Source organism: Polaromonas sp. P1_F8 (genome assembly GCF_056405635.1).
In genome coordinates this window covers 1-57,170 of record NZ_JBFUBS010000007.1, presented here as the reverse complement: position 1 = coordinate 57,170, position 57,170 = coordinate 1, and the positions used below count along the sequence as shown (strand labels likewise).

Below are 57,170 nucleotides of genomic sequence, written 5' to 3'. Positions count from 1 at the left end.
GAGCACTCCCTGGAGGACACCATCGCCGCCATGGTGGCAGGTGCTGGGGACCCGGTTTGCGCCTCGGTGCGGGCGGGATTGCGTGTCGCGGGACCGGTCCCGGTGGTGGGTAGCAACACCGGGACTTGTGCCGCCTTCAGTGCGCTGGCCAACGGCACGGCCGCCCATGCGCGGGAGCTGGATGAGATGTTTTTCGTCGCCGGTGGCCATTTTGGCTGCGCCGTGATCCCAGCCATCCTGGCGCAAGCCCACGAGATTGATGCCACGCTGGACGCCGTGCTGGACGCGCTGATCGTCGGAAGCGAGGTGATGGCCCGCGTCGGGATGGCGATGGACCGGTCCCATGCCGAAAAAGGCTGGCATGGCACTCAAACCATTGGTGTAATTGCTGCCGCAGCCGCTTGCGCCAGGTTGCTTGGGCTGGACGCTGGCAGGATGACGCACGCTCTCAGCTTGGCCGTTTCCATGGCGGCTGGACCCAAGGTCCAGTTCGGCACTGACACGAAACCCGTACATGCCGGACTGGCGGCGCAAGGCGGTGTGCTGGCCGCATCGCTTGCAGCATCGGGTGTCACCGGCAGCGATAAAGCCCTGGAAGGCCCGCATGGGTTTGGCGCACTCTATGCTGGGGGCTTGGCGGCCGACTGGCGGTCCATGACTGCAGTCAACGATGGCCCGCTGGCGATCGACAGCCACGGCCTGGGATTCAAGCTGTATCCCAACTGTGCGTCCACACACCGCTGTCTGGACGCGTTGCAAGCCCTGGCCACGGAACACCGATTCTGCATGGAGGACGTGGAGCGCGTCGAAACATTGGTCGGGCGCGTCAACCTGGTGAACCTCAAATACCCGGAGCCCCGGGATCCGCGCGAGGCCATGTTCTCCATGCCCTACGCGGTGGCAACGATGCTTCGTTATGGCACGGTCACGTTGGCTGACTTCACGCCGAAAGCGGTGCAAGACGACGTGACCCGTCGCCTCATGCCACGCGTCGAAATGCGCCTGGATTCGACACGCGTAGAAACCGCAACGCAGCTGCTCCCCCACACCACAGTCGTAACCTTGAAGGACGGACGACGCCTGGAGCGCGTGGTTCACCACGCCAAAGGGTCATTCCTGAATCCATTTTCGCCGTTGGAGCGGCAAATCAAATTCGAACAATGCACCACGGGCATTATTCCGGAAGAGCGGGCGGCAACGCTTCGCGACAACCTGGCTCGACCGCAAGGTGTCAAGGTTCGCCAACTGCTGGCACAGCTGCAGTTCGAAGCCCGGGTCGATGACGGCACGCGTTTCGGCCGTCCACGAGGAGGCGGGTCGAGCCCCCTTCCTTGATCCATGGAATCCAGCCCTGCTCAGGCGGGCCCGAACCCGACGGTTCCCCCGCCCGGATCACAGTCGAAGCGGCGCTGGCAACGGAGAGTCCGCGTTTGGAAATGACCGTGTTGCAGCAGGTTGACCACTGATCGATACCCAAGTCCGTCAGATTCGCGGCACAAAGGAAACTCTCATCATGCACCACCGTTGTTTATCGTCGGCTTTCGCCAAGGCCCTGATGGCACTGGCCGTGGGCGCCCTTGTGACGGGAGCCGGTCCGGTACTCGCCGCAGAGATCATAGTGGGCCAAGTCGGCCCCATGTCAGGGCCGGAGGCCGGTCAGGGCCGCGCTTACGCCGCCGGCATGCAATTGCATTTCAACGCCATGAACAAGGTCGGCGGCATCAACGGTCATAAGTTCACACTTTTGCGCAAGGATGATGGCGGGAGGCCCGACGACACGGTCACTTTGACCAAGCAGATGATTGCTGAAGATAAGCCGCAGGTCCTGGCCGGCTACTTTGGCGGCAAGAATGTTGCAGACTTGGTGTCTGCGGGAATTTTGGCAAAAGAAAAGATCGCTCTGGTGGGCTACCGTACTTCGGAGATTCAGCCGGGCGCTCCCTACCTGTATAGCGTGCGGGCAGGCCTGCGCGAGGAGATTTCCAAACTCATCGAGCATTTGGCTACCGTCGGGATTAAGCGCCTGGGGCTTTTCCATGAGGCTGGGCCGGGCTCGACTTCGGTCATTGCCGCGGCCGAGGATGCGGCCAGAAAAGCGGGAGCGACTATCGAGGGACGCGCCTCCTACGTCGCTAATACGGTCAGCGTCACTGATGCCGTGGACACTTTCATGAACATGCAGCCGCAAGCGATCATCATGGTTTCCAGCGGGTCTGCTGCGGCCGGCTTTATTGAAAAGTACCGTATCGCAGGTGGCGCGGCTCAACTGCTTTCGCATTCGGGCGCCGACATCGAGCAACTCTCGAAACGACTGTCTCCGGAGCAGATGCAAGGTGTGGCTATCGCCCAAGTGACGCCAAGTCCGTACAAGGTCTCCAGTCAACTAGTCAAGGAATTTACTGAGACCGCTGCCAAGACACCCAACCTGGAAGTGCCTGTGAGCTACGCCATGATGGAGGGCTATATTGCCGCTCGCGTCATTTCTGAAGCGATACGCCGCCAAGGCAGCAGGCCCAGCCGCGAGGGGACCGTTCTAGCCTTGGACAGCATGAGTAATTTTGACCTTGGTGGTTACTCGATCAGCTTTAAACCCGGACAGCACTCTGGCTCCAGCTTCGTCGAGTTATCCATCGTTACCAGTGCTGGCAGGATCCGTCAATAGCTCAAATAATTTGCCATTGATCAGTTGGGTAATAGCAGCCCCCGGCGATTTACATATTCCTCCGGTACTGCCCACCCACCTCAAACAGCGCATTAGTGATCTGCCCCAGCGAGCAGACGCGCACCGCCTCCATCAACACCTCGAACACATTGAGGTTCTCAATCACGGCCTGCTGCAGGCGTTTGAGCATGGCGGGTGACTCGGCCGCGTGGCGGCGATGGAAGTCGTCCAGGCGCTTGAGCTGGTTCTGTTTTTCTTCTTCGGTGGAGCGAGCGAGCTCCAGCTTGTCTTGTACCGCATCACCATGCGGGTTGCGGAAGGTATTGACGCCGATGATGGGCAGCTCGCCGGTATGTTTGAGCATCTCGTAGTGCATGGATTCGTCCTGGATGCGGCCGCGCTGGTAGCCGGTTTCCATCGCACCCAGCACGCCGCCACGCTCGGCGATGCGTTCGAACTCCAGCAGAACGGCTTCTTCGAGCAGCTCGGTGAGTTCCTCAATGATGAAAGCGCCCTGTGAGGGGTTTTCGTTCCTGGCCAGGCCCCATTCGCGGTTGATGATGAGCTGAATCGCCATGGCTCGGCGCACAGACTCTTCCGTCGGCGTGGTGATGGCTTCGTCAAACGCGTTGGTGTGCAGTGAGTTGCAGTTGTCGTAGATGGCGATCAGTGCCTGCAGCGTGGTGCGTATGTCGTTGAACTGGATTTCCTGTGCGTGCAGGCTGCGGCCCGAGGTCTGGATGTGGTATTTCAACTTCTGGCTGCGTTCGTTGGCACCGTATTTCTCTTTCATGGCCACGGCCCAGATGCGGCGCGCAACGCGGCCCATCACCGTGTATTCCGGGTCCATGCCGTTGCTGAAGAAGAAGGACAGATTGGGCGCGAAGTCGTCGATGTGCATGCCGCGAGCCAGGTAGGCTTCGACAAAGGTAAAGCCGTTCGACAGCGTGAAGGCCAGCTGGCTGATCGGGTTGGCGCCGGCTTCGGCGATGTGGTAGCCGCTGATGGAAACACTGTAGAAGTTGCGCACCCGGTTGTGCACAAAGTACTGGGCGATGTCGCCCATGACTTTCAGGCTGAACTCGGTCGAGAAGATGCAGGTGTTCTGGCCCTGGTCTTCCTTCAGGATATCGGCCTGCACGGTGCCGCGAACGTTTTCCTGCACCCACTCGCGAATCTTCGTGGCCTCGGTTGCCGTCGGGTCTCGGCCATTGTCCTTTTTGAACTTCTCCAGATTCTGGTCAATGGCCGTGTTCATGAACATCGCGAGAATGGTCGGCGCCGGCCCGTTGATGGTCATGGAGACCGAGGTCGACGGGCTGCACAGGTCAAAGCCGTCGTAGAGCACCTTCATGTCGTCCAGCGTGGCGATGGACACGCCCGAATTGCCGACCTTGCCATAGATGTCAGGGCGCAGCGCCGGGTCGTTGCCGTAAAGCGTGACCGAGTCAAACGCGGTGGACAGCCGCTTTGCCGCCATGCCTTCGCTGAGCAGCTTGAAGCGGGTGTTGGTGCGGAAAGGGTCGCCTTCACCGGCGAACATGCGGGTCGGGTCTTCACCCTCGCGCTTGAAGGCAAAGGTGCCGGCGGTGTAAGGGTAGCTGCCGGGCACGTTGTCCAGCATCAGCCACTTGAGGATTTCCCCGTGGTCTTCGTATTGCGGCAATGCCACCTTGCGGATGGTGGTGCCGGAGAGTGATTTGGTGGTCAGTGCGGTGCGGATTTCCTTGTCGCGGATCTTCACCACGTATTCGTCGCCGGCATAGGCGGCCTGCATGTCCGGCCATTGGGCCAGCAGGGCGCGCGCATCGGCGTCCATACGGGCCTTGCGGTGACCGGCCAGGTCCAGCGCGGCTTCGGCAGCGGGCGCGCGGTCGGGCTTGTCGATCTTGAGCATGGAGGCCGCGGCTTTGAGCTGCTGCACCTCGCGTGCCAGTTGGGCTTGCGCGCGGGCACGTTTTTTGTAGCCGCGCACCGTGTCGCTGATTTCGGCCAGGTAGCGCGTTCGCGCGGCCGGCACCACCGGCGTCTGGTTGGTACTGTGGCGCACTTCGGCCGCGGGCAGCACACCGCCCTCAAGCGCCAGGCCCAGCGCGGCCAGGCGCGGCTTGAGTGCCTGATAGAGGGCCGTCACGCCGTCGTCGTTAAAGCGCGCAGCCATGGTGCCGAAGACCGGCATCTTGTCGGCCGGCGTGCCCCAGGCTTCCCTGTTGCGCTGCACCTGCTTGGAGACATCGCGCAGGGCGTCGAGTGAGCCCTTGCGGTCGAACTTGTTGATGGCGATGAATTCGGCGAAGTCCAGCATGTCGATCTTTTCGAGCTGGCTGGCGGCGCCGAACTCGGGCGTCATCACGTACATGGGCACGTCCACATGCGGAACGATGGCGGCGTCGCCTTGTCCGATGCCGGAGGTCTCGACGACGATCAGGTCGAAACCTGCGCATTTGCAGGCGGCAATTACGTCAGGCAGGGCCTGGCTGATTTCGGAGCCGAAGTCACGCGTGGCCAGTGAGCGCATGAAGACGCGTTGGCCGCTGTCGGCGTTCTTCTGCCCTGCCAGGGGGACAGTCCAGGGGTTGATCGCGTTCATGCGGATGCGGTCGCCGAGCAGTGCGCCACCGCTCTTGCGGCGAGACGGGTCAATACTGATGATTGCCACGCGCAGTTTGTCGTTCTGGTCCAGCCGAAGTCGGCGAATCAGCTCGTCGGTGAGCGAAGACTTGCCGGCGCCGCCGGTACCTGTAATGCCCAGTACGGGAATTTTGCGAGTGGAGGCTTGCGTGCGCACCTTGTCAACCAGCGCGGCATCGGCTTTGCCGTTCTCCAGCGCCGTGATCAGCTGCGCCAGCGCACGCCAGTTCATCTCGCCGTGCCCTTCGATGGCCTTGACGTTCTTGGGCGCGAAGCCTGTCAGGTCTTTGTCGCAGCGCATGACCATCTCGCCGATCATGCCGGCCAGGCCCATCTTCTGGCCGTCTTCGGGGCTGTAGATGCGGGTGACACCGTAGGCGTGCAGTTCACGGATCTCGGGCGGCACGATCACGCCGCCCCCGCCGCCGAACACCTGGATGTGCTCGCCCCCGCGGCTTTTGAGCAAATCCACCATGTACTTGAAGTACTCGACATGCCCGCCCTGGTAGGAGCTGATAGCGATGCCTTGCGCGTCCTCCTGCAGGGCGGCTGTGACCACTTCGTCCACACTGCGGTTGTGGCCTAGGTGGATAACCTCCGCGCCCATGCTCTGCAGGATGCGCCGCATGATGTTGATGGCGGCATCATGACCGTCGAACAGGCTGGCTGCCGTGATGAAGCGTACCTTGTGCGTGGGGCGGTAGCTGGCGAGCGCTTTGTATTCAGCGGACATGTCGGTCATGGGTGTCTCCGGGCGGGCGGCAGGGCCGTCGATCTGTAATCTGTTGATTGACGTTTACGTAAACGTCAATCTTAGCCGGTAAGCCGGCATCGATCAAGTGTGCGCCCGCAAGCTGAGGCGGCCCATAAAAGAGGGGCGCTGAGCGCCCCTTTTTGCCACGCCTGGAACCCCATGGGCCCCGGGCTGTTTACCCGTACAGGTACTTCGGCAGCCAGAGTGTGAGGCCTGGCCAGATGTACATGAAGACCATGCAGAGAATCACGATCAGCATGTAGGGCATCATGCCGGCGAAGATCTGGTTGATGGTCACGTGTGCCGGCGAGACCCCCTTCAGATAGAAGGCGGACATCGCCACCGGCGGCGACAGGAAGGCTGCCTGCAGGTTGACGAAGACCAGCACGCCCCAAAGAATCGGGTCTATCTGGAAATGTTGCAGCAGCGGCAGGAAGATGGGTACGAAGATCACGATGATCTCGGTCCATTCCAGCGGCCAGCCCAGGATGAAGATGATGGCCTGCGACAGCAGCAGGAACTGCAGCGGCGTCAGGTTCATCGAGAGCACCCACTCCTCGACCACGCGCTGGCCGCCCAGCAGGGCGAACACCGCGGAGAACAGCGCCGAGCCGACGAACAGCCAGCACACCATGGAGGTGGTCTTGCAGGTCAGGAACACCGCTTCCTTGATCTTCTGGAAGTCCAGCGTGCCGGCATGCCAGGCCATGAGGAAGGCGCCGGCCGCGCCGACGGCTGCGGATTCGGTGGCGGTTGTGATGCCGAACAGGATGACCCCCAGCACCACGATGGTCAGCAAGGCCAGCGGCATGACGGAGTTCACCAGCATCCGCAGAATCTCGAATTGTTCTGCGTCGAAGCGCCGGTAGTACCAGAGTAGCAGCCCCGCCATCAGCACGCAGGCGATGGCAAAGCCCGTGTAGAACGACTCGGGCACTGGTGCGGTCTGCGGCCCCGAGCCCGAGGGCTCACCGATCTCCTGCAGCGGGGCGTCAGCGGCAGCGCCCGCCGACGGCTTCGCATCTTCTGACCCCGGCGGGGCCTGCAGGCCACCGGCTTCCGCCGGTGCCGTGGCTACCGGGTCGGCGGGTGGTTCTTTCAATCCTTCTTCCGCGGGGGGCTCTTTGAGGCCGCCTTCAGCGGCCGGCGGCTCCTTTACGCCGCTCTCCGCTGGTGGTTCCTGGACCCCGCCGGTCGCTGCAGGCGCCTGGAGGCCCCCGCCTGCCGGCGCCTCGGCCTTGGCGGCGCGCGCTGCCGCTACCTGGGCGTTGTTGTCGGCCTGCGAATGGATGACCACATACCACCAGGTGCCGCCCAGGGTTGCCAGTGCGAACACCACCGGCACCAGGGCTGTGCCCAGGCTGCGCAACAGGAAGCCGCGGCTGACCTGGGCACCCGCCTGCAGCGCCTTGCCCGGAGCCGCGACGGCCATGGCCAGCGCAGGCAGCGTCCTGCGCGAATAGGCGGCGGTCACCTGCTGCAGCCAGAGTGGCACCGGCGCGCGGTTCTGCTCCGGCGGCAGCTTGGGCGCGATCTTGGGGTTGAGCATGACCCAGCCGACGATGTAGACCAGGTAGAGCAGGGCCAGGAAGAAGCCGGGGAACATGGCCGCCGCGTAGAGCTTGACCACGGACTGGCCGGCGACGGCAGCGTAGACGATGATCATCACCGAGGGCGGGATCAGGATGCCCAGCGTGCCGCCGGCGGTGATCACGCCGGCCGCCAGTCGCGTGTCGTAGCCGGCGTTGAGCATGGGCCGCATGGCGATCACGCCCATCAGCACCACCACAGCGCCCACCAGGCCGCTGGCGATGCCCCAGAACGTGCAGATGATCAGAGTGGTGACCGCCAGTGAGCCGGGCACGCTGCGGAACGCCAGCTGCACGCTATGGAACATCTTGTCCACCAGCGCGCCGCGCTCCATCACATAGCCCATCAGCACAAACAGCGGAATCGATAACAGGGTCTCGTTAGTCATCGCTCCAAAAGCGCGCTGGACCATCAGGTCGAAGATCCTGTTTTCCCAAAAATGGGTGGACGGATCGTAGAAGGCCACGAAGCCGAACGCCATGCCCAGGCCCATCAGTGTGAATGCGGTGGGAAAGCCCATCATGATGACGACCACGATCAGACCGAGCATGGTCATCCCGAGTACTGCGTTGCTCATTTGGAGACCTCCGCCCTGTGGGCCGCGGTGCCAAGAATCTTCGGAACGGCCAGGCGATTCATGTTCAACCTTTCAGGCCGGCGGATTTTTCGATGGCCAGCCGCTTGGCTTCTTCATCGACAAACTCGCTGCCGGCCAGCTGCTGCGCGACCACATCGGATTCCTGGGCGTCCTTGAGCCGAGGTGTCCAGATGCCGGTGCGGATGCAAACGACGCAGCGCAGGATCTCGGACAGCCCCTGCATCAGCACAATGGTGCCAGCCACCGGGATCACAAACTTGAACGGATACAGCGGGATTGGGGTGGCGTTGAAGGTTTGTTCGCGCATCGCCAGTGACTCATTGAAGTATGTCCAGCCGGCCCAGGTCAGCGCCATAATCCCAGGCAGGAAGAAGACGATGTACAGGACCAGGTCCAGCCAGGCCTGCGTGCGGGGCTTCAAGTTGCCATAGAAGAAGTCGCCGCGCACATGGCCGTCATGCGCCAGCGTGTAGGCGCCCCCCAGCATGAACAGCGTGCCATACAGCATGTTATTGACGTCGAAGATCCATGCGGTGGGCGCGTTGAGCGCGTAACGCTTGAAAACTTCAGCGCAAACGACCACCATGAGGATCACGATGAGCCAGGCGGCGGCCTTCCCGACCCAGGTGCTGATGTGGTCAGCAGTGTGAAGGATTTTTTGTGTATTCATTTTGAACCGGTGTTCCCATCAAAAAGGCCAGCCATCCAGGGTTGGACGGCTGGCCGGCTTCGCCGGGGCTCGCAGGCTCAGGCTTTCTTCTTGCCGAAGGAATGGTTGTAGGCCATCTTGAAATCGACCATGTAGTCGTTTTGCCAGGGGATGGTGCGCGCGGCGTAGGCCTTCTGCGAGTCGATCACCTTCTTGAACAGCGGATTGGCCTTGGCTTTGTCCTCGATGATCTTGTCCCAGGCTTCCAGCTGTGCCTTGAGCACGGCGTCGGGCGTCTTGTAGAACTTGATGCCCTGTTTCTTCATTTCAGCGTAGTCGGTGGAATTGCGATCTATGGCCTTCCAGCTCATGTCGGCGCTGGCAGCCTGCACGCCGTAGTCGATGATTGCCTTGAGCTCGGCGGGTAGCGCGTTGAACTTGGCTTTGTTAAACAGAATCTCGAACTGCTCTCCGCTCTGGTGAAAGCTCTGAAGCATGCAGTTTTTGACCACATCCGGAAAGCCCAGAACGCGGTCGGAGCTGGCATTGTTGAACTCGGCCGCATCGATCAGGCCGCGGTCCAGCGCCGGTACGATCTCACCGCCAGGCAGCGGGTTCACGGAGGTGCCCATCGCGGTGAAGATGTCGACCGACAGTCCGACCGTACGGAACTTCAGGCCCTTCATGTCACCCACTTTGGCGATCGGCTTCTTGAACCAGCCCAGCGGCTGCGTAGGCATGGGGCCGTAGAGGTATGACACCACATCCATGCTGATCGACTTGTAGATTTCTTCCAGCAGTGCTTTACCGCCGCCGTAGTTGTGCCAGGACAGGACCATGTTCGGGTCCATGCCGAAGGCCGGGCCGGAGCCCCACAGGGCCAGGGCGTTGTTCTTGCCATAGTGATAAGCCACCACGCCGTGTCCACCGTCCAGGGTTCCCTTATTCACAGCTTCCAGTAGCTGAAAAGCCGGCACCACGGCGCCGGATGGAAGCACCTCGATCTTCAGTCGGCCGCCGGCCATGTCATTGACCTTCTTCGCGAAGTCATTGGCGTACTCATGGAAGATGTCCTTGGCCGGCCAGGTGCTCTGGAAGCGAAAGGACGTTGTCTGCGCCATGGCGACCATGGGGGCGGACAGGGCGCCGGCGGCAATCGCGGCGCCTTTCAGCAGGCCGCGCCTGCGGGGGCTTTTGCTCTCGGTCATGACTTGTCTCCTGTTGTTTCGAAAAAGATAAGAGGACTCATCATTCCGTCTTGCCCATTCCTTACAAAGAGGGTTTCCACCAACGCTACAGGTTGTTTCCCCTTCTCAGGGTGAAACTGTCTGTGCGTGACCGACAGGAGCCCGCGAGGAGCTCAGGTGACTTTCAGCCCCCTGAGGGCCGGATCGCCCGGCGGAAAGCGCAGCTTCAGTTCCTGCAACCGGGTCCGGACGAGGGTGGCGATCATCAGGTTGCGATGCGTCTTGGAATCAGCGGGCACCACGGTCCAGGGTGCCCAAGGAGTGCTGGTGGCCTGAAGCAGTGCTTCGTAAGCCTTTTGGTACTGCTTCCACTGTTTGCGAACCTCCAGATCGCCCGCGCTGAATTTCCAGTGTTTGGCGGGGTCATCCAGTCGCTCCTGCAGCCGTTGCTTTTGCTCATCGGGACTGATATGCAACATGAACTTGAGGATCACCGTACCGGTTTCCGAGAGCATGCGTTCGAAGTCGTTGATGTGCCGGAACCGCTGTGCTGTTTGTGCCGGTGTGATCCATCCGTTGACGGGCGGCACCAACACATCTTCGTAATGGCTGCGGTTGAAAATCGCGATCTCCCCCGTGCCCGGCATCTGTTGATGGATTCGCCACAGGTAGTCGTGCGCCCGCTCGTCTTCCGTCGGCGCCTTCCAGCTGACCGTCCGTACGCCCAGCGGGCTGATGCGCCCAAAGACACCGCGCAATGTCCCGTCCTTGCCTGAGGTGTCCGTTCCCTGCAGGACCACAAGAAGTTTGTAGCGTTTGTCCGCGTAAAACAGGTTTTGCAATCCGTCAATCTCTGTGGCCAGTGCTTCGACGGCAGCTTTATCGCGTAGCTTGTCGCCCGTCGAGAACGGCTTGGCTGCCGGGTCAAGGCTGGCGAGGGAAAACCCCTTGGGCTTCGTCGGGGAGGGTTGCCAGGGGGGCTACGGTTTTGGCCAGCGCCTTGAAGCTTGCCTTGCCAGGCTGTACCTCTTGTGGAGAAGGTGTGTCGGCGTTGTTGCGGGGCATCCGGGTCTCCTGCAGTTCATCGGTAGGATGATTGTGCATGCCCAGCCCACGTGAGGAGGGCGCGCGGCCAGCCTATGCCCCTCACCGTCTGATGGGTGGTTTCAGGTGGATAAACTTGATCTGCTGGTTTTGGGCCGTTGCCATGAGATGCATGCACGCCCATATACCTGTTGATCAACATTTGAACCGAGAGGCCCTGTCATGGAAAAAAACACTTCTGCAAATGCTTCCGCGCGGCCCGGTGTCCAGCCTGCTTCCGGTTATGCCGGCGATATTTCTGCACAGCTGGCTTTCGAGTGGATGCAGTCGGGTGAAGCCGTGCTGGTGGATGTGCGGACCGACGCCGAACGTGAATGGGTGGGCTATGTGCCCGGCGCAGCACCTCTGGCCTGGAAGCAATGGCCGGGCATGGCAATGAACGCAGGGTTCGACGAAGGGCTGAAAGCCGCCGTGCCCGCTGGCAAGAAAGCGGTGCTGCTGTGCCGCAGCGGCGTACGTTCGGTCGCAGCGGCCAAACGCGCGACCGAGCTGGGTGTCGAGGCTTACAACATCCTCGAAGGTTTTGAAGGCGATGCTGATGAGCAGGGGCAGCGCGGCCGCAAGGGTGGCTGGCGTTTTCGGGGCTTGCCGTGGAAGCAGGGTTGAGATGACTGCCACCTCCGGTGGCCGGCACATCTACTTTTTGTAACTTGAATATGTAATTAAATGACGGTTGGACTTCCTCAAAATGAGGTGAATAGTTCACACCACGATGTCGCAAATTTGGTGTATTGATGTACCCCCTGTTAATTCTGACAGGGGGTAAGAAGTATCAATTTGTTTGAGCGCTTTCAATGGGGTTCCCCTTTTTAACGGAGCTCCCTCATGCAAGTACTCGAACGCAAACTTTCCCCTGACGCCGCGCAGTTTTCCAACCCTGCCCTTGGGGCCCAGTTATGCCAGCGAATATCCCGTGACTTCACGCCGCGCTGGAATCAGCAGTGGAGCGGAAAGTTCATGCTTCATGGCAAAACACCGGACTCCAATGCCATCCGGCTGGACGGCAACGACTACCTCAGCGTCACGGGCCATCCGCACATCGTTCACGCGCAGGTGGAAGCCTTGCGCAAGGAGCGGGAGTTTGTGGTGCAGTCCGGTGTCTTCCACCTGAACCAGCATCCCACACACACGCTGGAGCTGGCACTGGCATCCTGGGTCGGCAAGGACGACGGCTTCATTTGCCAATCGGGTTATGCGGCCAATGTCGGCCTGCTGCAGGCGATTGCCGATGCGCAGACCCCTGTATACCTTGATACGCTGGCCCATGCGTCGTTGTGGGAAGGCGCCCATGCGGCGCGCGCCCCGGCTTTCGCTTTTCGCCACAATGATCCGGTTCATCTCGCCCGGATGATCGCCAGGAACGGCCCTGGCATCGTGGTGGTCGATTCCGTGTATAGCACCACGGGTGCCATCTGTCCCCTTGGGGAAATTGTCGATGTGGCCGAGCAGCACGGCTGCATGATCCTGGTGGATGAATCGCACTCGCTGGGCACACACGGCCCGGAAGGTGCGGGGCTGTGCGCCGAGTTGGGCCTCACCAGCCGCGTGCACTTCATCACCGCCAGCCTTGCCAAGGCTTTTGCGGGCCGGGCCGGCTTTTTTACCGCGCCGGCGCACATGCGCTATTACATTCTCTGTTCAAGCTTTCCCAATATCTTCAGCTCCAGCCTGCTGCCGCACGAGATTGCCGGCCTTGCAGCCACGCTGGAGGTGATCCGCAACAGCGACGATGCGCGCGCAAGGCTTCACGCCCACACGCGCAGGTTGCGGTCTGCCTTGAGCGAGCTGGGCTATCCCATCCATCAGGGCAGCCAGCAGATCATTGCGCTGGAGGTTGGACTGGAATCCGACACCATGGTGTTGCGGGACCGGCTGGAGGAGCGCAACGTGTTTTCGTCGATGTTCTGCGCGCCGGCCACCAGCAGCAAACGCGCGATGATGAGGTTAACCCTGAATGCCGGGCTGATGGATTCCGAACTGGACCATGTGGAAGCGGTCGCACGCGAGATCGCGCCGATCGTAAAACCATGGGACTGGCCGATTGCACGGCGCGCCCGGGCCGGCCAGGAGGCATGATGCCGGCGTCAGTCCTGAAGGTGTCTCTCACCCGAGGTGGCAATAAATCGCTCGTGGCTGCTCATGAAGCCAGGGTTAAAAGGCTCGCCGACGGTAAAAAGCGCCGCATGAAGCGCGGCCGGACCGGAAGCGATGGCGAAGGCCTGGCGCGGCTGGGGTTTGTGGCCGGCGCCCAGTGCCAGCTGCAGTTCCAGGTCGATGAGTTTCCTGCCCGCCGCCACGTCCTTCACGGTCGCGGCATCCCAGCCTTGCGATGCCGCCATTTCGGCAAGCTCTGGCAGGTTCCCGGCGGGTTCCAGCTGCAACCAGCTGACGCTGCCTTTGCGGTCAAGGGCCAGCACACCGAAGGGTGCACCGATCACCACATGCTCGATCCAGCCTTGCCGCAGCGCCAGGTTTTCCAGCTCCTGCGCGACGGATGGTTCGCACAGCAGCGCATGCTGCGCGCGGGACAGCGTCGCCCGCCAGGTCTGCTGGTGCCGGGGATCGGGCTGTCGCAGCAGCGCCTGCACTGCATCGGTCAGGCGCAGCCGGATCTCCGGAGATTGCTTGGGAATGAATTGTTCGATCAGCCCGCGGTTGAAGGCCGACACGGCAAGTTGCTCGTCGGCCCGGCCTGTCAGCAAAACGCGCGAACCCGACCAGCCGGTCAGCTCGCTCAACACCCTCAGCCCGCTCATGGCCGGCATGGAATAGTCCACCACGCAGACCTGCGTGAGCGCAAATCGCGCCGTGCCGTCTTCCCGCCAGTACTGCAGGATTTGCGGGATCAGGGCCGTCCCCTCGCGCCATCGATTGATGATTTCCTGCTGGCGCCAGGCGTCCGCTTCCCAGCGCACCGGCTCCTGGAGCAGCAGGTCTATACACGCCACCGGGCGCAGGAACAGGCGTACACACCAGTCCAGCGGCATGACTTCCGCGAGCATTTCGAGATAATCCGGGTCGTCGTCCAGGAAAACCACGCCTCCGGGACGGCGGTAAAGTGCAAAGGACATGTTGTCAGTCTAGCGCGGGTTGTCAAAAGCAAATCATGTGCAAGGTATCAGGCCGTAATCGGCAGCTCGATGGTAAAAGCAGCTCCCACGGCGAACTCTGATTTCACATGAATGGTGCCACCTGCGCTTTGTACCACTTGCTGGCAAAAGGCCAGGCCCAGGCCATGCCCTGTGCCGCGGTTGCTCGAGAAGAACGGCTTGAAAATCTGCGGCAGCAAGGCAGCGTCGATACCCATGCCCTCATCGGCCACCATGATGCGGCCGCGCGCCTGCGTTCTGCCGACTTCAATGCGCAGGGCGCCGTGCGGGTATTTCGAGTCAGCCGCCATCAGGGAATGCAGCGCGTTCTTGATGAGGTTGTCCAGCACCTGGGAAAACTGTGTGGCGGAAGAACGGAAGGTGAAGTCATCGTGAACAAGCACCCGCACGCATTCCCTCTGGCGACTCGACTGGTAGGGATACGCCGCCACGACATCCTGGACCAATTTGCCGGCCGCGACCTGTTGGGTATGCCGTGGCAGCTGCAGCAGCTTGGCATTCGCGATCTGTGTGTCGATCTGGTGGTTCATGTTTCGAACCAGTGCGTGAAGGCGCAGCGCCAGTTTGTCCAGCTGCAGCGCGCGCGGGTTGTCGGGCTGGCGCTGTACCTCCAGCTGGATCGCATCGCCCAGCAGGGCTGCCGTCGACAGCGGCGTGCGCAGCTCGTGCGCCATGATGCCGATGGTAGTGAGCGTGCTGGAAAGCTGTTCCCGCCGCAGGTTGGCCGAGGAAAGGTTCAGCACCAGCGCGATCGACCAGGCAAACGCAAATACCACGGCATGCACGGTGCGCTGGTCTTCCGGCAGGGCGGGAACCGCCGGCCCCACGTACAGGAACATGACCCAGGCCAGCCCCCCACCGGTGATGGTGCCCAGGGTCGCCAGGCGCCAGTCAGTGACATGGTAGTAGATCAGCACCATGGCCGCCAGGGTGGCCAGCCACACGGTATTGCTGCCGTTGCACAGGTACATCCAGCTGAACAGGACCGGCAGTTCGAGCCAGAACACCACGCCAAACACCCGTTGCGCCAGCCGGCTTCCCGGGTCATGGTTGACGCGTTTGGTCATCAGGCTGTAGCCCAGCACGCTGGCCACGACGCGCAGCGGCAGGTTTTCATAGGGCTGCGGCAGCCAGACCGACCAGATCCAGGCGAACAGGGCGTTGCCCGAAAAAAAAGAAAGACCCAGCCACCACAGCCGTCGCGGGGATGGATGCAAAATGGGCTCCAGGGGCGCAAGGATCAGTTCCTCGCGCAGCCACTGAAGCAGGGGACGCCGCGCAAGCCACGCGTGAAAGCGAGCGCTCCTCACGTTAAGAACTTCTCCAGCACAACCGGGAACCTGACTGATGATGCATTTGACATTTGACTGTATTGTCCCGGTTCTCATCTCGTCAAGCTAATGCTGTTACCTGCCAACTTTGACAGCGTCAGCCTGGATGGCGTCATCAGCGACTGGCTGTGCGCCCTTCGCGAGTTCTCGGTCGAAGCGCTCATGGTGCTCGGCCCCGACCCGTTCGGGGGGCAGGAAGACCGGCTGGTGCTGGCCATTCACCCTCCGCGCCTGCTGGATGCCGCCGAGGCCCTGGCCGAGAGCCGGGACTTCGGCGCTCCATGGCGCGACTCCGACGCACCTCTTGTCGCCTGGCAGGATATTTCCAAAACCGCTTTCGAAAGCCTGGGCCGCTGGCGCCGGTTGTGGCTGGCTCACGGTTACCAAAGTGTGGTGCGCATCGCCTTTCCGTTGACGGTGGGGCGGGCCTTTGAATGCTACCTCTTCAGCCCACGCCAGTGGCATGACCGCAGCGAGGCGGCCTTGCTGGCCTGGTCGGCCCTCAACATCTGGCCGCTGCTCAAGCGCGCGCTGGCCGAAGCGCGCAGTCCGCTGAGCCCGCGCGAACTCGAATGCCTGAGCCTTGCCTTCCAGGGGATGACGGCACGCGAGACCGGCGAGTTGCTGGCCTGCAGCGAACGCACGGTGAACTTTCACCTCTCAAATGCCATGACCAAACTCAAGGTCGACAACAAGCTGGCCGCCATCCAGCGCGCGTGCTGGTTCGGATTGATCTGAGCGTTCTTTGCCGCGTCTACTGGAAAACCTGTAGGCCTGCGCCTGCAGGTGCGCTTCAAACCTGTTCATAATCCGCCAAATGACCTTTCTAGCGCTTGATGTGGGTAACACCCGCCTGAAATGGGCCCAGTACGAAGCCCCCGTGCCCAGGGCCAAGCTGCTGGCGCAGGGCGCGGTGTTTCTGGAAAACATCGACAAGCTGTCCGAAGAAGAGTGGGGCGGCATGCAACCTCCGTCGCGTATCCTCGGCTGCATCGTTGCCGGCGACGCCATCAAGCGGCGTGTGGTCGAGCAAATGGAACTCTGGGACGTGGCGCCGCACTGGGTCGTTTCCAGCCCGCATGAGGCTGGTGTCACCAATGGCTATGACCATCCGGCCAGGTTGGGCGCTGACCGTTGGGTGGCCATGATCGGTGCGCGCCACCGGCTGCTGGCGCGCGGCATCAACAAGCCTTGCGTGGTTGTCATGGTGGGTACCGCCGTGACGGTCGAGGCGATCGACGCTTCCGGAAAATTCCTGGGCGGCTTCATTCTTCCAGGCCACGGCATCATGTTGCGCGCGCTCGAGTCCGGCACGGCCGGTCTGCACGTTCCCACCGGCGAGGTGCGCGACTTTCCCACCAATACCAGCGATGCGCTGACCAGCGGCGGCACTTTCGCCATTGCCGGTGCGATACACCGCATGGTGGAAAACGTCGCCCGCCACTGCGGCGAAACACCCGAATGCATCATGACCGGCGGCGCTGGCTGGAAGATGGCGCCCAGCATGTCGGTGAAGTTTGAGCTGGTGGACAGCCTCATCTTCGACGGACTGTTGGCCATCGCCTCACAGCGTTTTGCAGCCTGACGTCTTTTCCGCGCGGTGGAGTTGCCGCGGGATGTGCTATCAAAAAAGTAGCTGCTTGCGCCCGTCCTTATTGGGCTAAGGCCATAAAAACCTCAAAAAATTAACCGGAACTTCCTGGCAGCTGCGACGCACAGCGAGGGCTCACTCTCCCCAGGGCAGCATCAGCGTCACGATGGACAGCTTGGCGAACTCCGGCACAAACTCGTCGATGATGTGCTGCGGCTCCGGGCACAGGGTGCTGTCGGTGATCACGCCGAACTGCACGCCGCCGCCGTAGCTCAAGATAGACACGCCCAGCCCCACGTCGCCCGACTGCGGTACCCAGAACATGCTTTGCTCCAGTGTCGAGCCGCAGAACTTGAGCTTTTCGCGCGGGCCAGGCACGTTGGTCATCACCGCCGTGGTTTTCTTGGCAAAGAGGTTGAGCATCACGTCCTGCGCCGGCTTGATCAAAAGGCCTGCCACCGCCAGCAGGCTGAAAGCCAGCAACGGCTGGTAGCTGCCCTTGAGCGCAGCCATGCGCCGTCGCACCTCGTAGACGCGCTCGATCGGATTCTCCACCCCGATGGGCAGCACCAGCGGCACCAGGCCGAACCGGTTGCCCAGCTTGTGCGCCTGGTCCAGCGGCCGCAGATTGACCGGCACCATGGCGCGAATCTCCTGGCCCGCCACATCGTCACCGAAGGTTTTCAAATATTCGCCCAGGGCGCCGGCCACGCAGCTGAGCAGCACGTCGTTGATCGAGCAGTTGAGTGCCTTGCCCACGGCTTTGACTTCATCCAGCGGAATCGGCTGGCACCAGGCCACTTTTTTTGCGCCGCCAGGCTTGCCTTTGAGCCGGGTCTTGGAGTCGTCGGGCATCAGGGCCAGCGCGGCGCCGTCCTTGAGCACCTGCATCAGGACCTTGGCCATGTCCATGGAGCCGTGCATGCCGTCTTCCATGCCCTTTTTGGGGTCGCCCAGCATGCCCAGCGAGCGCGCTGCGCCTTCACCCACGGCGCCCAGTGCCTTGACGGTGATGTCGGTGAAGGGCTTGAGCAGGGTGTCGGCAATCCAGTCTTCCGTGCCGGTAGCCGCCGCAGCCTTCTTGCGCCGCTCCGGCGGCGGCGTGCCGCCATCGACCAGCGACATGGTCACGGAGATCAGCGCAATACCGTCCGCGATGCAGTGGTGGATGCGCACGATCATCGCGCTGCCCTTGACGCCATCGGGCCCGGTGTAATCCTCGATCAGGTGGATTTGCCACAGCGGGCGTTTCGGGTCCAGGCGCTGGGTGGCAAGCACGGCCACGCGGTCCTGCAGGGCCTGCTCCTGATTGGCCGACTTGGGCAGCTTTTCTGGCACCACGTGGTTGGCCAGGTCGAAGTTGCGGTCCATCACCCAGGTGGCGCCGGCGGCGTCTTCCATCACGCGCTGCCTGAAACGGTCGTACTTCAGCAGGCTGTTTTCGATGCGTTCGCAGACGGCGGCGTACTTGACGCCCGGCGCCAGCTGCCACACGCCCACGATCATCATGAGGTTGGCATCGTTGTCCATGCGCAGCCAGGCCGTGTCGACCTTGCTCATGCGCTCCCCTGAAATGCCCAGGGTTCCCGAGACGGCCCGCTTGACGTTCTTCTGGACGTTTTTTGCCACTTTGCGGCCAGCGGCCTGAGCGGTAACGCGTGTAACCATGAGCACTCCCGATGCAAAACTGATGCGAACTCACCCCGGATGGGGTAAGTTCCCTATTTTGCAAGGAACGGCCTGGCTAAGATACCGGGCAGTTACCCCAAGCCACCTCATTGGTGACCCACTTCTAAAAACGGAGATTCTTCATGTCAGACCTGAAAGCCGCCTTCGACAAAGCCATGGCCGATTCGAAAAACCTCAGCGAGCGCCCCGACAACGCGACGCTGCTGAAGATTTATGCGCTCTACAAGCAGGGCAGCATCGGCGACAACGCCGAGAAAAAGCCCGGCTTCGGCGACATGGTCGCACGTGCCAAGTGGGACGCCTGGAACAACCTCAAGGGCACCTCGCAGGATGATGCGATGCAGCAGTACATCGACCTGATTGCTGATTTGAGCTAAAACGCTCTCCCACGAAAAAAGCGGCACAGTCCCGGCGCAATTTGCGCAGGGACCGTGCCGCTTTTTGTTTACGGGCTCAGTCGGCTTTAATGTTCGCCAGTTTCACGATCCGGTCCCACATCTTGCGCTCGTTGTCACCCAGGGTAGCCAGCTCGGCGCCGCTCATCACAACCGCTTTCGCGCCTTGCTCTTCGGCGCGCTTCCTGAAGCCTTCCGATTCCACCACCTGCTTGATGGCCAGCGAGAGTCGGCCTTGCAGGTCGGCGGACAGTCCCGTCGGCCCGTAGACCGCGAACCACGACGATGCCACCAGCGGCACACCCGTCTCGATAGCGGTCGGCACATTGGGTTGCGCGGCCAGGCGCGTGCGGCCGGTCACCATCAGCGCCTTGAGCTTGCCTGCGCGGATGTGCGGCAGCAGCGGCGGCGGTGTGGTGATGGTGAAGTCCACCGTGCCGGCCAGCAGGTCGTTAAGCGCCGGGCCCGTACCGCGGTAGGGGATGTGCACCATGAAAGTCTTGGTCAGGTCCTTGAGCAGCTCGGTCGTCACATGCTGCAGCGAGCCGTTGCCGCTGGATGCATAGTTGACCTTGCCTGGGTTGGCCTTGACGTACTTGATGAAGTCCACAAAGTTGTCGGCGGGAAAGTTGCCGCGTACCACCAGCAGCTGCGGCGCGTCAATCAAATGGCCTAGCGGCTTGAGGTTGGTCGCCGGGTCAAAGCCAGGCACCGGCTGGATCAGCGGCGTGATGCATTGGTAGCCCGAGTACTGCACCAGCAGGCTGGTGCCATCGGCCGGGCCTCGCGCGACCATCTGGCCGGCGATGTTGCCGTTGCCGCCGCCGCGGTTGTCCACGACCACCGAGGTTTGCAGAATCCTGCCCAAGGGCTCGGCCAGCATGCGTGCCGCAATGTCGGTGGTGCCACCGGCCGCTGTGGGCACAATGAGCGTGATGGGTTTGCCGGCGAGCTGCGCACGCACCGGGTTGAGCCATGCGGCCGTGCTCAGGCTGGCGACGGTCATGAGGGTTCTGCGGGAAATAAGGGTCATGGTTGTCTCCGGATAGCATTTTTTCGGGGAAGGGTGGCTCAGGCCGGGCAATGCCCGACCAGGTTTTGGCAGAAGGGCGGTGGATCAGTCGATGCGGGCGCCAGAGTCCTTGACGATCTTGTTCCAGCGCGGCAGGTCGCTCTGGATCAACGCAGCAAACTGCGCTGGGCTGGCGGTCATCACGTCGCAGCCTTGTGCCGCGAGCTTGTCCGCCACGTCCTTGCTGGCCAGGGTTTTTTCAAGGGCGGCCTGCAGCTTGACGATGACTTCCCTGGGCGTACCAGCGGGCGCCAACAACCCATACCATGGTGTCGAGCCGAAGCCTGGCAGGGTTTCGCCAATCGTCGGCGCATTGGGCAAGGAGGCCAGACGCTTTTCGTTCACCACGCCAAGCACCTTGATTTTTCCGGACTGCAGGAAGGGCAGCGCCGACGGCAGGCTCTGTACCGACACCGGAATCTGTCCGCCGGCAACATCGGTGGCTGCGGCAGCCGAAGCCTTGTAGGGAACGTGCAGCATGTCCACGCCGGCCGCCCGCTTGAACATTTCGCCGATCAGGTGGTTCAGCGTACCGTTGCCGGCCGAGGCATAGCTGATCTGGCCGGGGCTGGCTTTTGCCTGGGCAATCAGCTCGACCACCGAATTGGCGGGAAAGGCCGAGTTGGCAACCAGCACATAGCCGGCGTTGGCCACCAGGCCGACCGGCTCGAAATCCTTCACGGGGTCGAAACCGGTGCTTTTGTAGATGGCGGGATTGATGACGTGCGCGCTATTGGTCGTCAGCAGCAGGGTGTAGCCGTCGGGCCTGGCTTTGGCCACCTGGGCGGTGCCGACATTACCGCCCGCGCCGGGCCGGTTATCAACCAGAAAGGTCTGGCCCATGATTTCGCCGAGCTTTTGGGACACGATGCGCGCAATGGCATCGTTGGCGCCGCCCGCCGCCTGCGGCACGATGACGGTGACCGGGCGGCCGGGATAGGCCTGCTGCGCCGCGGCCGGCAGTATTGCCAGACCGGTCATCGCCCCTGCCAGGATGGCGAGATGGTGGAAGAAATTACGTTGTCTCATGTCGTTGTCTCCGGTTGTAGTTTTGGGATGCTGTTTCAGGCGGGTTCGGAAATCTCTATCAAATTCAGGTCGGGGTCGCGCACATAGACCGAGCGGATTTTTTGTGTGGCGCCGGTACGCAGCACGGGGCCTTCAATGATTGGACAACGCTCCCGCTCGAGGCGGGTGATCACTTCGGCAAGGGGAATGCCGGCCAGAAAGCACAGGTCCAGGGCGCCCGGCACTGGCAGGTGGGCCTTGGGTTCGAACTCATGGCCTTTGATGTGCAGGTTGATTTTTTGCTGGCCGAACTTGAAGGCCTTGCGCTCTACCGGTGGTGTGCCGCCGATAAAAGTTTCCAGCGTCATGCCCAGCACGCGGATGTAGAAATCCACGCAGGCTTTTTCGTCCGCCGTTGTCAGCACCAAATGGTCCAGCTGCCGAATCATGCCGATGCCGCCCTCAGTTCAGCCACATAAGGCGGCGGTGCATGCAAGTCGGTGATGCGGCCCGCCTTGGCCACTTGCCCGGGCACGTCATGGCCGACAATGCCGGGCATTTGCCGCGCCACGGCCAGCAGCTTTTCAATGTCCATGCCGGTGTCGTAACCCATGGCATCCAGCATGTGCACCGCATCTTCGCTGCTGATGTTGCCGCTGGCGCCGGGCGCGTATGGGCAGCCGCCCAGGCCGCCCAGCGAGCCGTCAAAGCGCGTAATGCCGCCCTGCACGGCCGCCAGCACGTTGGCCAGGCCCATGCCGCGCGTGTTGTGAAAGTGCAAGGTCAGCTGCAGGCCTTCAAAGCGTTGTTGCAGCGTTTCCACCATGCGGCCGACTTGAGCCGGGTGGGCCATGCCGGTGGTGTCGCAGATCGTAAGGCCGCGCACGCGGTCTGCGCCGAAGGCGGCGAAGCGATCGCTCCAGCGCAGCACTTCGTCCTCGGCCACTTCGCCTTCCATCGGGCAGCCGAAGCAGCACGACAGTGAAATATTGATGGGCGTGCGGCCGTCAACATGGCGAATGACATCAGAGAGTGCGGCAAAGCTTTTCTCGCGTTGCATGCGCAGGTTCGCCAGGTTGTGGGTTTCCGATACCGACATCACCAGGTTGAGTTCGTCGGCGCGCGACTCCAGCGCGCGCTCAGCGCCGCGCAGATTGGGCACCAGCACCGTGTACTCCACGCCAGGCACGCGGCGTATGCGGCCCATCACCTCTTCGGCGTCGCGCAGCATGGGGATGGCTTTGGGCGAGGTGAAAGAAGTCACCTCGATTTTGGCGTAGCCGCATTCGCTGAGGGCATCGACGAGCGCGACCTTGTCATCGGTGGGAATGAAAGCGGGTTCGATCTGGAAGCCGTCGCGCGTAGCGACCTCATTAAAGTAAATCCGTTTTGCGGTGTTCATGCGCTGACGTCCTTCCCGGCCACGATGCCCTTGTCCTTGAGCGCCTGAATCTGTTCGGTTGAAAGTCCGATCTCGCGCAACACCGCTTCGGTGTCCTGCCCCACCTGCGGCGCATTGCGGCGGTGGCCGCCCGGCGTGCGCGAGAGCTTGGGCACGATGCCGGGAACGGCCAGCAGGCTTCCGTCGTCCATGCGCACTTCGTCGAGCATGCCGCGCGCACGGTAGTGCGGGTCGGCCGCGATGTCGGCCACGGTGTAAATACGACCCGCGGGCACCGAGACCTTGTCGAGCGCCGCCAGCACTTCATCGACCGTGAGGCCCAGGGTCCACTGGCCGATGGCCGCGTCGATTTCGGCCACGCGCGCCACGCGACCGGCGTTATCGGCCAGCGCCGGGTCGCTACCGAGGTCGTTGCGGCCTATGGTGGCCATCAGCCGTTTAAAGATGCTGTCGCCGTTGCCGGCCACCAGCGCATAGCCGCCGTCCTTGCACAGATATGCGTTGCTGGGCGCGATGCCGGGCAGGGCGCTGCCGGCCGCGCCGCGCACTGCGCCAAAGGCGCTGTATTCAGGCAGCAGGCTTTCCATGCAGTTGAACACCGCTTCATAAAGCGCCACATCGATCACCTGGCCTTTGCCGGAACGCTGGCGTTCCTGCATCGCCAGCAGGATGCCAATGACGCCGTGCAGCGCGGCCAGCGTGTCGCCAATGCTCACGCCGACGCGCACCGGCACACGGCCCGGCTCGGCCGTCAGGTGGCGCAGGCCGCTCATGGCCTCGGCCACCACGCCAAAGCCCGGCTTGTCGCGGTAGGGGCCGGTCTGGCCGTAACCACTGATGCGCAGCATGATGAGGCGAGGGTTCAGCGCCAGCAATTCATCGGGTCCCAGGCCCCAGCCTTCCATGGCGCCGGGGCGGAAGTTCTCGATCAACACGTCGACGTCAAGCGCGAGCTGGCGCACGATGGCCTGCGCTTCGGGGCTCTTCAAATCCAGCGCCACCGAACGCTTGTTGCGCGACTGCACCTGCCACCACACGGACGTGCCGTCTTTCAGCAGGCGCCATTTGCGCAGCGGGTCGCCCGCGCCCGGCGTTTCGATCTTGATGATGTCGGCGCCGAAGTCCGCCAGTGTCTTGGCGGCGAAGGGGCCGGCGATCAGCTGGCCGAGCTCCAGCACTTTCAGCCCGGCGAGCGGGCCTTGCGCGGTGGAGACACCGGAAGCTGGAGGGGATTTTTCAGGAGATGGCATGGCGGGCAGTGTGCCGCCGCCAACTGGTCCCGTCTATTTGCGCTTTGGGGCCTTGGGTTTCGCGTTTTGCGAAGGCGGGGCCTCTTTCGGGCTGAGGAAGTCCACCAGCGAGGCAATACCCGCATCGGGCTGGCCCGTGGTAGTGGCCGTCAGCAGGCGGCGCCGGGCCCAGGTATCGGCCAGCGGACGCCAGCTGAGTTTCATGCTTTTGACCATGGGCAGCGTGGCGGCTTTGGGCAGGATGGCGACGCCCAGGCCGGAGGCCACCATGTGGCATACCGCGTCAAAGCTGCGCACCTGCATGCGCAGTTTTAGCGGCCGGTTGGCGGCCAGCGCGGCCTGTTGCTGCTTTTGCAGCATGGCGGCGCCGGTGGTCAGGCTGATCCATTCCTCGTCGAGCGCATCGACAAAGGCCAGCGGCGTTTTGCCTGTCAGCGTGTGGCCGGCCGGCAGGATCAGCACCAGCTCGTCTTCGCGAAAGAGACGCGTGTCCAGCCCCGTGGTGTCGGGCCCTTCCACAAATACCGCCACATCGGCCCGGCCTTCGCGCAGAGTGGCCGCCACGGCTTCCGACACCTGCTCTTCCAGGTCGATATGCACCTGCGGATGCAGCTCGCCATAGCGCGCCAGCAAGGGCGGCAAAAACTGGCTGATCGCGGCGCTACTCGCGCACAGGCGGATGTGCCGCGCGATGCCGCGCCGCAGGTCGGCCAGTTCGCCGCCCAACTGTTCCATGGTCTGCAGCAGCGTGAGCCCGTGTTTGACGAAGACGCGGCCCGCCGCCGTGGGGAGTAGCCCGCGTGGATGGCGTTCGAACAGCGCGTCGCCCAGGGCGTCCTCAAGCTCCCGGATGCGCCGGCTGGCGGCAGCCAGCGCCAGGTGCGAGTCGCGTGCCGCGGCCGTCAGGCTGCCTGTCTGGGCGCAGGCCACCGCCAGGCGCACCGACACCAGGTCAAACCGGGCGAGGTTGTAGCTCACGGGGAAATGAGCCTGAAAACTCAGGCCGCTTTCTTTTTGGCGGTGGCTTTTTTGGCCGCAGGCTTTTTCGCGATCAGGGCGTCCAGGTTTTTCACGATTTCGTCCTCGATCCTGTCCTTGAAGGCGCCGAGCAGGAAACCCAGCTTGGCCTGGAGATCGAAGCGGTCCTTGGTGACGGTCAGCGTGCCGCTGACACCCGAGCGGGTAAAGCTGACCAGGTCTTCGTCCCTGCCCTCTTCGTAGGTGCATTCCATGTCGAATTTTTCTTCGGCCTGCTCAGCCCATTTGAAGGCGATCTTGCGCGCCTCCGCAAGGCCCAGGGTGTGTTCGCGCTGGATCTGGATGTCAGCCATTCGTGGTCTCCGTGTTGTTGATTTGAAGCGCCTTGTGCCGTTCGTCTTTGGCAGCCGGGCCAGCCGTTTGACTGCATCATAAAACGCTTGCCGGTGCCGACGTCTCGTTCAGGCAGTATTTCAAAGCGGGCTACGCTTTCGGCCCTGTTCAAGACACTGCGTTGTGATGTGATACTGAGCACTGTTGACGCACCCCCATCTACCCGTGCGTTGTCAGACAAATTTGCAACAGCCCCCTCTTTTGAAGAATCCAAATTCCATTCATTTTTGTAAAAGCGCCGATGGAACGGCCATCGCTTTCACTGCAACTGGCCGCGGGCCGCCAGTCGTGTGGGTCACCCTGCAGTACACCGACAACGACCTGACATCGCCTGGACCCACGAGCAGGCACTGGATGGATGCGCTGGCCGCCCGCCATACCGTGATCAGGCTCGATATGCGGGGCTGTGGGCTTTCGGAGCGCAAGCCTGAGCGCATGTCCCTGGATGCCTGGGTGGAAGACATTGAGGCGGTCGTCAATGCAGCGGGCCTGACGCGCTTTGCCATGGTGGCGGTGTGTACGGGGGCGTATGCGGCAATCGAGTATGCCGCCCGCCATCCTGCCCGGTTGACGCGCCTGGTTATCTATGGAGGGGCCGTTCGCGGGCGTTTGCGGCGTGAACTGACTCCCGCACAACGGGACGATGCCATGGCGGCGTTACAGGTGTACGAATCCGGGCTGGATGGGAGAAGCGAGTTTGCGGTGTCTTTCCGGCGCATATTCACGGCGCAATTTCTCCCGGACGCCTCGGCCGGGCAACTTGAGGCCCATGATCGAATCGTCAGCCAGCGCATGAACGGCGCCATCGCTGCACAGAGCGTCCGCGCGTTTTATGACCTGGACCTCAGCGAAAGTGCGCAGCGGATTGACACTGCTTGCCTGGTTCTGCATGCCCGCCAGGACATTTTGTATCCGATAGACGAAGGGCAAAGGCTGGCCACACTCATTCCTGCCGCACGCTTCGTTCCGGTTGACTCGCACAACAACATCCCTTTGGTGGAGGAGCCGGCATGGCCCGGGGTGCGCGATACCGTGCTTGAATTTCTCGCCGGCAAAGAGGGCGCTGCGCCACCTGCTTTCCGGCTGACAGCGCGCCAAGCCGAGGTGCTGAGGCAGGTAGCGCAAGGACAGACCGACAAACAGATCGCACGCACACTATCCCTGAGTCCCCGCACGGTTGAAATGCATGTGAGCGCTGCCTTGAAAGCCCTGGGTAGCAAGACGCGGGCTGAAGCTGCGCACCGGGCCTCGCAATACGGGATTTTCTAGCCCGGTCGTGGTCAGAGATTCGGCTTGGCTACGGTATTGCCTACCGGGCCGAGATCTCTGAATACCGTAGTTCGCACACTGTGCAGAGCCTTGCAGGGGCTGGATACTGCTCTTTCGGGAATCACGTTTCTGGCGTCACATCGACGATGTATGCCTGCCCGATTCGGGCATCTGGTGCGGGCACTTTGCCGCAGCTCTGGAACGACATGACAACCAGGAAAAAAGGATCCACGAAGGATGAAAAACTACCCGCTGCACAGCAGTGAAAAAGAACGCGACCGGTTGAAAATGCAGGGGCTGGCAATACTGCCGCTTACCGAGAACCTGCTGACTGGGGCCGGCGTACAGCCTGGGTCCCAGGTCCTGGAGCTGGGCTGTGGAAGCGGTGATATGACCTTGTTGCTGGCAAGCCGTGTGGGGCCCGGCGGCGAAGTGACGGCGGTGGACCGGGACCCGGCCCAGCTTGACGCCGCCGCTTTGCGCATCGCTGATTCGGGTTTTCAGAATGTGAAGTTTGTTTTGGCTGATCTGGACGATCTTGAGCCAGCCCGGATGTTTGACGCCATAGTTGGGCGGTACTTCCTGCTGTACGTCGCAAGTCCCGAGGCTGCTGTTGCGCGCGTGGCGAATTGGGTACGGCCGGGTGGAGCGATGGCGTTTCTGGAGATGGATTTTTTCCGCGGCGTACACAGCAGCATCTGGCCGCCTGCATCGCCAGAAACACATGAGGCGATTGTGTTCATAGGCGATGTCATGCTGGACGCTGGTATCAATCCGTACATGGCAGCAAGGCTCCCAAGTATTTTGACGCGCTACGGCAGTGTGCAGGTGCAGACATCAGCACCTCTTCAGTATGGTGCACGTTCAATCGAACTACCCCTGGAGGCAGTCAGGTCGGTTACTCCCATGGCCCGAAAGCTCGGGCGTGCTGATGCGGATCACCACGATGTCGACGCGTTGCTGGCCCGGGAATTGGCGGGCCGCGACGAGCACACTGTGACCGTGCCGCCCATGTCTGTTGCTGCCTGGGTTCAACTGGCATGAGGCACGCAGCATCTCCTGTGTGCATTGGCCATCTTGCCGACCACCCGCAGCACCTTGCGGCGCTAGCTGCGTGGCACCAGGCGCAATTCGGCTATCTCAACACATCGGTTACGGTTGAGCAGCGCACGCAAAGGCTGAAGGCATCCGCGCAGAAGGGCGCGTTGCCGATGACTTTTGTGGCGGTCTGCGAAGACCAGCTCCTGGGGTCGGCAAGCCTGCTGCCGCAAACGATTACCCATTCCCACTTGTCTCCCTGGCTGTCCAGTGTTTATGTCGCGCCCGAGCACAGGAACAAGGGGATCGGGTCGGCGCTGGTCCGGCATGTGGTTCGGGAGGCCGCCGGCATGGGCAAAGACAAGGTCTACCTGTTTACGCCGAACAGCGAAGCCCTGTATGCCCGGCTCGGCTGGAAAGTCGTCGAACATACGGAACATCAGGGACACCGCCTCACCATCATGTGCGTGTAAGCCTATAGATACGCCCCTCGCCGCATGTCTGGGATGCTGCCCAGGTTGAACTACCCTTTGGGCTGTCCGGCCTTGCGTTGGTGACTGTGTGGCTGCGCAAGGTTCACCCTGTTGTGTTCAAGTGCCTTGCGCCGTTCGTCCTTGGATAGCCGGGCCAGCTTTTTGACCGCATCATAAAACCGTTGCCAGTCGCGGCCTTCGCGTTCGAACAATGCTTCAAAGCCCGGCACCAGTTCGTCGTACGCGGCCTGTGCGCCAAACGAGGCATTGTTGGCGTTCGCCACCCACTGGTCGTAGCCGGCAAAGCCGCCCCATGATGCCTTGAGTTCGGCATAGGCGTCACGAAAGCGCTGGTACGCTATCATTTTGCTAGCTGCTTGCGCCCGTCCTGATTGGGCTTCAGTATCATTTTGATCATAAATTGCGGCCAGTTCGCGGCGCGTGGCCAGTGCCAGCGCGCGGAACTGCCGGCGCCGGCCGTCAAATACGGCGTAGGCCTTGCGTGCGTCATCGCCGGCCTGCGTGGCCAGCCAGCGCTCGCTGCCCAGGCGCTCGACCGCGGTGGCAAACGATTCATTGAACATCATGTCACCCGGCGCAAACACCACCTGATGGGACAGTTCATGAAAGATCAGTCGGGCCAGTTCGCCTTCGGGGTAGCCGATGAAGGTGTTGAGCAAAGGGTCGCCGCCGGCCCAGTTCATCCAGCCCAGGGTGGAATAGGCGGGTACGCCGTAAACGCTGGCTTCCAGGCCTTCGGCCTTGAGCCGAGCCGCTTCGGCGCGGGCGTCTGCCTCGTTGAAGTAACCGCGGTAGCCGACACAGCCTGTGACGGGAAAGCACCAGGTTTTGAGCGTGAGCGAGAACGCCGGCGCTGCCACCACGTTCCAGACCACGGCGCTGCGGCGCAGGTCGGCATAGCGGCGGTAGCTGGCGTTGTCGGGCAGTTTCAGCTCGGTCACCGCAAAGCTGCGGATGCGCTGTGATAGTTCCAGCCGGCTTTTTAATGAGGCCGATGTTTGCGCATCGCCGAGCCAGTCGTCCACCGGCCGGGCCGCGTTGAGCATCTGCATGTGGCCGCTGACGGACTGCCAGTAATAACCCAGGTCGGCGCAACCCGTGAGGCACAGCGCGGCTGCGGCCAGCGCAGCAGCCAGGCCGGTCAGCGTCATGGCGCGCGCCCGGGTCATCGGGCGGCTCAGGCTATTTCAGCGTCGCGCTGCACCTGCACCAGGCAGTCGTAGAAGACAGGGCCGCGGCCCATGTCGGTCAGGTGCTGGCTGGTGAGCTGGTTCACGTTGGTGCCGTCCAGGCCCAGCTTGCGCCACCAGATGCCCAGGCCATTGACTACGCCGGGGCGTGCCCGCGTGGAGACTTCAGCCTTGACCCGGTACTCGCCGCGCTGGTTGAACACCTTGACGACCGTGCCCGTGGTGATGCCGCGTGCAGCGGCATCGTCCGCATGGATTTCCAGCACCGGTTCGGTTTCCATATCGCGCAGGCTTTTCACGTTGACGAAGGTGGAGTTGAGGAAGTTGCGTGCGGGCGGTGAGATCATGGCCAGCGGGAACTGGTCGGATGTGTTGGCTGCTTCGTAATTGGGCACGTGGCCGGGCAGGCCATCGGCGCCGGTGGCCGCGAGGCGCGCGCTGAAGAACTCGCAGCGCCCCGAGGCGGTGGGGAAGTTGCCGGCAGCAAACGGCGCCTCGGGCAGCGCCAGCGTGGCAAAGCCCGTGTCCAGCAACTGACCAAAGTCCACCTTGTCGCCAAACGTCGCGCGGCACAGCTGCTCATCGTTGTCGGCAAAGCAGGGCTCAGTAAAGCCCATGTGGGCGGCCAGCTCGCGAAAGATCTGCGTGTTGGGTTTGGCCTGGCCCATGGGTGCGATGGCGGGGCGATTCAGCAGCACGTCGGTATGGCCATAGGAGGCATGCATATCCCAGTGCTCCAGCTGTGTGGTGGCCGGCAGGATGTAGTCGGCGTAGTCGGCCGTGTCGGTCTGGAAGTGCTCAAGCACCACAGTGAAGAGGTCTTCACGCGCAAAGCCCTGAACCACTTTTCCGGATTCCGGCGCCACCGCCACCGGGTTGCTGTTGTAGACGATCAGCGCCTCGATCTTCGGGCCAAACTGAGGCGATGCTGCTTCGAGCAAGGCGTTGCCAATGGTGCTCATGTTGATGGTACGCGGCTGGCGGCCTTTGAGCAGGTCGGGCCGCTGCAGGGCGGCCTTGTCGACCGGGAACAGGCCCGAGCTGCTGAGCAGCACGCCGCCGGCGCGATGCCGCCACGCGCCCGTCAGCGCGGGCAGGCAGGCAATGGCACGCGCCGCATTGCCGCCGCCGTGAACGCGCTGCATGCCGTAGTTCAGGCGGATCGCTGCGGGCTGTTTTTTGACAAAGCATTCGCCATAATCGCGCGCCAGCGAGCGGATCTGTTCCGCCGGCACACCGCAGACTTCGGCCGCCCGTTCAGGCGGCCACTGCAGCGCGCGTTCGCGCAACCCGCCATCCGGGCTTTGCCAGCCCAGTGTGTGCTGCGCGATGTAGTCGTGGTCGAGCCAGTCGTGGGTGATCAGCTCGTGCATCAGGGCCAGCGCCAGCGCGGCGTCGGTACCCGGCAGCAGCGAGATGTGCGCATGGCATTTCTCGGCGGTTTCGCTTTTGCGCGGATCGATGCAGACAAGTTTTGCGCCATCGCGCTTGGCTTGTTGTGCGTAACGCCAGAAGTGCAGGTTGCTGCCGATGGAGTTGCTGCCCCAGATGATGATGAGCTTCGATTCGGCAAAAAACTCCACCCGCATGCCGACCTTGCCGCCCAGTGTTTGCGTCAGGGCCTCGCCGCCGGCTGATGAGCAGATGGTGCGGTCCAGGAATGACGCACCGAGCTGGTTGAAAAACCGGCCCGCCATGCTTTCGCCCTGCACCTGGCCCATGGTGCCGGCATAGCTGTAAGGCACGATGGCTTCAGGATTGCGTGCGGCGATGGGCTTGAGGCGGGCCGCAATGTCGGCCAGCGCCGCTTCCCAGCTCACCGGCTCGAACTGTCCGCTGCCCTTCGGGCCGCTGCGCTTGAGCGGGCTCAGCAAGCGCTCCGGATGGTAGGTGCGTTCGGTGTAACGCGACACTTTGTTGCACAGCACGCCGCCGGTATGCGGGTGGTCCGGGTTCCCCTGCACGCGGGTGGCCACGCCGTCTTCCACAGTAGTCAGCAATGAGCAGGTGTCGGGGCAATCATGCGGGCAGGCGCCCAGCACCTGCACGGCGCCAGGCTTCAGCCCGGTGTCAGGTTTCGCCTCGGTCCTAGGGGAGATGCTGATGGTATTGCTCATGGTTCAACTTTATATTGGCAGCCATACCGGCCCCCGGGGATGAGGAGACAACATGACAACAAAAACAGGAGTGCAGTCATTCCGCGCGCTGGCCAGGATCACCATGGTAGCGGCACTGGCCGCCCTGATGGCGCCAGGGGTGTATGCCGAAGATGGCATCAGCAAAACTGCTGTGACGCTGGGGCAGTCCCTGGCCATGACCGGGCCCGGCAGCACGCTGGCTGTGCCGTTTGCCCAGGGCGCGCGCCTTTACTTCGACCACGTCAATGCCGGCGGCGGCGTCAACGGCCGCAAGATCGAACTGACCACGCTGGACGATGCGGGCAACCCCGAGACCGCCGCGGCCAACACCCGCAAGCTGCTGGACCAGAAGGTGTTTTCGCTGTTCGGCTACTACGGCTCGCCACAGGTCACGGCCGTCAACCCGCTGTTGAAAGACACCGACATTTTGCTGTTCGCCCCCATGGCCGGCGCCGACGAGCTGCGCGGCTCGCTCTATCCCAACGTGTATTCGGTCCGGCCCGGTTATTCGGAAGAAGCCGCCATGATCACGCGGCACGCCGAAACCCTGGGTATGCGCAAGCTGGCCATCCTGCACGGCAAGGATGCCGAGTCGATGGCGGCGCTGGACTCCGCCGAGCGCACCATGGGAGGCCTGGGCGCCAACCTGGTGGCCAAGTCGGCCCTCTCGGGCGGCAGTGTGGCCGCGAGCGTTGACCAGGTGCTGGGCAAAAAACCCGAGTCGGTGCTGGTCATCAGCGACGCTGCCGGCGCCGCCAACGCCATACGCGATTTGCGCGCCAAAGGCTTTCGCGGGCCCATCTACGGCTTTTCCAGCACTGGCGAAAGCCTGCTGGCGGAACAGCTGGGTGCGGCCGGTGCCGGTGTGGTGGTGGTGCGCGTCACACCCAAGTCGGACAACGCCAAGAGCGTCCTGGTTCGTGAACTGCAGGCCGACGCTACAGCGGCCAAACTGGGAAAACCCAATGTGTACATGCTCGAAGGCTACATCGCTGCCTGGACGTATGTCGAAGCGCTGCGCAAGGCCGGAAAGGACCCGACCCGCGTCAAGTTGCGCAAGGCACTGGACACCATGCAGGAGCTGAGCCTGGGCGGTTTTCGGGTGCACTTTGACGGGGACCGCGTGGGGTCCAAACTGGTGGAGCTCAGCCTGATTGATGCCACCGGACGGGTGCGGGAATAGGAACAGTGAGATAGCGGAAATTGGTGAGTGTTGCGGGTTGGATGATGCAAAAGGTGACAAATTACCGGCTGTTGCGTTGCTGGCTTCCGCTAAAGTAGTGACCTATCTCACGTATTTGTAACTTAGTTTTTACAAATTAAGCTGTTTGTAAATTTTTGTTGCGAAGATAGCGTCATGAACATTACTCGCAGAACCTTTTCCACCGCTGCCGGCGCCTCCATGCTGGCGGGTTTCAATATCGCGCATGCCCAGACCGACAAGATCATCCTCGGTCAGTCAGCGCCTTTCACCGGCCCGGCTGCGCAGCTGGGCATCCAGTTCTACCAGGGCGCGAAGGTGTACTTCGACCAGGTCAACGAACAGGGCGGCGTCAACAAGCGCCTGATTGAAATCCGCAACCTGGATGACGGCTATGAACCTGCCCGCTGCGCTGAAAACACCCGCAAGCTGATCGAGGATGAGGTGTTTGCGCTGTTCGGCTACATCGGCACCCCCACCAGCATCGCTGCCCTGCCGCTGGCCATCAAGGACAAGGTTCCGTTCATCGCGCCGTTCACCGGTGCCATGGCTTTGCGTGAACCTTTCAACAAAAATGTCTTCCATGTGCGCGCGTCCTACAACGACGAAACCGGCCTCATCGTCAAACAGCTGACCGCCCTGGGGCTGAAGAAAATCGCCGTGTTCTACCAGAACGATGCCTACGGCAAGGCCGGGCTGGACGGCGTCACGCTGGCCCTGGGTGCTCAGAACCTGAAGCCCGTGGCGCAGGCGACTGTTGAACGCAACACGGTGGACGTGGCCAAGGCCGTCACCACGCTGGTGGCCGCGGGCCCCGATGCGGTGGTGCAGATCGGTGCTTACAAGGCCTGCGCCGCTTTCATCCGCGAAGCCCGCAAGGCCGGCTATGGCGGCACGTTCTACAACGTGTCGTTTGTCGGCACGCAGGCGCTGGCCGACGAGCTGGGCAAGGAAGGCGCAGGCGTGGTGGTGTCGCAGGTCATGCCTTCGCCCTACAACGGAGCGCGGCCGATTGTGCGCGAGTTTACCGATGCGGTGAAGGCGGCCGGCAAGGACGCCAAGGTCAATTTCTCCAGCATGGAAGGCTATGTGGCCGCCAGGATTCTGGTGGACGGGCTCAAGCGCGGCGGCCCCAAGATGAGCCGTGATTCGCTGATCTCCGGCCTGGAAGCCATCGGTACCCAGTCGCTCGGCGGGTTTTCCGTGACGTTCTCGCCCACAGACCATGTGGCGTCCCACTTCGTGGAGCTGTCGATGCTGACGGGTGACGGCCGGATCAGGACGTAACCCCCCGAAGCGGCCTGCGGCCGCCTCCCCCCAAGGGGGGCGCCACTGGCGGCCCGGCAAAGCCGGTTCCGCGGTGGCCTGCGTGAAGAGCCCGCCTCTTAGCGAAGCTAGCTCAATCAGGCAATTTGCCGCGTAGCGACCAACCCGCGCATGAAATCCTCGCAGCGCGCGAGTTGCTCCAGGCTCACAAATTCGTCGGGCTGATGCGCCTGGTTGATGCTGCCGGGCCCGCACACCACTGTGGGAATGCCGGCGTTTTTGAAAAGGCCTGCTTCGGTGCCGAAAGCGACCAGCGTGGTCTCTTTCGTGCCGGCCAGGCGCTGGGCCAGTTGGGTCACCGCGTCGCCGGCGGAGCCGAGGAAGGCCGGCACTTCACAAATCGTCTCAAAGCTGAAGCCGGCGTCAGGCGCTATCTTTTTCATAGCTGGTTGCGCCCGTTGCGCATAGGCTACAAGCTCTTTTTGCATTAAAACCGCATCCGCCGTGGGCAGGTTGCGGAATTCGTAGCGGAACTCCGCGTCGCGTGGCACCACGTTGTCGGCAATACCGCCGTGGAACTGGCCGACACTGGCGGTGCTGAAGGGAACATCAAAACCTTCGTAGCGCGGCTCGTTGGCTTCAAAGCCGTCAGCCATGTCGCGCAGCTTGCCGACGACACGCGCGGCCATCTCGATGGCGTTGACGGATTGCGGCGTGAGCGAGGAGTGCGCCTCCTTGCCGCGCACGCAGCATTTGTAGCGGTACACGCCCTTGTGCGCGGTTGCCGGCACCATGCTCGTCGGTTCGCCCACGATGCAGGCGAGCGGCCTGATGCCCGCGTCCTTCATGTCGGCAATCATTTCCTTCACACCCATGCAGCCGACTTCCTCGTCGTAGCTCAGCGCCAGGTGCACCGCAAACGGCGCCTGGCTGTTCAAAAAATCCCCGGCGTGGGCCAGCGCCAGGCCGATAAAACCTTTCATGTCGCAGCTGCCGCGGCCGTACAGCCTGCCATCGCTAACCGTGGCCGACAGCGGGTCCAGCGTCCAGTCCTGGTTGTCCCAGGGCACCGTGTCGGTGTGGCCTGACAGGATGATGCCGGCCGGCTTGCCTTCGCCCAGCGTGGCGAAGAGGTTGGCCTTGGTTTTGTCGGCATTGGTGGTGATGCGGCTGGCCACGCCGAGTTTTTGCAGCTCGTCGCGCACGAAATGAATCAAGGCCAGGTTCGAGTTGTGGCTGACCGTGTTCATGCGGACCAGGGTCTGGACCAGTTGCAGGGCGTGGGGTGACACTGAGGGATGCGAAGGAGAAGGGACCAAGGCGGAGGCCGTGAGGATGGGGGAGGAAGGTGCGGAATCCATGGCCTATTTTGGCCGCATTCCCGGATATCTGGAGCCGGTCCCGTCAGTTATGCTTCAACGTCGCATTCCTCCGGGGCATTGTTGCCCATCCTGATGTCTTCCTTGTCCTCTTCCCCGCTTGCATTGATACGGCTCATGCGGCCGCACCAGTGGCTCAAAAACGCCTTTGTGTTTGCCGGCCTGGTGTTCAGCCAGAACTGGCAGGACACCGCGCTGGACCTGCGCGTCTTCTACGCCTTTGCCGCGTTCTGCTGCCTCTCCAGCATGGTCTACATCATCAACGACTGGCACGACCGGGCCAGCGACGCCCTGCACCCCACCAAGCGCCACCGGCCGCTGGCCAGCGGCGCAGTGGCTGTGCCGCTGGCGCTGGTGCTGGCGGTCCTGTTGCTGATGGCGGGCCTGCTGCTGGCCGCGGGCAACCGCACGCTGCTGGTGCTGCTGGGCCTGTACACGGTGCTGAACCTGGCGTATTCGTGGCGGCTCAAGCAGGTACCGGTGGTCGATGTGTCCATCATTGCCTCGGGCTTCATGCTGCGCCTGCTGGCCGGCACCGTGGCCGTCGGCATTCCGCCTTCGCGCTGGCTGTTGCTCACCGGTATTTTTGTGGCGCTGTTCCTGGGGTTTTCCAAACGCAAGGCCGAGAGCTTTCATGAAGAAGCCAGCCAGCGCGCAGTGCTGGCGCATTACCCCGCGGCCTTGCTCGACACCTTCATGGCCGCGACCATGACCGCCACGCTGACCACCTACAGCCTGTTTGCCACCAGCCCCGAGGCGCAGCTGCAGCATGGCGAGCGCCTGCTCTACACCGTGCCGGTGGTCATTTTCGGCATGCTGCGCTACACCTACCAGGTGCACCGCGGCCGCGGTGAAGACGTGGCGCGCGACATGCTGCGGGACCCGTGGATCCTGGCGGCCGGCGTGCTCTGGCTGGCCATCTTCCTGAGCCGCCGCCTGTGATTCCCGGGGGCGCTCCGCCGCCCGCGCAGGGCACCTTGCCGTTCAAGCAGCTGTTGCTGGTGCTTGGCGTGGTGGCCACGGCTTATGCGGCCGTGCTGCTGGTCTGGGGTGACAGTCCCAAGGCATCGCTCGCGCTGCTGTGGTCGTGGACGGGCGTGCAAGCAGCAGGCCTGTGCCTTCTCAACTATTTGCTGCGCGGCCTCCGTTGGCGGCTCTGGATGGCCCACTTTGGGCGCCATTTCGGCTGGCTGCAGGGGCTTCGGCTGTACCTGGCCGGTTATGCCTTCACGCCCACGCCGGGCAATGTGGGTGAAGCGGTGCGCGGCCTGATGCTGGCGCAGCGTCCGCTGGGTACCGCACAAAGCCTGGCCATCTTCGGCGCCGAACGGCTGGCCGATTTGCTGTGCCTGTTGCTGCTGTGTTTTCCAGCCGTGTGGTGGGGCCTGAACCATGGCGCGATGCCGGCGTCACCCGCCTGGCTGGCCGGGCTGCTGGCCGCCGCGGTTCTGCTGGCGGCACTGGCGATGGGCCTGCTGTTCAAACACCGCGCACGGCTGTTCCAGCGTTTTGCCTGGCTGCAGGAGGCCTGGTTGTGCCTGGCGGTGCGTCCGCTGCTCTGGTTTGGCCTCACGCTCACGGCCTGGGCAGCCCAGGGCGTCGCGGTCTGGCTGGTGTGCCGCGAGATGGAAGTCCCCCTCGGCCTGCTGACGGCTACCGGTTTCTACGCGACCGCCATGGTGGCCGGTGCGTTGTCTGCCCTGCCGGCCGGCCTGGGCGGCACCGAAGCCGTGCTGACCGGCTTGCTGGTGGCACAGGGCGCAACGGGGGCCGTAGCGCTGGCCATTACCGTGTTGGTACGGCTGCTCACGCTGTGGCTGGCCGTTGCCATTGGCGTGGTGGCCTTGCTTTATAGTGCGGCCATCCGCAAGGAAATCAGTTTTCGCTAGCCCCTGCGGGCCTTCTTTCCTGGCTTTTCCCGCACCATGCAAAGCCGCCAGACCTACCCGTTCCCCAGTTTCCATGCCCCAGAACCACGACACCGCCGCCTTTCCCGTTTCGCTGAGCCGTTGGCTGCTGGGTGCGGGCCTCTTGTCACTGCTGCTGCGGTTCTGGATCGCCGTCACCTTCCCGGTCACCGGCGACGAGGCCTTTTTCTATTGGTGGGGGGTGTACCCCGCGTGGGGCTATTCAGACCATCCGCCCATGGTGGGCTGGCTGATTGCGTTGATGCGCGCCACGCTGGGCGACAGCCTCTGGTCGATACGCCTGCCCATCGTGCTGCTGCCGCTGGCGCTGGGTTCGGCGCTGTGGTGGGCGCTCAAGCCCGTTGACAAAGTGCGTGCCGCCTGGGCCGTGCTGTTTTTCTGGCTGGCGCCGCTGAACTGGCTCAACGTCCTGATCACCACCGACACACCGCTGATTTTCTGGTCGGCGCTGTCCGTTGCCGCGCTGATGCGTGCCGAGCGCCGGGCGGCGCTGGACCGTGCCGCCTACGGCCTCTACGCCCTGTCGGGCCTTTTCCTGGGCTGTGCCTTTCTGTCGAAGTACTTCTCGGTGGTGCTCGGCTTCAGTTATCTCGTTTACTTCGTGCTGTACCGGCGTGAACGGCTCGCGGGCTTTGCGCTGCTGGTGCTGTGCGCCTTGCCCGGCCCGGCGATCAACATCGCCTACAACATGTCGCACGGCTGGTCGAACATCATGTTCAACGTCTACAACCGCAATGAAGACGCGGTGTTCGAATGGCGCAAGCCGCTGACTTACATCGGCATGATGGTCTACCTGATCACGCCCGTGGCAGTGTGGATGGCTGTGCGCTATCGTGATGCGCTGATGGCCGCCGCACGAAGCCAGCGCCTGCTGGCCTGCCTGGTGGTGGTGCCGCTGCTGTTTTTTGCGCTGCTGTCAGGCAAGAAGGTGATCGGCCTGCACTGGGTGCTGTCGTTTTACCCTTTTGGCTTTGCTTTTCTGGCGTTTGCCTTGCCGGCCGACAGGCTCAAGGCCTGCGCCAAGGGGCTGGCCGTGTTTGCCGGCCTGCATGTGCTGGTGGTGGCCGGGCTGTACATGACGTCGCTGGATACCTGGAAAACGACCAAGCTTTATCCGCAGATCATCCGCAGCTACAAGACGGCCGAAATGTTGCAGCAGGTCACCGTGCCCGGCGTGGTCTTGATGGGCGAGGCCTACACGCCCGCGTCGATTTTCGGTTTTGAACGCCGCGAATACATGCCGGTGTTCGGCGTCGGCAAGTTCCATGCGCGCCAAGACGACATGCTGGTCGACTTTTCGCTCTACCAGGGCAAGACGGTGCGCGTCATCGTCGCCGACAAGCCGAAGCTGGAAGAGTTTTCGCCTTACTTCGAGTCGGTGCGTGTGCTCAGCTTCGAGCAAGACGGCGTGCCCTTTTACGCGGTCGAAGGCACAGGCTTCAAATATCAGGCCTACCGCGAAGGTGTGCTGGGCACAATCTTCAAGCGCTACTTCAACATTCCTTCGTGGCTGCCGATGACTGGCTGCCCGTTCTGCGTGCGCTACTGCGGGCAGGTGCGATGCGCGAGGTGATCGCGGCCGAGGCCGGTCCCGTCGTTGCCGCCTTTGACTTCGACGGCACGCTGACCCGGCGCGACACCTTCATGCCTTTCCTGGCGCGCGGCCTGGGCTGGCCGCGGTTCCTGGTGGCCTTGCTCCGCTGCTTCCCCTGGCTGGCCGGCTATGCGCTGCGCCTGGTGCCCAACCACGTCGCCAAAGGCAAGCTGATGCAGGCCACGCTGGCCGGCCGCAGCCTGGCCGAGATGGAGGGCTGGACCGCCCGCTGGCTGGCCCACGATTTCCCCGGCCAGCTGCGCGAGGACGCCATGGCACGCCTGGCCTGGCACCGCGAGGCCGGGCATTGCTGCGTCATGGTCAGCGCGTCGCCCGACATCTACCTGCAGGTGGTGGCGCGGCAGCTGGGGTTTGACGCGCTGCTCTGCACGGAAATGGAAGTGGTGGGCGAGGGTGAGGGAATGCATCTCACCGGCCGCCTCACTGGTCGCATGAGCACCCCCAACTGCCATGGCGAGCAGAAGGTGTTGCGCCTGCAGGCTTGGGCGGCGGAGCGCTATGGGGAAACGGCGCTGGGCGGCGTCACCCTGTATGCCTATGGCGATACCTCCGGCGACAAGCCCATGCTGCGGCTGGCCCGGCATGCGTGGTACCGGGGCAAGCCTTGGGTGGATGCGGCACGGCCGGTGTGACGGGTTAAGCCGGATTGGCCTGGCGTATGACGCTGGGTAAGTTCAAGGCTGGCCGGGCGGCGCTGCTGGTGCTATGATTTTGATAGCTGCTCGCGCTCGTCCTTTATGCCTTGCAGCCCTGTTTGGCACTCAAAAACAGCTCAAAATCCTGCCCCGAGAGACTGAAAATCACCAAAACGGGCTCCAAAGTACCTGCTGAAAGCCGTTTTAGCCTGGTTTTGAGCATCAATTCGGCCTTTAAGCCAATACTGACGGGCGCGAACAGCTATCAAAATAGTAGCAACAAACAGGCAGGGCCCGTGCGCCTTGCGACGCGCGGGCCCTGCCGGGAGTGCTTGGGTGAGCTTCGCTGCCGGCTCAGTCCTCGAGCTCGGCCTTGGCCATCTCCACGTCCAGCCGTTCGGTGGCGTCCAGCGGCTTGCTGGCTGCGGCCTGTTCGTACAGCTTGGTGGCTTCCTTCATTTTTTTGTCGCCTTCCAGCATGACCAGGCCGTTGGCGTATTCGATCATGCCGATGGCCGAGCCCGGGTTCAGCTTGAGCGCGTCCTTGTAGAGCGCCAGGCCGATGTCTTTTTTGGCACCGTAGGTCATCCCGCCGATCAGCGAACCCACCTTGTCGATCACCTCGGCATGGAAGGCCGCCAGCGCAATGTGCGCGTCGGCGTGCTTGGGCGACAGCTTGATGGCTTGCTCCAGCGAATTCTTCACCTTGGTCCCCAAGCCCTGGGCCAGTGCCTTGGCCACGCTGATGCCCTGGCTGTAGCGGCCCAGCGCGTAGGCCTGCCAGTACCAGGCGTTGGCGTTCTTCGGGTCGGCTTTTTGCTGGGCTTCGGCGCGTGCGGCCACTTCCATGAACATGTCCAGCTTGGCTTTTTCCTTGGTTTCGAGGTAGGTGGCGTACATGCTGGTGGCCTTGTTGGCCACGGTGATGCCGTCGCCGCCGGCCTTGGTACCGGCTTCCGCCGCTTTCTGAAAGTCGCCGTTATGAAACAGCACCCAGGCCTGCAATACATCGGCATCCTTGGGCAGGGGCTCACAGTCGCCCTGGTGCAGGCGGGCCCAGCTCTTTTTCAGGCTGGCGGCATCAAATGTGTAGTCGCCGGCGTGGGGAAAGGCAGTCCATTTGGCCATGTGTGTTGTCTCCTTGGTAAAAATTGTTGGTGTTATGAATGACGGCAGTTTGACGGAATTCAAGCCGGGTTGCTGTAAGCCCCGACCAGCGCCTGAAGATGCGCGCGCTGGCCTTGCTCGAGGTAGGGAATCAGCAGGTTGAGCACGTGGTGCGCGCCGCGCAGCAGGGCGGCCTGCGCGTTGGCAGGTTCCAGCGCGTTGCGCGGGTCGCGCACGTACTCAAAGCTCAGCCAGTAAGTGAGCACCACCACCATGCTGGTGGCCGTGGCCTCGACCTCGCGCGAATCAATCGTCACGGCGCCGGCGCGGCTCATGCCGTCCAGCAGGGCTTTCACGGCGCGGGTCTTGTTCTTGAGCACCCACTGGAAGTGGGTTTCGAGGCGGCGGTTCTTGCTCAGCAGGTCGTTGAGATCGCGGTACAAAAAGCGGTACTGCCAGATCAGCTCGAACAATGTGTGCATGAAAAACCAGGCGTCTTCCACATCGCGCACGCCGTCGCTGGCATTGAGCAGCTCGCTCAGGGACTTTTCGTAACGGTCAAACAGCGAGTTGATGAGCTCGTCTTTGGCGGGGTAGTGGTAGTACAGGTTGCCGGGGCTGATGCTGAGCTCGGCGGAGATCAGCGTGGTCGACACATTGGGCTCGCCAAAGCGGTTGAACAGGTCCAGGGTGACCTCCAGGATCCGCTCTGCTGTACGGCGCGGCGCTTTTTTCGCCATAAGTTGTCTACCTCGTGTTGTTCTTTACTCTAACCCAGCGTTTCCCCGGGCGACACTAGGGAAGTCCATCAATCCGCACGGCGGTTTGCAACAAGGTGAACGGCATGGCATGCACCTTTGGCAAACCTTTGGGTTAAGCGCCGGCTGACGCGGGCAGCTTGCGTGCAGCGGGCCGCAGCGCGTGGCTCAGATCTTCCATCACGTCTTCGAGCGAGGCAATGGCGCGGCCCACGCGCGTGGCGGCAGGCCTTTCGGCCACCAGGTGGCGCCTGGGGTCTTCCAGAACGTCCAGGTTCAGCGACACACCGTGCCGCGCCAGCGTGGCCGACAGCGTGGTCTTGCGTGAGCGCAGCATCTGCCGGGTGTTCTGGTAGGCGTGCTCGGCCAGCTCGCGGCGCTGCCGATAACTGAAGGTATTGGCCAGGAACATCTCGGTGTCGCGGGCGTCGGGTTCCATCAGCACGATGTCGGTGCCGGGATAGGCGTGCGCGTAGTGCTTCATGCCGAGCTCCAGCCGCGAGTGGATCATCGAGCGGAAGGTCTGGCTCATCACGGCGGGCAGGCCGCCGTTCACGATGCGCGGAATGGCCTGCTTTTCAGCCGGCAGGCCGCGGCGCATGACGCGCTGGTTCATGGCCAGCGCGGGTGCGCGGGTTGCGTTGAAGGGCACCAGCGGGTTCAGGCAAAACATCAGGTCAACACCGTCGTCCAGTGCCACGCCGGCGTGCATGGTCTTTTTCAGCGCGCCGTCCACGTAGTAGTGGCTGTCGATCTCCACCGGCGGAAACAGGCCCGGCAGGGCCGAGCTGGCCTGCACGGCTTTGGAAATGGGCACGTGGTCCCAGCCGGGGCGGCCGAAGGGCGCGGCGTCCCCGCTGTCCAGATTCGTCGCGACCAGTGTCAGGCGCGTGCGGAGCTGGCGGAAGTCGTTGGTGCGGCCGGGTTTGGAAAACAGCGTGGTCAGCCGTGTGTCGATTTCGTCATTGGAGAAAACGCCAGTGGGCAAGGCCGGGCCCAGCGCCTCCAGCGCATTGACCAGCGACTTGCGCCCGAAGGTGGCGCGCCAGGCCGCCGACGCCAGCAGGCCGGGAAGCATGATGCCGCGCCGCAGAAATTCGCCGTACGCCGGCACCATCAGCCAGGCCGGGTCAAACACCTCGGACACCTGGTCGCCGTTCTCAATGAAGGCGGCGCACAGCTCGCGCGGCGTCATGCCGTTGGCCAGGCCCGCCGCGATAAAACCGCCGGCGGACACGCCGACATAGTGGTCCAGTTCGGTGAATGAAAGCCCCTGCAGGGATTCGTCGAGCGCGCACAGTGCACCGATTTCGTAGATGGCGCCTAACGGGCCGCCGCCAGAGAGTGCCAAGGCAATGCGCGGCCGGGCGGCGGACCGTTTCGTCATTTTTGCCGGGTCGGCTGGCTGCGCAGCAGCTAGATGACCGCCGCCAGAGAGTGCCAAGGCAATGCGCGGTTTATCGGATGAAGGTTTGCTTTTTGAACGCTTGGCTGAAGTCATGAAAAGAAAGTGTAGACGGCGGCTCAAGAAATATTTGCTGCTTTGCAGCAAAACGGCGCAGGTGGGCAGCTATGCACGGGCGTAAAAAAAGGGACGGCATGTCCCTTTTCTTGTGAGGTCGCCGTGCTTAAGCCGATTTGCGTGCAGCTGGGCGTTTGGCCGCGGGGCGGGCCGCCTTTTTCGCCGCGGGTTTTGCCGCTGCGGTTTTGGCTGCTGGCTTGCCGCCCATTTTTTGTACATTGCGGTTGAGCTCGTCAATGCGTGCGATCAGGGCGTCCACGTCTTTGGCCGAAGGCACGCCGAGTTTGTTCAGGGCCTTGGCCACGCGGTCTTCAAAGATGTTTTCCAGCTTGTCCCACTGGTGGCCGGCCTTGGACTGGATGTCGGTGGCCATGCTGGCCATCTTGTTGGTGGCCTCAGAAATTTTGCCTTCAGCCACGGCCTGGGTCTTGCGCTGGATGGACAGGCCTTCCTTGACCAGGGTCTCAAACACTTTGCCGCCTTCTTCCTGCGCCTTGGAGAATGCGCCCAGGCCAGCCAGCCAGATTTGCTGGGCGGATTCCTTGACGGCACCGGACAGCTGTGGACCGGACTTCTTGTCGGCGCTCATTTTTTGCAGTTTCTTGACCATGGTTTACTCCAGACAGTTTGTGGTTATGGAACTTCGCGGGCAGTATGCCGCACGCACGGGGAAAATATAAGCCCTCCACGCGGCGGCGTTTAGGTGTTGTGTTCTAGACCGTGAACAGGTTCTAGGCATGCGGCTCTATGGAAAAGCACGCGCGGGCGGGCTGAGCGCGGGTTTCTGCTGAATAGAGAGTCATGCCGTTTAAGCAAGAATCACTTTTTGACTTGGCCGTTCAGCGGAGGAAACACAAAATGCATTATTTCGTTACAGGGGCCACAGGCTTCATTGGCAAGCGCCTGGTAAAAAAACTTCTGGAACGAAAAGGAACGACCGTTCATTTCCTGATCCGCAAGGAAAGCGCCGGCAAAGTAGCGGCGCTGAGGGAATACTGGGGTGTGCCTGCTGCCCGTGCGGTGGCCGTGCACGGCGACCTGACCAGCAAAAAGCTCGGTGTCAGCAGTGAAGACATCAAAAAACTCAAGGGCGAGATCGGGCATTTTTACCATCTCGCCGCCGTGTATGACCTGAGCGCCGACGAGGAAAGCCAGGTGGCCGTCAACATTGACGGCACCCGCAACACGGTGGAGTTTGCCAAGGCGATTGACGCCGGCCACTTTCACCATGTGAGCTCCATCGCCGCTGCCGGCCTCTATGAAGGCGTGTTCCGCGAGGACATGTTCGAGGAAGCCGAGAACTACGAACACCCGTATTTCATGACCAAGCACGAGAGCGAAAAAATCGTGCGCAAGGAATGCAAGGTGCCGTGGACAGTGTTTCGCCCCGCCATGGTGGTCGGCGACAGCACCACCGGCGAAATGGACAAGATCGACGGGCCTTATTACTTTTTCAAACTGATCCAGCGCATGCGGCAGCTGCTCCCGCCCTGGATGCCGGCGGTGGGGCTGGAGGGCGGGCGGGTCAATATCGTTCCGGTGGACTTTGTCGTCGATGCGCTGGACCACCTCAGCCACAAAACCGGCATTGCCAAAAAATGCTTTCACCTGGTGGACCCGGTGGGTTACCGCGTCGGCGATGTGCTGGACATCTTCAGCCGCGCGGCCCATGCGCCCAAGATGAACCTGTTCGTGAATGCCGCCCTGCTGGGCTTCATTCCGCGCGGCGTCAAAAAGAGCCTGATGGCGCTGGCGCCGGTGCGCCGCGTGCGCAATGCGGTGCTGGCCGACCTGGGCCTGCCGGAAGACATGCTGACGTTTGTCAACTACCCGACCCGCTTTGACTGCCGCGACACCCTGGCCGCGCTCAAGGGTTCGAACATCGAATGCCCCAACCTGAAAGACTACGCCTGGCGCCTCTGGGATTACTGGGAACGCCACCTGGATCCCGACCTGCATATCGACCGCTCGCTGCGGGGCACGGTCAACGGCAAGGTGGTGCTGGTCACCGGTGGTTCGTCAGGCATCGGCCTGGCGGCGGCGCACAAGTTTGCCGATGCGGGTGCCATCACCATCATCTGCGGGCGCGACCAGGACAAGCTCGACGAAGCCTGCAAGGAAGCCAAGGCCAAGGGCTATAACTTCGTGGCGTACCCGGCCGACATCGCCGACATGGTGGATTGCGACCGTTTCATCAAGGAGCTGATCGCCAACCATGGCGGCGTAGACTTCCTCATCAACAACGCGGGCCGCTCCATCCGCCGCGCCATTGAGGCCAGCTACGACCGTTTTCACGATTACGAGCGCACCATGCAGCTCAACTACTTCGGCTGCCTGCGCGTGACCATGGGGTTGTTGCCCGGCATGGCGGCCAAGCGCAAAGGCCATGTGGTCAACATCAGCTCCATCGGCGTGCTGACCAATGCGCCGCGTTTTTCGGCCTATGTGGCCTCCAAAGCCGCGCTGGACGCCTGGACACGCTGCGCATCCAGTGAATTTGCCGACGTCGGCATCAGCTTTACCACCATCAACATGCCGCTGGTGCGCACCCCCATGATTGCGCCGACCAACCTGTACAACAACGTGCCCACGCTTTCCCCTGAAGAAGCCGCCGACATGATTGCGCAGGCCTGCATCTTCAAGCCGGTTCGCGTGGCCACTCGCCTGGGCATCACCGGCCAGCTCATGCATGCGCTGGTGCCGCGCATTGCCCAGATCGCCATGAACACCAGCTTCCGTATGTTCCCCGACTCATCGGCCGCCAAGGGCGACAAGAGCGCCAAACCGACGCTGTCGGCCGAAGCGGTGGCGATGCAGCAGATGATGCGCGGGATTCATTTCTGACGCTGGCCAGGCCGGGCCGGCCTGGCCCGGTGCGTGGATTGCCATGGGATAATTCCGGTCCTGGCGAGCAGCCTGCACGGCTGCCTGCAACGTCAAAAAAGGCAATCCCATGATTTTGGTAACTGGCGGCGCCGGTTTCATCGGTTCCAACTTTGTCCTGGACTGGTTGGCGCAGTCCGCGGCAGAGCCGGTCGTCAACCTCGACAAGCTGACTTACGCGGGCAACCGCGAAAATCTGGCTTCGCTCGACGGTGACAGCCGCCATTATTTTGTGCAGGGTGACATTGGCGATGCAGCCCTTCTCGGGCAGTTGCTGGCCACCCACCGGCCGCGCGCGGTGGTCCATTTCGCGGCCGAGTCGCATGTCGATCGTTCGATCCTCGGCCCCGAGGAATTTATCCAGACCAATGTCGTCGGCACCTTTCGCCTGCTCGAAGCGGTCAGGGCTTACTGGAGCACGCTTGAGGGCGATGCAAAAGCCGGGTTCCGCCTGCTGCATGTTTCGACCGACGAGGTCTATGGCTCGCTCGCGCCCGCCGATGCCGCGTTCACCGAGACCCATCGCTACGAGCCGAACAGCCCGTATTCAGCATCCAAGGCGGCGAGCGACCACCTTGTGCGCGCCTACCACCACACCTACGGCTTGCCGGTCGTCACGACCAACTGCAGCAACAACTACGGCCCCTATCATTTCCCGGAAAAGCTGATCCCGCTGATGATCGTCAATGCGCTTGCCGGCAAGCCGCTGCCGGTCTATGGCGACGGCCAGCAGGTGCGCGACTGGCTGTATGTCAAAGACCACTGCGGCGCGGTGCGCCGTGTGCTGGAGGCTGGCAAGCCCGGAGAGACTTACAACGTCGGTGGCTGGAACGAAAAACGCAACATCGACATCGTCCATACGGTCTGCGCGCTGCTGGATGAACTGCGTCCGCGCGCCGACGGCGCTGCGTATGCCGAGCAGATCACGTACGTGAAGGACCGCCCTGGTCATGACCGGCGCTACGCCATTGATGCCGGGAAAATCCATACCGAGCTGGGTTGGGCACCCGCAGAAACCTTTGAAAGCGGCATTCGCAAAACAGTGGAGTGGTATCTGGCCAATGCCGACTGGGTGGCCCATGTGCAAAGCGGAGCCTACCGGGAATGGACAGCGCGGCACTATGGGCAGCCCCAGGAGGCATCGGCTTGAAGATTCTGTTGTTTGGCGCGAATGGCCAGGTCGGCTGGGAACTGCAGCGCAGCCTGATGCCGCTGGGCGAGCTTCTTGCGCTGGACCGCCACAGCACTGCGTATTGCGGTGACCTGGCCGATGTGACGGGGCTGGCGGGGACCGTGCAAAAGTTTCAGCCCGATGTCATCGTCAACGCGGCAGCCTACACCGCTGTCGACAAAGCCGAAAGCGACCGGGAAACCGCGCATGCCGTGAATGCGGTTGCCCCGGGTGTGCTGGCGGAAGCTGCCAACAGCGTGGGGGCCTGGCTGGTGCACTATTCAACCGATTACGTGTTTGACGGCAGCGGCAGCAAGCCCTGGGACGAAACAGACCCCACCGGTCCGCTCAGCGTCTATGGCCATACCAAGCTCGAAGGCGAGCAACGCATCGCATCGCGCTGTGCCAAACACCTCGTTTTGCGCACCAGCTGGGTCTACGCCGCGCGCGGCGCCAACTTTGCAAAAACCATGCTTCGGCTGGCCGGCGAGCGCGACAGGCTATCGGTTGTGAATGACCAGTTCGGGGCGCCAACAGGCGCAGACCTGCTTGCCGACGTGACGGCCCACTTGGTGCGTAGTGCTGTAGCGGGCACAGTCGAAAACGCGGCTGGCACCTACCATGTTGCTGCGGGCGGCGAAACGTCCTGGCACGGTTACGCGCAATTTGTGGTCGAAACCGCCCTTCAGGCCGGGCACACGCTGAAAGCATCAGCAATGACGGTGGAGTCGGTACCTGCCAGCGCATTCCCTACGCCGGCTGCCCGTCCGCAAAACTCACGGCTGAACACCGCTAAACTCCGCGCAAGGTTCGGATTGGCCCTTCCTGACTGGCAGCCGGGCGTGGCCCGCATGTTGACCGAAATAACCTGAAAACTCCCATGACACAACGCAAAGGCATTGTCCTGGCCGGCGGGTCCGGCAGCCGGCTACACCCGGCAACGCTTGCCATCAGCAAGCAGTTGCTCCCGGTGTACGACAAACCCATGGTGTATTACCCACTGAGCACGCTGATGGTGGCGGGCATACGTGAAGTGTTGATCATCAGTACGCCGCAGGACACGCCACGCTTTCAGCAACTGCTGGGTGATGGCTCCCAGTGGGGCATGAAACTGGAGTATGCCGTGCAGCCCACGCCGGACGGGCTGGCGCAGGCCTTCATCATTGGAGAGAAATTCCTCAATGGCGCGCCCAGTGCGCTGGTGCTCGGCGACAACATCTTTTATGGCCATGACCTGCAAAGCCTGCTGACACGGGCCGATACCAGCGATACCGGCGCGACCGTCTTTGCTTACCATGTGCAGGACCCCGCACGCTATGGTGTTGTGGCTTTCAACGCAGAAGGCAAGGCCATCAGCATTGAAGAAAAGCCGGCCGTACCCAAAAGCAGCTATGCCGTGACAGGCCTTTATTTTTACGATGCACAGGTGGTGGAGATTGCCAAATCCATCAAGCCCAGTCCCCGCGGTGAACTCGAAATCACCGCCGTTAACCAGCATTACCTTGAGCGCGGCCAGCTCAGCGTGCAGATCATGCAGCGCGGCTATGCCTGGCTGGACACCGGCACGCACGACAGCCTGCTGGAGGCGGGGCAATTCATTGCCACACTGGAGCGCCGGCAGGGGCTGAAGATCGCCTGTCCGGAAGAAATTGCCTGGCGTAATGGTTTCATCGGCGATGGCCAGCTTGCCGCTCTCGCCGAGCCGATGGCAAAGAATGCGTACGGGAAGTATCTTTTGCGTTTGCTTGAAGAAGGCAAATCGTGATGAAGGCCACTGAGACCAGCATCCCGGGCGTCATGGTGATTGAGCCCCGCGTATTTGGGGACTCGCGTGGTTTCTTTCTTGAAAGCTTCAACCAGCGCGACTTCAATGACGCAACCGGCACCAGTTTCAGCTTTGTGCAGGACAACCACAGCCGCTCCACCAAAGGTGTTTTGCGCGGCCTGCACTATCAGTTGGGCCAGCCACAGGGCAAGCTTGTGCGCGTTGTGCGTGGCGCGGTTTTTGATGTGGTTGTGGATATCCGTCGGTCGTCGCCCACCTTTGGCAGGTGGTTCGGTCTTGAGCTGAATGAAGATGCCAATCAGCAGCTGTGGGTGCCGCCCGGCCTGGCCCATGGCTTCATGGTGCTCAGTGACAGCGCTGATTTTTTGTACAAGACAACAGACTATTACGCCCCGGCCCAGGAGCGCTGCATTGCCTGGAATGACCCGGCACTGGGCATCACGTGGCCTGCCGGCATCAGCCCAGTGCTGTCTGCCAAAGACCAGCTGGGTTCTTCTCTGGCGAACGCAGAGCTGCCTGCTTGAGGGATGCCTGCAAAGGGGTTGCAAGCGTGACCTGCATCGCGATGCTGGCCCCTATTTGCGAATAATGCTGCTGGCTGCGCCGTAGTTGCCCGCGTGCCGCCTCGAAATCAGGCGGCACAGGATCGTCCGGTTCCAGAGGCTGACGCCGATGTCAAAACTGCGCAGCGCCACGAAAGCCAGTGCCATGCGAACGCGGGCCAGCTTTTCAGGGACCAGGGCCTGAATCCACCGTAGCCGGCTGGCCGGTCCGTCGGGCAGTATGGGTGCGAAATCGGTAAGCATCTGCGCGCGGGATTTGTTGATGGCCGCAAAAACAAAACGCCGGATGCTTCTTTCAATGAACGCTGCATCAAAGAGCTCAGGCGCCACGGCAGGTGCATTGCGCGACAGCTTGTCAAGAATCTCCATCAGGGATTTGGCCTGTGCAAACGTAGACGAGAGATAGCTGCCCGCGTGCATCCGGACGACGGCCAGTGGTTCCGGTGAAAACACAGCCCCGGCCTTGGCGGCGACCATGAGTGCGCACACCAGATCTGCCAGGCCGCGGTAGTCAGGGTTGAAGGCGCCAACACTTTCCATCAGCTTCTTGTTGTAGACGACAGAAGGGCCCGCAAACCAGTTGCCGAAACGGTGCGCAAGCTCACGGCACTGCACCGGCGAGAAATACTGGTCATGCATGGACGGCACGGTGATGGCAATCGGCCCCAGCAGCTGGTCCTCTTCATCTACCAGCCATCCCATTGACGACCACAAGCCCACACCTGGATGCTGCCCCAGACAATCTTTGGCGCGGGCCATCAGCCCTTGCAGCAGGAAATCGTTGGCTGCGACAAACATGACATAGTCAGAGGCCGTGGCAGCCCGACCCGTGGCGATGGCGCCATACACCCCCTGGTTGTCCTCATGCCGGATCACACGAAGGGCGGGAAACTCCGCAACCAGGGCACGGATCGTGTCCATGCTGTCGTCGGTAGAGCAGTCGTCCACCACGATGACCTCATCGGCCGCAACATTCTGGTTCATCACCGACCGAACCGCCCGCGAAAGGTACTTCGCGTCGTTGTAGTTCGGAATGACGACTGCAACTGTTGTGTTCATCTCCATTTGAACTCATGTAAAAGTAGGCAACCAGGCTGCTCAGGATGCAAAACAAAGTTCCATGTCACGCTGTTATCAATTTCGCATGGAGACACGGCGCGGATGCAGCGAGTTAAGGTCCTATTTAACACCCTGCAACAACTCGGGCAACGTTCTGCTCGCAAGATAGGTTGAGCCTTCAACGGTCAGGTGCCCAACATCATATGCGGTGAGTTTGGACCCACCTTCCCCAATTCTCGCGAGGCACCCATTTGCGTCACACATGACATTCCAGGCGGACACATATCGAACTCCCACTCTTTCTGCCAGTAGACGCATCTGCTCGTCCTGACCGACATTGGTTAGACGATACGTTGTCCGTTCTGGAATCAGGGTAAAGCGATGCTCGTAATAATAGTCAATCACATTCGCAGAGAGACCAGCGCCGCTTCCACCGTTCCATGCGGGGACCGGGCCAAGAAGTACCACCTTGACGGAAATCGCATTTAGCTCTTTGATAGTTTCTGCCAAGCCTTTTTCTATAGTTTCCGGATTAAAGGCCCAATTTGAATGGAGGATGACCAGGTCAGGACGTAGTTGCTTGATCCGCTTCAATACGAAGTCGTTGTTAGGTTTGCAGAACGCTCTTCCTGGATGCACAAATCCAAGCGCAGGAGGGCACGCCGATGACGCAAATTCGGCGACCTCAAAGCCTTGCAGATCGCCAAAGTGTTTTAGTCCGGGGTATTGGGCTGCCGCATAAGAATCACCCCACAAGAAAAGCAGTGGCTTGCGTCCCGATCCGGCGCAACCCGGGGTAAACGCTTCCGATCCCTGATCGGGCCCGAGCAAGCACTCGCCGTTACGCCAGAATTTACTGGTTTCTCCGCCAGTTAGCATGAACCCTTGCAGCGCCTTGGGTAAACGACTTGGTACGCCGTCAGCTTTGTAGATGGCGGCACCAGCAATAAAAATACCAATCATCAGGACAAGGGATAGAGGGACGGTGTATCTGCGTGCTACACCAAAGCGAAGCGGCTTTTCAACGCCTATGTATGTGAGGCAAGCCAGGGCAAAGCTAAGCAAAATTGCCAATGCCATATGCATGCGGGAAACGCCTTCCGGCAGAAGGACGTGCGCATAAGCGAAGATCGGGAAATGCCAGAGGTAGAGGGGATAGCTGATCAGGCCGACAAAAACCATGGGCCTGGAAGCCAAGAACTTTTGGTTCAAGGTGGATTTACTGCTGGCGATCAAAATAACTGCCGCCACTACCGGAAACAATGCGTAGTACCCGGGGTAACGCAGTGATGGTGTGAACCTCAGGGCTGCGTAGCCAATCAGCAGAAATGCAAAGCCCGAAGCCCAATTCTGCAGCGTCTCTTTGCGCGGGACTTCTCCGGCGGCATAGATCACCGAATGCAGGACGAGCGCCAGGCGATCTTTCCACTGTTGCATCTTCGGACTCTGGTGGTAGGCCAAGGTGACAATTGCCAACCATGACCCAGCCAGCAGTTCCCAGGCACGGGAAGTGGGCAGGTAAAAGCCACGGTCAATGTTGTTGCGCATGTAATAGATGCAGACCAGAAAGGATAGGCCCGACAGAAAGGCGCACGCCGTCATGACATTCAATCTGAATCGATAAACGAATAGCAGAAGCAGCGGCCAGAAGATGTAGTACTGCTCTTCTATGCCTAGAGACCAGATGTGCAGTAGCGGCTTTTTAACCGCGGCGATGTCAAAGTACCCTATCTCATTGAGCAGCACGAGATTTTGGGCAGATGCCGCAGAACCCGCGATATTCAGGCCGAGTGATTCGAATTCCTTAACCGGAAACAGAAACCAGCCTGCAGCGAGTGTTGCCAGGAGGACAAGAATGAGCGCAGGGAAAATCCGCCGCACGCGTTTTGCGTAAAACGCAGCCAGGGAAAAGTTGGAGTCCTGGATTTGCCGGAAAATAATGTCGGTTATCAAATAACCGGAGATGACGAAGAAAATGTCGACGCCAATAAATCCACCTTTAACACGCCCAGGGAAGGCGTGAAAGGCGATGACGAGGAGGACCGCAACTGCGCGAAGCCCATCAATGTCGGGGCGATATTTTCCTGTGTCTCGTGGATCCGAAAGCGTTTTATCCTGGATATTCAAATCTTTCGCTCCAATAATTGGCGTTTCTTGTGGGTGACCTTCGTACCTCGAAGTGTCATCGACGACCTCAGCCCGCGTCATTATGCTATCCCGGTCGATAGCTTCTAATCAAAATGGGGTCGCAAGTGCTCATCTTTATCAATGCACCGAGTCAATTCTTGATAGTAGGGTTTGCAGACACTCACTTCGAGCAACGTCACCAAGGGTTAAATGTCTAGACAAAGTCATATTCTCGGATTCTTGAGGCGAGTGCCGCCAGCGCTCTCAAGACGGGTCGCCCCTCTTAAAGGGTGGACGTTGGCCGCGCGGATCCAGAGGCATAAAAAACTAAGCATCGCGTTTTGGGAAAAAGATCAGCTTGCCGAGGCTGTTCCACACCTCGTCGAACTGTGCCGGTTGCAACCCTATGAGCATCAGGCCATCGTTGATCTTGCTCAGGCACTTCACCAGATGGGTCGGGACGACCTCATTGAAGACGCGATTACGGGGCCAGTTTTTAAAATTGGCTTCTTTTGGCATGTCTTGGGGCGCATATTTCCTTCGCATTTACATAGCGATGGCACCGTAAGTAATCTTCACCGCTTGAATGGGATATTCCTGGGGCCAATCCAACAAAGCCTGGCCACAATGGCCAGAGCGCGTTTGAAAGCAGAACTGGTGATTGGATTGACAGGCAATGAAGCGGCTTTTTTCAGGATTCTCACCCAGCGGTGGCACATCCAGCAGGACTTGTTGAAATGCTTGGGATTGGTTGATGCCCCCCGTAGATACCTCACAAACTACTGGGTTCGCAAAATTGGTCATATCGGCCAGATTGAGTTTCTGTTTAAGGCCATGCGGGTCGGGTTGGTACCTTCACGAAAACTAACCGTGCTTTGTGCGTCGTACGCGGAGGTCGCAAATCCCACGCTCCTGAATGGCTGGAAGTCTCATCTTGACGTTTTTATCGATGAAGACAAAAGCAAGAGCTTGGCTTTGGAGTCCCAGATATTGGGGGTGGACATACATTGCTTCGATGCGGCGGACCGTAGTCAGCCCTACTATCACAAGGAAGCGGCCGCCATAGCCTATCGCCGATGGGAAGAAAGATCCCTGCCACCGATTTTTGCTCCGGTAGATTCCCTGGCGGAAAGGGGGAGGGCTGCCTTGTCCGGGTTTGGCATACCTGCGGATGCTTGGTTTGTCACCGTTCACGCGCGGGAGTCAGCATTCACGCACGACAAAAATGGCTCGCCGCGGAATGCATCAATAGCGAAATACCAGCGTGCGATAGATGAGGTGATCGCTCGGGGTGGGTACGTGATACGTATCGGCGATTCAACCATGCAGGAGCTACCGGCGAGACCGAATTTATTTGATTACGCCTTGTCCAACATCAAGAGCGACTGGATGGATGTCTTTCTGCTTTCTTCCTGTCGGTTTCTCATCGGCGTGGCCTCAGGGCCGGCTCAGGTCCCCCCCCTATTTTCGGTACCGTGCGTCTATACCAACTGGATGCCCATGGGGGACTATCCTTTCAACCCGCTGGGTATCTTGATACATAAAAGGCATTTGAATCGCGAGACGGGGGAGTCGATCTCCTACGAGGAAATGATGTCTATATGTTCCGATAGTCAAGCGCTCCTGGATCGCTCCAACATTGTTCTTGAGGAAAACACTGAGCTCGAAATTCTCGATGCTGTAAGAGAGATGCTTGATAAGCTGGATGGCATCGCACCAGTCGACTCAGAAGATGATTTTCTGCAAGGCCAATTCAAGCTCACGACGGGGCTCGATCGAGGGCGGCCCAAGCTTGGCCGCGAATTCATTAAATCCAACGCCAACCTGCTTCGTTGAAAGATTTCCCGTACGTGGTTATCCCACTCAATACTTTTGGAAGATTATGTTGTCTCGTGGAGCGCAACGTCGCTATTTAACGCAGTTTTCAATAGTCGATTTTGCCTCTGCCAACATCAGCCTTGACCATCGTTCGCTATCTTCCGACATAAGGTGGCTGTCATCATAGGACCTAAGGTCAGTCATGACAGGCGCGAAAAAGGGTAAGCCGTTTTTTCGGGCAAGCGATTCGGCCATAGGCCGCATTGAATGCGGACTTGGAACGGATGTGATGATGATGCAATTTTTTGAGGTCGACACTTCGCGCAAGAAGTCTTTGAGGAGCGGCTCTGCTTCGCTTTCGCGTTTTGCGGGTACATCACGGGGCTCGACGACGGCGCGGATTGGTAGAAATTCAAGAACTTTCTTTTCAAAGCGATCAATCTGCCACAACCCGTGATCAAGAGTTCTGTAAACCGTGGGTCGAGTACCGCAGCCAAAATTGTAGATAGAACAGATATATCGCTGACCTCTTTGAAAGTATTTTTTTGTGAGGTAGTCCATATAAACCGATTGTCTGCCGCTGGTTAAAGTGGCAAGAATGGGCGCGTAGTCATTGGTAAAGAATGGATCGGCATTGATGACGATTGCCTTTGGCCGAATGTTATATTTTTTCATCAGAAGTAGCGCAATGTGCGAGCTACCTTCGTATCCAAATCCTGCGACGTAATAGTTTTGAATTTTCAAAGCCTGCATCATCTGTTGAGTGGCTTGCGAAGAAAAGGTATGGCCGGTTCTACTGTTACCCAAGAAGAGAACGTCAGCTTTTCTCAGTGCTTCAATGGCGCGCGGTTCAAGGCCGAAATATAGGGCACCAAGATCGTATTCGGTGAATGCTCGAGCGTCGCAGTATGAGATGTAGTTGTTGTCGTCGAGACCAAAAGGGTCGCATCGAAACATGGCGTCGGGGCCAAAAGAAACATTTTTCATTAGGGGCGGGATGCCGCCGGCCACGATAAAACATACCACTATTGCGAGGTATGCTCGCCAGCCTATTGTTCTGCGCTGATTCATATCAGAACTGATAGTAGAGGAATCGGCTGGGTTCGCCCAGGCGAACCACACACGCATAGGCCAGACCACCAATAATCAATGCCCAGAAAAGAGAGGGTTGCCACGTGCGTTTTACAAAGCCGACTCCTGCAAGTCTGACTATTTGCTGGCTATTGGGTGCGAGCCACACCACCGCGATCAACGCGGCGACTTTCAAGATGTCTCTGAAACCACCAAATGTGGCACTCATATTGGCGGGGATCATGTGCATTTTTGTAAGGAGTGACCAAATACTTCCATTGGTGGAAAACCAATATGACGGAAGCTCTATGCCGTTGAGTCCAGCCATGGCGCGCAAGATGTTTGCCGCCGCATGAACGCTATCCGCACGGAAAAATACCCAGGCAACCACGACACAGGTCATTGTGAGGCACAGGCCTATGATCGGACGAAGCCGAATGGGGCTAAACGCCTGCCACGCCGAGTTGATTACCAGGAACAGGCCATGTAAGCCGCCCCACACAATGAATGTCCAATTCGCACCATGCCACAGCCCGCCTAGTAACATCGTCAACAGTAAATTTATATAGCGCCTTGCTGAGCCGCGGCGATTTCCTCCTAATGGAATGTAGAGGTAGTCACGTAGAAATTGCGAAAGCGTAATATGCCAACGCCGCCAGAAATCAATAATGCTGGTCGCTTTGTAGGGCGAATTAAAGTTAATTGGTAGATCGATATTGAAAATTTTGGAGAGGCCAATAGCCATATCTGAATAACCAGAAAAATCGAAATAGATCTGTAAGGCGTAAGCGATAACGCCGACCCATGAGTCAAGAAGGGTTAGATGTTGGGCGTTGAACGTCCTGTCCGCCATCGGCGCGATGCCGTCCGCGATTACTACCTTTTTGAAAAGGCCAATAGTAAACAGCGTTATACCGATTGACATGTTCTCCGCATTAAGTCGCATCAATTGGCGATTCTCAAACTGCGGCATCATTTGGCGATTGTGAAATAAAGGCCCCGCAATCAGATGTGGGAAATAGCTCACAAACAGGAGATGATTGGCCAGATGCGTCGGCTTAACCTGTTGCCGATAACAATCTACTAAATAGGCAATTTGCGTGAAGGTATAGAACGAGAGCCCGAGCGGGATTGCGGAATCCATCGCGTGCGTAGATGAGGTGACCAGATTGTTGGAAAAAAAGTCCCAATATTTGAAATAGCCTAGCAACGCGACATTGCTCACTACAGCGAAGCAAAGAATCCAAAAACCAGATCCCTTGGGCCGTTGAATAATGCGGCCCATCGCGAAGTTGAACAATAGCGACGCGAGCAGTAACCCCGTGAACGCGAAGCTCCACCACGCGTAGAACACCAAGCTTGCAAAGCCTAGCCATATGATCTGCGCAGTGCGGCCAATTCGCCCAGCCAAAGCGAAGCCAGCTATTGCAACTGGCAAAAACAAGAATAAAAATATATAAGAATTGAAGAGCACGAGCTTGATCCGTGGATATTGAGCGCTATTTCGAGCGCGGGAAAAAGCAATGCTCAGCCGGTGCAGACCAGCTTGCTAAAAGTATAGTGAGGGAGCACTTCATCCAATCAGTTCTCGTGTGGTTAAAGACTGTTACTTGTAAAGGATCAGGATTGCTCTAGAAAGCTATGCCTGTACTTTTCAAGGAAATATGCGCTTGGCAAGGAGCTGCCATAGAAACCTGGGACTTCGACCTGCGCCTTCCAGCTTTGAATCTCGGAAGCGCTGAGCAACGGTGGCGTGCT

Annotated in this window: 48 protein-coding genes and 1 pseudogene (1 of these 49 running past the window's edge); 22 read left to right on the top strand and 27 right to left on the bottom strand. The window is 61.0% G+C overall.

The window, feature by feature from the left end:
* Together AC1D1J_RS20050 and AC1D1J_RS20045 are read left to right on the top strand one after the other, a co-directional pair.
* Positions 1-1,335, top strand: partial view of an MmgE/PrpD family protein gene (locus AC1D1J_RS20050; protein WP_477688267.1) — the 3' portion only. The gene continues 93 nt to the left of window position 1, outside the view; 1,335 of the gene's 1,428 nt are visible here — the last part of the coding sequence; its start codon lies off the left edge, out of view; the stop codon is at positions 1,333-1,335.
* A 178-nt stretch (positions 1,336-1,513) separates the two neighbouring features.
* Positions 1,514-2,662: an ABC transporter substrate-binding protein gene (locus AC1D1J_RS20045; protein ID WP_477688266.1), complete on the top strand. Its 1,149-nt coding sequence runs from the start codon at positions 1,514-1,516 to the stop codon at positions 2,660-2,662.
* A gap of 49 nt (positions 2,663-2,711) precedes the next feature.
* Here AC1D1J_RS20045 and icmF read toward each other — a convergent pair whose 3' ends face one another.
* The 6 genes and pseudogenes from icmF to AC1D1J_RS20015 form a co-directional block, all read right to left on the bottom strand.
* Positions 2,712-6,035: a fused isobutyryl-CoA mutase/GTPase IcmF gene (icmF, locus tag AC1D1J_RS20040; RefSeq protein WP_477688265.1), complete on the bottom strand. Its 3,324-nt coding sequence runs from the start codon at positions 6,033-6,035 to the stop codon at positions 2,712-2,714.
* 187 nt (positions 6,036-6,222) lie between these two features.
* Positions 6,223-8,214, bottom strand: coding sequence for a TRAP transporter large permease (locus AC1D1J_RS20035; RefSeq protein WP_477688264.1), 1,992 nt, complete (start codon positions 8,212-8,214; stop codon positions 6,223-6,225).
* 64 nt (positions 8,215-8,278) lie between these two features.
* Positions 8,279-8,905, bottom strand: coding sequence for a TRAP transporter small permease subunit (locus tag AC1D1J_RS20030; protein WP_457281277.1), 627 nt, complete (start codon positions 8,903-8,905; stop codon positions 8,279-8,281).
* Between the two features lie 77 nt (positions 8,906-8,982).
* Entirely contained in the window at positions 8,983-10,092 is a 1,110-nt protein-coding gene (locus AC1D1J_RS20025; RefSeq protein ID WP_477695662.1) for a TRAP transporter substrate-binding protein, read from the bottom strand.
* Between the two features lie 152 nt (positions 10,093-10,244).
* Positions 10,245-11,009: pseudogene (locus AC1D1J_RS20020) on the bottom strand (PPK2 family polyphosphate kinase); the annotation flags it as partial.
* Positions 10,996-11,136, bottom strand: coding sequence for a hypothetical protein (locus AC1D1J_RS20015; RefSeq protein ID WP_477695661.1), 141 nt, complete (start codon positions 11,134-11,136; stop codon positions 10,996-10,998). The gene AC1D1J_RS20015 and the pseudogene AC1D1J_RS20020, both read right to left, overlap by 14 nt.
* 201 nt (positions 11,137-11,337) lie before the next feature.
* Between AC1D1J_RS20015 and AC1D1J_RS20010 the strand changes: the two genes are divergently transcribed.
* Both AC1D1J_RS20010 and cqsA read left to right on the top strand, forming a co-directional pair.
* On the top strand, positions 11,338-11,781 hold the full coding sequence (locus AC1D1J_RS20010; protein ID WP_477688262.1) for a rhodanese-like domain-containing protein: 444 nt from the start codon (positions 11,338-11,340) through the stop codon (positions 11,779-11,781).
* A gap of 219 nt (positions 11,782-12,000) precedes the next feature.
* Positions 12,001-13,251: an alpha-hydroxyketone-type quorum-sensing autoinducer synthase gene (cqsA, locus tag AC1D1J_RS20005; RefSeq protein ID WP_477673012.1), complete on the top strand. Its 1,251-nt coding sequence runs from the start codon at positions 12,001-12,003 to the stop codon at positions 13,249-13,251.
* Positions 13,252-13,259: 8 nt separating this feature from the next.
* On the opposite strand, the gene AC1D1J_RS20000 is transcribed toward cqsA, so the two are convergent.
* Positions 13,260-14,246 carry a response regulator gene (locus AC1D1J_RS20000; RefSeq protein WP_477688261.1) on the bottom strand — a complete coding sequence of 329 codons (987 nt, stop codon included), beginning with the start codon at positions 14,244-14,246 and terminating at the stop codon, positions 13,260-13,262.
* Positions 14,247-14,293: 47 nt separating this feature from the next.
* Entirely contained in the window at positions 14,294-15,595 is a 1,302-nt protein-coding gene (locus AC1D1J_RS19995) for a sensor histidine kinase (RefSeq protein ID WP_477668561.1), read from the bottom strand.
* 90 nt (positions 15,596-15,685) lie between these two features.
* Between AC1D1J_RS19995 and AC1D1J_RS19990 the strand changes: the two genes are divergently transcribed.
* Together AC1D1J_RS19990 and AC1D1J_RS19985 are read left to right on the top strand one after the other, a co-directional pair.
* Entirely contained in the window at positions 15,686-16,354 is a 669-nt protein-coding gene (locus AC1D1J_RS19990) for a helix-turn-helix transcriptional regulator (protein WP_477666524.1), read from the top strand.
* A 79-nt stretch (positions 16,355-16,433) separates the two neighbouring features.
* Positions 16,434-17,201, top strand: a complete 768-nt coding sequence (locus AC1D1J_RS19985; protein WP_457281269.1) for a type III pantothenate kinase — start codon at positions 16,434-16,436, stop codon at positions 17,199-17,201.
* Between the two features lie 141 nt (positions 17,202-17,342).
* Here the strand turns inward: AC1D1J_RS19985 and AC1D1J_RS19980 are convergent, their stop codons facing one another.
* Positions 17,343-18,875 carry a wax ester/triacylglycerol synthase family O-acyltransferase gene (locus tag AC1D1J_RS19980; RefSeq protein WP_477695660.1) on the bottom strand — a complete coding sequence of 511 codons (1,533 nt, stop codon included), beginning with the start codon at positions 18,873-18,875 and terminating at the stop codon, positions 17,343-17,345.
* Positions 18,876-19,018: 143 nt separating this feature from the next.
* On the opposite strand from AC1D1J_RS19980, the gene AC1D1J_RS19975 reads away from it, so the two are divergent.
* Complete coding sequence (locus AC1D1J_RS19975; RefSeq protein WP_457281267.1) at positions 19,019-19,273, top strand: acyl-CoA-binding protein; 255 nt, start codon at positions 19,019-19,021, stop codon at positions 19,271-19,273.
* Positions 19,274-19,349: 76 nt separating this feature from the next.
* On the opposite strand, the gene AC1D1J_RS19970 is transcribed toward AC1D1J_RS19975, so the two are convergent.
* From AC1D1J_RS19970 to AC1D1J_RS19940, 7 genes are all read right to left on the bottom strand, one after another.
* On the bottom strand, positions 19,350-20,324 hold the full coding sequence (locus AC1D1J_RS19970) for a Bug family tripartite tricarboxylate transporter substrate binding protein (protein WP_457281266.1): 975 nt from the start codon (positions 20,322-20,324) through the stop codon (positions 19,350-19,352).
* 84 nt (positions 20,325-20,408) lie between these two features.
* The gene (locus AC1D1J_RS19965) at positions 20,409-21,392 is read right to left on the bottom strand and encodes a Bug family tripartite tricarboxylate transporter substrate binding protein (RefSeq protein ID WP_477688258.1); all 984 of its coding nucleotides are present in this window, start codon (positions 21,390-21,392) and stop codon (positions 20,409-20,411) included.
* Positions 21,393-21,427: 35 nt separating this feature from the next.
* Positions 21,428-21,820 (bottom strand): VOC family protein, encoded by a 393-nt coding sequence (locus AC1D1J_RS19960; protein ID WP_477688257.1) that lies wholly within the window; start codon positions 21,818-21,820, stop codon positions 21,428-21,430.
* A complete protein-coding gene (locus AC1D1J_RS19955; protein ID WP_477688256.1) occupies positions 21,817-22,773 on the bottom strand; it encodes a hydroxymethylglutaryl-CoA lyase in 957 nt (318 codons plus the stop codon). Before AC1D1J_RS19955 ends, AC1D1J_RS19960 begins: the two co-directional genes overlap by 4 nt.
* A complete protein-coding gene (locus AC1D1J_RS19950) occupies positions 22,770-24,023 on the bottom strand; it encodes a CaiB/BaiF CoA transferase family protein (RefSeq protein ID WP_477695659.1) in 1,254 nt (417 codons plus the stop codon). The genes AC1D1J_RS19955 and AC1D1J_RS19950 overlap by 4 nt, the downstream gene beginning before the upstream one ends.
* 33 nt (positions 24,024-24,056) lie before the next feature.
* Positions 24,057-25,001: a LysR family transcriptional regulator gene (locus tag AC1D1J_RS19945; protein WP_477695658.1), complete on the bottom strand. Its 945-nt coding sequence runs from the start codon at positions 24,999-25,001 to the stop codon at positions 24,057-24,059.
* Between the two features lie 20 nt (positions 25,002-25,021).
* Entirely contained in the window at positions 25,022-25,354 is a 333-nt protein-coding gene (locus AC1D1J_RS19940) for a polyhydroxyalkanoic acid system family protein (protein ID WP_477688253.1), read from the bottom strand.
* Between the two features lie 328 nt (positions 25,355-25,682).
* On the opposite strand from AC1D1J_RS19940, the gene AC1D1J_RS19935 reads away from it, so the two are divergent.
* The 3 genes from AC1D1J_RS19935 (at position 25,683) to AC1D1J_RS19925 (ending at position 28,174) form a co-directional block, all read left to right on the top strand.
* Complete coding sequence (locus AC1D1J_RS19935; protein ID WP_477695657.1) at positions 25,683-26,663, top strand: alpha/beta fold hydrolase; 981 nt, start codon at positions 25,683-25,685, stop codon at positions 26,661-26,663.
* 237 nt (positions 26,664-26,900) lie between these two features.
* Positions 26,901-27,707, top strand: a complete 807-nt coding sequence (locus tag AC1D1J_RS19930) for a methyltransferase domain-containing protein (RefSeq protein ID WP_477695656.1) — start codon at positions 26,901-26,903, stop codon at positions 27,705-27,707.
* Positions 27,704-28,174 carry a GNAT family N-acetyltransferase gene (locus AC1D1J_RS19925; RefSeq protein WP_477688250.1) on the top strand — a complete coding sequence of 157 codons (471 nt, stop codon included), beginning with the start codon at positions 27,704-27,706 and terminating at the stop codon, positions 28,172-28,174. The genes AC1D1J_RS19930 and AC1D1J_RS19925 overlap by 4 nt, the downstream gene beginning before the upstream one ends.
* 50 nt (positions 28,175-28,224) lie before the next feature.
* On the opposite strand, the gene AC1D1J_RS19920 is transcribed toward AC1D1J_RS19925, so the two are convergent.
* On the bottom strand, positions 28,225-29,364 hold the full coding sequence (locus tag AC1D1J_RS19920; protein WP_477695655.1) for an aminopeptidase: 1,140 nt from the start codon (positions 29,362-29,364) through the stop codon (positions 28,225-28,227).
* Between the two features lie 8 nt (positions 29,365-29,372).
* Complete coding sequence (locus tag AC1D1J_RS19915) at positions 29,373-31,502, bottom strand: molybdopterin-containing oxidoreductase family protein (protein WP_477695654.1); 2,130 nt, start codon at positions 31,500-31,502, stop codon at positions 29,373-29,375.
* Positions 31,503-31,554: 52 nt separating this feature from the next.
* On the opposite strand from AC1D1J_RS19915, the gene AC1D1J_RS19910 reads away from it, so the two are divergent.
* Positions 31,555-32,706 carry an ABC transporter substrate-binding protein gene (locus tag AC1D1J_RS19910; protein ID WP_477688247.1) on the top strand — a complete coding sequence of 384 codons (1,152 nt, stop codon included), beginning with the start codon at positions 31,555-31,557 and terminating at the stop codon, positions 32,704-32,706.
* Between the two features lie 174 nt (positions 32,707-32,880).
* Entirely contained in the window at positions 32,881-34,011 is a 1,131-nt protein-coding gene (locus AC1D1J_RS19905; protein ID WP_477688246.1) for an ABC transporter substrate-binding protein, read from the top strand.
* A 116-nt stretch (positions 34,012-34,127) separates the two neighbouring features.
* On the opposite strand, the gene argE is transcribed toward AC1D1J_RS19905, so the two are convergent.
* Positions 34,128-35,351, bottom strand: a complete 1,224-nt coding sequence (argE, locus tag AC1D1J_RS19900; RefSeq protein ID WP_477695653.1) for an acetylornithine deacetylase — start codon at positions 35,349-35,351, stop codon at positions 34,128-34,130.
* A gap of 93 nt (positions 35,352-35,444) precedes the next feature.
* Between argE and AC1D1J_RS19895 the strand changes: the two genes are divergently transcribed.
* From AC1D1J_RS19895 to AC1D1J_RS19880, 4 genes are all read left to right on the top strand, one after another.
* Positions 35,445-36,311, top strand: coding sequence for a decaprenyl-phosphate phosphoribosyltransferase (locus AC1D1J_RS19895; RefSeq protein ID WP_477695652.1), 867 nt, complete (start codon positions 35,445-35,447; stop codon positions 36,309-36,311).
* A 35-nt stretch (positions 36,312-36,346) separates the two neighbouring features.
* Positions 36,347-37,258, top strand: coding sequence for a lysylphosphatidylglycerol synthase transmembrane domain-containing protein (locus AC1D1J_RS19890; protein ID WP_477695651.1), 912 nt, complete (start codon positions 36,347-36,349; stop codon positions 37,256-37,258).
* Positions 37,259-37,331: 73 nt separating this feature from the next.
* Positions 37,332-38,870 (top strand): ArnT family glycosyltransferase, encoded by a 1,539-nt coding sequence (locus AC1D1J_RS19885; protein ID WP_477695650.1) that lies wholly within the window; start codon positions 37,332-37,334, stop codon positions 38,868-38,870.
* Positions 38,804-39,544, top strand: a complete 741-nt coding sequence (locus AC1D1J_RS19880) for an HAD-IB family hydrolase (RefSeq protein ID WP_477695649.1) — start codon at positions 38,804-38,806, stop codon at positions 39,542-39,544. The genes AC1D1J_RS19885 and AC1D1J_RS19880 overlap by 67 nt, the downstream gene beginning before the upstream one ends.
* A 357-nt stretch (positions 39,545-39,901) precedes the next feature.
* Here AC1D1J_RS19880 and AC1D1J_RS19875 read toward each other — a convergent pair whose 3' ends face one another.
* The 4 genes from AC1D1J_RS19875 to AC1D1J_RS19860 form a co-directional block, all read right to left on the bottom strand.
* Positions 39,902-40,675 carry a tetratricopeptide repeat protein gene (locus AC1D1J_RS19875; protein WP_477695648.1) on the bottom strand — a complete coding sequence of 258 codons (774 nt, stop codon included), beginning with the start codon at positions 40,673-40,675 and terminating at the stop codon, positions 39,902-39,904.
* Between the two features lie 59 nt (positions 40,676-40,734).
* Entirely contained in the window at positions 40,735-41,394 is a 660-nt protein-coding gene (locus tag AC1D1J_RS19870; protein WP_477688238.1) for a TetR/AcrR family transcriptional regulator, read from the bottom strand.
* 133 nt (positions 41,395-41,527) lie between these two features.
* Positions 41,528-42,799 carry a patatin-like phospholipase family protein gene (locus AC1D1J_RS19865; protein ID WP_477695647.1) on the bottom strand — a complete coding sequence of 424 codons (1,272 nt, stop codon included), beginning with the start codon at positions 42,797-42,799 and terminating at the stop codon, positions 41,528-41,530.
* Between the two features lie 241 nt (positions 42,800-43,040).
* Positions 43,041-43,544 (bottom strand): phasin family protein, encoded by a 504-nt coding sequence (locus AC1D1J_RS19860; protein ID WP_431098472.1) that lies wholly within the window; start codon positions 43,542-43,544, stop codon positions 43,041-43,043.
* A 248-nt stretch (positions 43,545-43,792) separates the two neighbouring features.
* Here AC1D1J_RS19860 and AC1D1J_RS19855 point away from each other — a divergent pair, with 248 nt between their 5' ends.
* From AC1D1J_RS19855 to rfbC, 5 genes are all read left to right on the top strand, one after another.
* Positions 43,793-45,778 (top strand): SDR family oxidoreductase, encoded by a 1,986-nt coding sequence (locus AC1D1J_RS19855; RefSeq protein WP_477695646.1) that lies wholly within the window; start codon positions 43,793-43,795, stop codon positions 45,776-45,778.
* A 109-nt stretch (positions 45,779-45,887) separates the two neighbouring features.
* Complete coding sequence (rfbB, locus tag AC1D1J_RS19850) at positions 45,888-46,967, top strand: dTDP-glucose 4,6-dehydratase (protein ID WP_477695645.1); 1,080 nt, start codon at positions 45,888-45,890, stop codon at positions 46,965-46,967.
* Positions 46,964-47,860 (top strand): dTDP-4-dehydrorhamnose reductase, encoded by an 897-nt coding sequence (gene rfbD, locus AC1D1J_RS19845; protein WP_477695644.1) that lies wholly within the window; start codon positions 46,964-46,966, stop codon positions 47,858-47,860. Before rfbB ends, rfbD begins: the two co-directional genes overlap by 4 nt.
* Positions 47,861-47,868: 8 nt before the next feature.
* Positions 47,869-48,753 carry a glucose-1-phosphate thymidylyltransferase RfbA gene (gene rfbA / locus AC1D1J_RS19840; RefSeq protein WP_477695643.1) on the top strand — a complete coding sequence of 295 codons (885 nt, stop codon included), beginning with the start codon at positions 47,869-47,871 and terminating at the stop codon, positions 48,751-48,753.
* Positions 48,753-49,298, top strand: a complete 546-nt coding sequence (rfbC, locus tag AC1D1J_RS19835) for a dTDP-4-dehydrorhamnose 3,5-epimerase (RefSeq protein WP_477695642.1) — start codon at positions 48,753-48,755, stop codon at positions 49,296-49,298. The genes rfbA and rfbC overlap by 1 nt, the downstream gene beginning before the upstream one ends.
* A 51-nt stretch (positions 49,299-49,349) precedes the next feature.
* Here rfbC and AC1D1J_RS19830 read toward each other — a convergent pair whose 3' ends face one another.
* Positions 49,350-50,396 (bottom strand): glycosyltransferase family 2 protein, encoded by a 1,047-nt coding sequence (locus AC1D1J_RS19830; RefSeq protein WP_477695641.1) that lies wholly within the window; start codon positions 50,394-50,396, stop codon positions 49,350-49,352.
* Positions 50,397-50,516: 120 nt separating this feature from the next.
* Positions 50,517-52,523 carry an acyltransferase family protein gene (locus tag AC1D1J_RS19825; protein ID WP_477695640.1) on the bottom strand — a complete coding sequence of 669 codons (2,007 nt, stop codon included), beginning with the start codon at positions 52,521-52,523 and terminating at the stop codon, positions 50,517-50,519.
* A 297-nt stretch (positions 52,524-52,820) separates the two neighbouring features.
* On the opposite strand from AC1D1J_RS19825, the gene AC1D1J_RS19820 reads away from it, so the two are divergent.
* Positions 52,821-54,359 carry a TIGR04372 family glycosyltransferase gene (locus tag AC1D1J_RS19820; protein ID WP_477695639.1) on the top strand — a complete coding sequence of 513 codons (1,539 nt, stop codon included), beginning with the start codon at positions 52,821-52,823 and terminating at the stop codon, positions 54,357-54,359.
* Positions 54,360-54,431: 72 nt separating this feature from the next.
* On the opposite strand, the gene AC1D1J_RS19815 is transcribed toward AC1D1J_RS19820, so the two are convergent.
* Complete coding sequence (locus tag AC1D1J_RS19815) at positions 54,432-55,412, bottom strand: hypothetical protein (protein WP_477695638.1); 981 nt, start codon at positions 55,410-55,412, stop codon at positions 54,432-54,434.
* Between the two features lies 1 nt (position 55,413).
* Positions 55,414-56,886 (bottom strand): MBOAT family O-acyltransferase, encoded by a 1,473-nt coding sequence (locus AC1D1J_RS19810; RefSeq protein WP_477695637.1) that lies wholly within the window; start codon positions 56,884-56,886, stop codon positions 55,414-55,416.
* Positions 56,887-57,170 lie beyond the last annotated feature (284 nt).

What these genes read in the sequence shown, in the direction of transcription:
- AC1D1J_RS19950 (WP_477695659.1), bottom strand. Translation starts at nt 24,023, where the DNA reads ATGCCATCTCCTGAAAAATCCCCTCCAGCTTCCGGTGTCTCCACCGCG.
- rfbA (WP_477695643.1), top strand. Translation starts at nt 47,869, where the DNA reads ATGACACAACGCAAAGGCATTGTCCTGGCCGGCGGGTCCGGCAGCCGG.
- AC1D1J_RS20025 (WP_477695662.1), bottom strand. Translation starts at nt 10,092, where the DNA reads ATGACCGAGAGCAAAAGCCCCCGCAGGCGCGGCCTGCTGAAAGGCGCC.
- AC1D1J_RS19860 (WP_431098472.1), bottom strand. Translation starts at nt 43,544, where the DNA reads ATGGTCAAGAAACTGCAAAAAATGAGCGCCGACAAGAAGTCCGGTCCA.
- AC1D1J_RS19910 (WP_477688247.1), top strand. Translation starts at nt 31,555, where the DNA reads ATGACAACAAAAACAGGAGTGCAGTCATTCCGCGCGCTGGCCAGGATC.
- AC1D1J_RS19855 (WP_477695646.1), top strand. Translation starts at nt 43,793, where the DNA reads ATGCATTATTTCGTTACAGGGGCCACAGGCTTCATTGGCAAGCGCCTG.
- AC1D1J_RS20000 (WP_477688261.1), bottom strand. Translation starts at nt 14,246, where the DNA reads ATGTCCTTTGCACTTTACCGCCGTCCCGGAGGCGTGGTTTTCCTGGAC.
- rfbB (WP_477695645.1), top strand. Translation starts at nt 45,888, where the DNA reads ATGATTTTGGTAACTGGCGGCGCCGGTTTCATCGGTTCCAACTTTGTC.
- AC1D1J_RS19965 (WP_477688258.1), bottom strand. Translation starts at nt 21,392, where the DNA reads ATGAGACAACGTAATTTCTTCCACCATCTCGCCATCCTGGCAGGGGCG.
- AC1D1J_RS20010 (WP_477688262.1), top strand. Translation starts at nt 11,338, where the DNA reads ATGGAAAAAAACACTTCTGCAAATGCTTCCGCGCGGCCCGGTGTCCAG.
- AC1D1J_RS19925 (WP_477688250.1), top strand. Translation starts at nt 27,704, where the DNA reads ATGAGGCACGCAGCATCTCCTGTGTGCATTGGCCATCTTGCCGACCAC.
- AC1D1J_RS19905 (WP_477688246.1), top strand. Translation starts at nt 32,881, where the DNA reads ATGAACATTACTCGCAGAACCTTTTCCACCGCTGCCGGCGCCTCCATG.
- AC1D1J_RS19865 (WP_477695647.1), bottom strand. Translation starts at nt 42,799, where the DNA reads ATGACGAAACGGTCCGCCGCCCGGCCGCGCATTGCCTTGGCACTCTCT.
- AC1D1J_RS19960 (WP_477688257.1), bottom strand. Translation starts at nt 21,820, where the DNA reads ATGATTCGGCAGCTGGACCATTTGGTGCTGACAACGGCGGACGAAAAA.
- AC1D1J_RS19875 (WP_477695648.1), bottom strand. Translation starts at nt 40,675, where the DNA reads ATGGCCAAATGGACTGCCTTTCCCCACGCCGGCGACTACACATTTGAT.
- rfbC (WP_477695642.1), top strand. Translation starts at nt 48,753, where the DNA reads ATGAAGGCCACTGAGACCAGCATCCCGGGCGTCATGGTGATTGAGCCC.
- AC1D1J_RS20030 (WP_457281277.1), bottom strand. Translation starts at nt 8,905, where the DNA reads ATGAATACACAAAAAATCCTTCACACTGCTGACCACATCAGCACCTGG.
- AC1D1J_RS19975 (WP_457281267.1), top strand. Translation starts at nt 19,019, where the DNA reads ATGTCAGACCTGAAAGCCGCCTTCGACAAAGCCATGGCCGATTCGAAA.
- cqsA (WP_477673012.1), top strand. Translation starts at nt 12,001, where the DNA reads ATGCAAGTACTCGAACGCAAACTTTCCCCTGACGCCGCGCAGTTTTCC.
- argE (WP_477695653.1), bottom strand. Translation starts at nt 35,351, where the DNA reads ATGGATTCCGCACCTTCCTCCCCCATCCTCACGGCCTCCGCCTTGGTC.
- AC1D1J_RS19885 (WP_477695650.1), top strand. Translation starts at nt 37,332, where the DNA reads ATGCCCCAGAACCACGACACCGCCGCCTTTCCCGTTTCGCTGAGCCGT.
- AC1D1J_RS19990 (WP_477666524.1), top strand. Translation starts at nt 15,686, where the DNA reads ATGCTGTTACCTGCCAACTTTGACAGCGTCAGCCTGGATGGCGTCATC.
- AC1D1J_RS19915 (WP_477695654.1), bottom strand. Translation starts at nt 31,502, where the DNA reads ATGAGCAATACCATCAGCATCTCCCCTAGGACCGAGGCGAAACCTGAC.
- AC1D1J_RS19930 (WP_477695656.1), top strand. Translation starts at nt 26,901, where the DNA reads ATGAAAAACTACCCGCTGCACAGCAGTGAAAAAGAACGCGACCGGTTG.
- AC1D1J_RS19940 (WP_477688253.1), bottom strand. Translation starts at nt 25,354, where the DNA reads ATGGCTGACATCCAGATCCAGCGCGAACACACCCTGGGCCTTGCGGAG.
- AC1D1J_RS19920 (WP_477695655.1), bottom strand. Translation starts at nt 29,364, where the DNA reads ATGACCCGGGCGCGCGCCATGACGCTGACCGGCCTGGCTGCTGCGCTG.
- AC1D1J_RS19815 (WP_477695638.1), bottom strand. Translation starts at nt 55,412, where the DNA reads ATGAATCAGCGCAGAACAATAGGCTGGCGAGCATACCTCGCAATAGTG.
- AC1D1J_RS20045 (WP_477688266.1), top strand. Translation starts at nt 1,514, where the DNA reads ATGCACCACCGTTGTTTATCGTCGGCTTTCGCCAAGGCCCTGATGGCA.
- icmF (WP_477688265.1), bottom strand. Translation starts at nt 6,035, where the DNA reads ATGACCGACATGTCCGCTGAATACAAAGCGCTCGCCAGCTACCGCCCC.
- AC1D1J_RS19985 (WP_457281269.1), top strand. Translation starts at nt 16,434, where the DNA reads ATGACCTTTCTAGCGCTTGATGTGGGTAACACCCGCCTGAAATGGGCC.
- AC1D1J_RS19970 (WP_457281266.1), bottom strand. Translation starts at nt 20,324, where the DNA reads ATGACCCTTATTTCCCGCAGAACCCTCATGACCGTCGCCAGCCTGAGC.
- AC1D1J_RS19955 (WP_477688256.1), bottom strand. Translation starts at nt 22,773, where the DNA reads ATGAACACCGCAAAACGGATTTACTTTAATGAGGTCGCTACGCGCGAC.
- AC1D1J_RS19830 (WP_477695641.1), bottom strand. Translation starts at nt 50,396, where the DNA reads ATGAACACAACAGTTGCAGTCGTCATTCCGAACTACAACGACGCGAAG.
- AC1D1J_RS19980 (WP_477695660.1), bottom strand. Translation starts at nt 18,875, where the DNA reads ATGGTTACACGCGTTACCGCTCAGGCCGCTGGCCGCAAAGTGGCAAAA.
- AC1D1J_RS20015 (WP_477695661.1), bottom strand. Translation starts at nt 11,136, where the DNA reads ATGCCCCGCAACAACGCCGACACACCTTCTCCACAAGAGGTACAGCCT.
- AC1D1J_RS20035 (WP_477688264.1), bottom strand. Translation starts at nt 8,214, where the DNA reads ATGAGCAACGCAGTACTCGGGATGACCATGCTCGGTCTGATCGTGGTC.
- AC1D1J_RS19870 (WP_477688238.1), bottom strand. Translation starts at nt 41,394, where the DNA reads ATGGCGAAAAAAGCGCCGCGCCGTACAGCAGAGCGGATCCTGGAGGTC.
- AC1D1J_RS19895 (WP_477695652.1), top strand. Translation starts at nt 35,445, where the DNA reads ATGTCTTCCTTGTCCTCTTCCCCGCTTGCATTGATACGGCTCATGCGG.